General features: G+C 68.8%; 53 protein-coding genes and 2 pseudogenes. 34 read left to right on the forward strand and 21 right to left on the reverse strand.

Annotation, left to right across the window (positions count from 1 at the left end):
- Positions 1–287: 287 nt before the first annotated feature.
- Complete coding sequence (locus J1C47_RS20865) at positions 288–932, reverse strand: plasmid pRiA4b ORF-3 family protein (protein ID WP_207352739.1); 645 nt, start codon at positions 930–932, stop codon at positions 288–290.
- Between the two features lie 145 nt (positions 933–1,077).
- On the opposite strand from J1C47_RS20865, the gene J1C47_RS24160 reads away from it, so the two are divergent.
- On the forward strand, positions 1,078–1,524 hold the full coding sequence (locus tag J1C47_RS24160; RefSeq protein ID WP_207352740.1) for a substrate-binding domain-containing protein: 447 nt from the start codon (positions 1,078–1,080) through the stop codon (positions 1,522–1,524).
- A 153-nt stretch (positions 1,525–1,677) separates the two neighbouring features.
- Here the strand turns inward: J1C47_RS24160 and J1C47_RS20875 are convergent, their stop codons facing one another.
- Entirely contained in the window at positions 1,678–2,748 is a 1,071-nt protein-coding gene (locus tag J1C47_RS20875) for an ester cyclase (protein WP_207352741.1), read from the reverse strand.
- A 270-nt stretch (positions 2,749–3,018) separates the two neighbouring features.
- Between J1C47_RS20875 and J1C47_RS20880 the strand changes: the two genes are divergently transcribed.
- The 19 genes and pseudogenes from J1C47_RS20880 to J1C47_RS24165 all read left to right on the forward strand — a co-directional run.
- On the forward strand, positions 3,019–4,254 hold the full coding sequence (locus J1C47_RS20880; RefSeq protein WP_245396716.1) for an ABC transporter substrate-binding protein: 1,236 nt from the start codon (positions 3,019–3,021) through the stop codon (positions 4,252–4,254).
- A gap of 89 nt (positions 4,255–4,343) precedes the next feature.
- Complete coding sequence (locus tag J1C47_RS20885; protein WP_207352743.1) at positions 4,344–5,372, forward strand: carbohydrate ABC transporter permease; 1,029 nt, start codon at positions 4,344–4,346, stop codon at positions 5,370–5,372.
- A gap of 4 nt (positions 5,373–5,376) precedes the next feature.
- Positions 5,377–6,258 (forward strand): carbohydrate ABC transporter permease, encoded by an 882-nt coding sequence (locus tag J1C47_RS20890; protein WP_207352744.1) that lies wholly within the window; start codon positions 5,377–5,379, stop codon positions 6,256–6,258.
- A gap of 6 nt (positions 6,259–6,264) precedes the next feature.
- Entirely contained in the window at positions 6,265–7,320 is a 1,056-nt protein-coding gene (locus J1C47_RS20895) for an ABC transporter ATP-binding protein (RefSeq protein WP_207352745.1), read from the forward strand.
- 19 nt (positions 7,321–7,339) lie between these two features.
- On the forward strand, positions 7,340–7,891 hold the full coding sequence (locus J1C47_RS20900) for an ester cyclase (protein WP_207352746.1): 552 nt from the start codon (positions 7,340–7,342) through the stop codon (positions 7,889–7,891).
- Positions 7,892–8,011: 120 nt separating this feature from the next.
- Entirely contained in the window at positions 8,012–8,158 is a 147-nt protein-coding gene (locus tag J1C47_RS20905) for a hypothetical protein (RefSeq protein WP_207352747.1), read from the forward strand.
- A complete protein-coding gene (locus J1C47_RS20910; RefSeq protein ID WP_207352748.1) occupies positions 8,155–9,231 on the forward strand; it encodes an ester cyclase in 1,077 nt (358 codons plus the stop codon). The genes J1C47_RS20905 and J1C47_RS20910 overlap by 4 nt, the downstream gene beginning before the upstream one ends.
- The gene (locus tag J1C47_RS20915) at positions 9,228–9,995 is read left to right on the forward strand and encodes an SDR family oxidoreductase (RefSeq protein ID WP_207352749.1); all 768 of its coding nucleotides are present in this window, start codon (positions 9,228–9,230) and stop codon (positions 9,993–9,995) included. The genes J1C47_RS20910 and J1C47_RS20915 overlap by 4 nt, the downstream gene beginning before the upstream one ends.
- A complete protein-coding gene (locus tag J1C47_RS20920) occupies positions 9,995–11,017 on the forward strand; it encodes a LacI family DNA-binding transcriptional regulator (protein ID WP_207352750.1) in 1,023 nt (340 codons plus the stop codon). Before J1C47_RS20915 ends, J1C47_RS20920 begins: the two co-directional genes overlap by 1 nt.
- Entirely contained in the window at positions 11,014–11,982 is a 969-nt protein-coding gene (locus J1C47_RS20925; RefSeq protein ID WP_207352751.1) for a nuclear transport factor 2 family protein, read from the forward strand. Before J1C47_RS20920 ends, J1C47_RS20925 begins: the two co-directional genes overlap by 4 nt.
- A gap of 56 nt (positions 11,983–12,038) precedes the next feature.
- Positions 12,039–13,019 (forward strand): cupin domain-containing protein, encoded by a 981-nt coding sequence (locus J1C47_RS20930; RefSeq protein WP_207352752.1) that lies wholly within the window; start codon positions 12,039–12,041, stop codon positions 13,017–13,019.
- 1 nt (position 13,020) lies between these two features.
- Entirely contained in the window at positions 13,021–13,731 is a 711-nt protein-coding gene (locus J1C47_RS20935) for an alpha/beta fold hydrolase (protein ID WP_207352753.1), read from the forward strand.
- A complete protein-coding gene (locus tag J1C47_RS20940) occupies positions 13,713–14,426 on the forward strand; it encodes an RraA family protein (RefSeq protein ID WP_245396717.1) in 714 nt (237 codons plus the stop codon). Before J1C47_RS20935 ends, J1C47_RS20940 begins: the two co-directional genes overlap by 19 nt.
- A gap of 867 nt (positions 14,427–15,293) precedes the next feature.
- Positions 15,294–18,242, forward strand: coding sequence for a DNA polymerase I (polA, locus tag J1C47_RS20945; RefSeq protein WP_207352754.1), 2,949 nt, complete (start codon positions 15,294–15,296; stop codon positions 18,240–18,242).
- A gap of 343 nt (positions 18,243–18,585) precedes the next feature.
- Entirely contained in the window at positions 18,586–19,869 is a 1,284-nt protein-coding gene (locus J1C47_RS20950) for a PAS domain-containing protein (protein ID WP_207352755.1), read from the forward strand.
- 58 nt (positions 19,870–19,927) lie between these two features.
- Entirely contained in the window at positions 19,928–20,623 is a 696-nt protein-coding gene (pyrF, locus tag J1C47_RS20955; protein WP_207352790.1) for an orotidine-5'-phosphate decarboxylase, read from the forward strand.
- 110 nt (positions 20,624–20,733) lie between these two features.
- Positions 20,734–21,027, forward strand: a complete 294-nt coding sequence (locus tag J1C47_RS20960; protein WP_207352756.1) for a DUF1330 domain-containing protein — start codon at positions 20,734–20,736, stop codon at positions 21,025–21,027.
- Positions 21,017–21,622 (forward strand): hypothetical protein, encoded by a 606-nt coding sequence (locus tag J1C47_RS20965; protein ID WP_207352757.1) that lies wholly within the window; start codon positions 21,017–21,019, stop codon positions 21,620–21,622. The genes J1C47_RS20960 and J1C47_RS20965 overlap by 11 nt, the downstream gene beginning before the upstream one ends.
- A gap of 74 nt (positions 21,623–21,696) precedes the next feature.
- Positions 21,697–22,917: pseudogene (locus J1C47_RS24165) on the forward strand (polyhydroxyalkanoate depolymerase); the annotation flags it as partial.
- Between the two features lie 1,092 nt (positions 22,918–24,009).
- Here the strand turns inward: J1C47_RS24165 and trmD are convergent.
- From trmD to ffh, 6 genes are all read right to left on the reverse strand, one after another.
- Positions 24,010–24,720 carry a tRNA (guanosine(37)-N1)-methyltransferase TrmD gene (gene trmD / locus J1C47_RS20975; protein WP_207352759.1) on the reverse strand — a complete coding sequence of 237 codons (711 nt, stop codon included), beginning with the start codon at positions 24,718–24,720 and terminating at the stop codon, positions 24,010–24,012.
- On the reverse strand, positions 24,720–25,022 hold the full coding sequence (locus J1C47_RS20980; RefSeq protein WP_207352760.1) for a putative quinol monooxygenase: 303 nt from the start codon (positions 25,020–25,022) through the stop codon (positions 24,720–24,722). The genes trmD and J1C47_RS20980 overlap by 1 nt, the downstream gene beginning before the upstream one ends.
- Entirely contained in the window at positions 25,019–25,642 is a 624-nt protein-coding gene (gene rimM / locus J1C47_RS20985) for a ribosome maturation factor RimM (protein ID WP_245396718.1), read from the reverse strand. Before rimM ends, J1C47_RS20980 begins: the two co-directional genes overlap by 4 nt.
- 140 nt (positions 25,643–25,782) lie before the next feature.
- On the reverse strand, positions 25,783–27,300 hold the full coding sequence (locus J1C47_RS20990; RefSeq protein WP_207352762.1) for a sensor domain-containing diguanylate cyclase: 1,518 nt from the start codon (positions 27,298–27,300) through the stop codon (positions 25,783–25,785).
- Positions 27,301–27,783: 483 nt separating this feature from the next.
- Positions 27,784–28,191, reverse strand: coding sequence for a 30S ribosomal protein S16 (gene rpsP, locus J1C47_RS20995; protein ID WP_207352763.1), 408 nt, complete (start codon positions 28,189–28,191; stop codon positions 27,784–27,786).
- A 102-nt stretch (positions 28,192–28,293) separates the two neighbouring features.
- Complete coding sequence (gene ffh / locus J1C47_RS21000; RefSeq protein ID WP_207352764.1) at positions 28,294–29,844, reverse strand: signal recognition particle protein; 1,551 nt, start codon at positions 29,842–29,844, stop codon at positions 28,294–28,296.
- Between the two features lie 635 nt (positions 29,845–30,479).
- Between ffh and J1C47_RS21005 the strand changes: the two genes are divergently transcribed.
- From J1C47_RS21005 to J1C47_RS21035, 7 genes are all read left to right on the forward strand, one after another.
- Positions 30,480–31,496, forward strand: coding sequence for a substrate-binding domain-containing protein (locus J1C47_RS21005; RefSeq protein WP_207352765.1), 1,017 nt, complete (start codon positions 30,480–30,482; stop codon positions 31,494–31,496).
- 96 nt (positions 31,497–31,592) lie between these two features.
- The gene (locus J1C47_RS21010) at positions 31,593–32,264 is read left to right on the forward strand and encodes an amino acid ABC transporter permease (protein ID WP_207352766.1); all 672 of its coding nucleotides are present in this window, start codon (positions 31,593–31,595) and stop codon (positions 32,262–32,264) included.
- A gap of 9 nt (positions 32,265–32,273) precedes the next feature.
- Positions 32,274–32,930: an amino acid ABC transporter permease gene (locus J1C47_RS21015; protein WP_207352767.1), complete on the forward strand. Its 657-nt coding sequence runs from the start codon at positions 32,274–32,276 to the stop codon at positions 32,928–32,930.
- A 32-nt stretch (positions 32,931–32,962) separates the two neighbouring features.
- Positions 32,963–33,766, forward strand: a complete 804-nt coding sequence (locus J1C47_RS21020) for a transporter substrate-binding domain-containing protein (RefSeq protein WP_207352768.1) — start codon at positions 32,963–32,965, stop codon at positions 33,764–33,766.
- Between the two features lie 25 nt (positions 33,767–33,791).
- Positions 33,792–34,571, forward strand: coding sequence for an amino acid ABC transporter ATP-binding protein (locus J1C47_RS21025; protein ID WP_281065564.1), 780 nt, complete (start codon positions 33,792–33,794; stop codon positions 34,569–34,571).
- A 29-nt stretch (positions 34,572–34,600) separates the two neighbouring features.
- A complete protein-coding gene (locus J1C47_RS21030; RefSeq protein WP_342592033.1) occupies positions 34,601–35,566 on the forward strand; it encodes a 2-hydroxyacid dehydrogenase in 966 nt (321 codons plus the stop codon).
- On the forward strand, positions 35,563–35,883 hold the full coding sequence (locus tag J1C47_RS21035) for a hypothetical protein (RefSeq protein WP_207352769.1): 321 nt from the start codon (positions 35,563–35,565) through the stop codon (positions 35,881–35,883). The genes J1C47_RS21030 and J1C47_RS21035 overlap by 4 nt, the downstream gene beginning before the upstream one ends.
- A 28-nt stretch (positions 35,884–35,911) precedes the next feature.
- Here J1C47_RS21035 and ccoS read toward each other — a convergent pair.
- The 4 genes and pseudogenes from ccoS to ccoG form a co-directional block, all read right to left on the reverse strand.
- Positions 35,912–36,064 (reverse strand): annotated as a pseudogene (gene ccoS, locus J1C47_RS23875) (cbb3-type cytochrome oxidase assembly protein CcoS); the annotation flags it as partial.
- Positions 36,061–38,439 carry a heavy metal translocating P-type ATPase gene (locus J1C47_RS21045; RefSeq protein WP_207352771.1) on the reverse strand — a complete coding sequence of 793 codons (2,379 nt, stop codon included), beginning with the start codon at positions 38,437–38,439 and terminating at the stop codon, positions 36,061–36,063. The pseudogene ccoS and the gene J1C47_RS21045, both read right to left, overlap by 4 nt.
- A gap of 14 nt (positions 38,440–38,453) precedes the next feature.
- Positions 38,454–38,936, reverse strand: a complete 483-nt coding sequence (locus J1C47_RS21050; RefSeq protein ID WP_207352772.1) for a FixH family protein — start codon at positions 38,934–38,936, stop codon at positions 38,454–38,456.
- The gene (ccoG, locus tag J1C47_RS21055; protein ID WP_207352773.1) at positions 38,933–40,498 is read right to left on the reverse strand and encodes a cytochrome c oxidase accessory protein CcoG; all 1,566 of its coding nucleotides are present in this window, start codon (positions 40,496–40,498) and stop codon (positions 38,933–38,935) included. Before ccoG ends, J1C47_RS21050 begins: the two co-directional genes overlap by 4 nt.
- A gap of 218 nt (positions 40,499–40,716) precedes the next feature.
- On the opposite strand from ccoG, the gene J1C47_RS21060 reads away from it, so the two are divergent.
- Complete coding sequence (locus J1C47_RS21060) at positions 40,717–41,343, forward strand: tetratricopeptide repeat protein (RefSeq protein ID WP_207352774.1); 627 nt, start codon at positions 40,717–40,719, stop codon at positions 41,341–41,343.
- On the opposite strand, the gene J1C47_RS21065 is transcribed toward J1C47_RS21060, so the two are convergent.
- The 6 genes from J1C47_RS21065 to J1C47_RS21090 form a co-directional block, all read right to left on the reverse strand.
- Positions 41,318–42,019: a hypothetical protein gene (locus tag J1C47_RS21065; RefSeq protein WP_207352775.1), complete on the reverse strand. Its 702-nt coding sequence runs from the start codon at positions 42,017–42,019 to the stop codon at positions 41,318–41,320. The two genes, J1C47_RS21060 and J1C47_RS21065, sit on opposite strands and share 26 nt — an antisense overlap.
- Positions 42,020–42,071: 52 nt before the next feature.
- The gene (locus J1C47_RS21070) at positions 42,072–42,947 is read right to left on the reverse strand and encodes an ABC transporter permease (RefSeq protein WP_207352776.1); all 876 of its coding nucleotides are present in this window, start codon (positions 42,945–42,947) and stop codon (positions 42,072–42,074) included.
- On the reverse strand, positions 42,944–44,200 hold the full coding sequence (locus J1C47_RS21075) for an ABC transporter permease (RefSeq protein WP_207352777.1): 1,257 nt from the start codon (positions 44,198–44,200) through the stop codon (positions 42,944–42,946). The genes J1C47_RS21070 and J1C47_RS21075 overlap by 4 nt, the downstream gene beginning before the upstream one ends.
- 3 nt (positions 44,201–44,203) lie before the next feature.
- Positions 44,204–45,304 (reverse strand): ABC transporter ATP-binding protein, encoded by a 1,101-nt coding sequence (locus J1C47_RS21080; protein ID WP_207352778.1) that lies wholly within the window; start codon positions 45,302–45,304, stop codon positions 44,204–44,206.
- A gap of 112 nt (positions 45,305–45,416) precedes the next feature.
- A complete protein-coding gene (locus J1C47_RS21085; RefSeq protein WP_207352779.1) occupies positions 45,417–46,349 on the reverse strand; it encodes a 1-acyl-sn-glycerol-3-phosphate acyltransferase in 933 nt (310 codons plus the stop codon).
- 149 nt (positions 46,350–46,498) lie between these two features.
- On the reverse strand, positions 46,499–47,647 hold the full coding sequence (locus J1C47_RS21090) for an extracellular solute-binding protein (RefSeq protein WP_245396720.1): 1,149 nt from the start codon (positions 47,645–47,647) through the stop codon (positions 46,499–46,501).
- Between the two features lie 173 nt (positions 47,648–47,820).
- On the opposite strand from J1C47_RS21090, the gene J1C47_RS21095 reads away from it, so the two are divergent.
- Positions 47,821–48,732 carry a CehA/McbA family metallohydrolase gene (locus tag J1C47_RS21095; protein ID WP_207352780.1) on the forward strand — a complete coding sequence of 304 codons (912 nt, stop codon included), beginning with the start codon at positions 47,821–47,823 and terminating at the stop codon, positions 48,730–48,732.
- A 59-nt stretch (positions 48,733–48,791) separates the two neighbouring features.
- Here J1C47_RS21095 and phnF read toward each other — a convergent pair whose 3' ends face one another.
- Positions 48,792–49,529 (reverse strand): phosphonate metabolism transcriptional regulator PhnF, encoded by a 738-nt coding sequence (gene phnF / locus J1C47_RS21100; protein WP_207352781.1) that lies wholly within the window; start codon positions 49,527–49,529, stop codon positions 48,792–48,794.
- Positions 49,530–49,721: 192 nt separating this feature from the next.
- Here phnF and phnG point away from each other — a divergent pair, with 192 nt between their 5' ends.
- Genes phnG through J1C47_RS21120 form a run of 4 tightly spaced genes read left to right on the forward strand, consistent with a single transcriptional unit; the run spans position 49,722 to position 52,810 of the window.
- A complete protein-coding gene (gene phnG / locus J1C47_RS21105) occupies positions 49,722–50,201 on the forward strand; it encodes a phosphonate C-P lyase system protein PhnG (protein ID WP_207352782.1) in 480 nt (159 codons plus the stop codon).
- Positions 50,201–50,809, forward strand: coding sequence for a phosphonate C-P lyase system protein PhnH (phnH, locus tag J1C47_RS21110; protein ID WP_207352783.1), 609 nt, complete (start codon positions 50,201–50,203; stop codon positions 50,807–50,809). Before phnG ends, phnH begins: the two co-directional genes overlap by 1 nt.
- A gap of 1 nt (position 50,810) precedes the next feature.
- Positions 50,811–51,929, forward strand: a complete 1,119-nt coding sequence (locus J1C47_RS21115) for a carbon-phosphorus lyase complex subunit (protein ID WP_207352784.1) — start codon at positions 50,811–50,813, stop codon at positions 51,927–51,929.
- Positions 51,926–52,810 carry an alpha-D-ribose 1-methylphosphonate 5-phosphate C-P-lyase PhnJ gene (locus J1C47_RS21120; RefSeq protein WP_207352785.1) on the forward strand — a complete coding sequence of 295 codons (885 nt, stop codon included), beginning with the start codon at positions 51,926–51,928 and terminating at the stop codon, positions 52,808–52,810. The genes J1C47_RS21115 and J1C47_RS21120 overlap by 4 nt, the downstream gene beginning before the upstream one ends.
- A gap of 235 nt (positions 52,811–53,045) precedes the next feature.
- Here J1C47_RS21120 and J1C47_RS21125 read toward each other — a convergent pair whose 3' ends face one another.
- The gene (locus J1C47_RS21125; RefSeq protein WP_207352786.1) at positions 53,046–53,279 is read right to left on the reverse strand and encodes a BrnA antitoxin family protein; all 234 of its coding nucleotides are present in this window, start codon (positions 53,277–53,279) and stop codon (positions 53,046–53,048) included.
- A gap of 46 nt (positions 53,280–53,325) precedes the next feature.
- Positions 53,326–53,637, reverse strand: coding sequence for a BrnT family toxin (locus J1C47_RS21130; protein WP_207352787.1), 312 nt, complete (start codon positions 53,635–53,637; stop codon positions 53,326–53,328).
- 62 nt (positions 53,638–53,699) lie between these two features.
- Between J1C47_RS21130 and phnK the strand changes: the two genes are divergently transcribed.
- Positions 53,700–54,476: a phosphonate C-P lyase system protein PhnK gene (gene phnK, locus J1C47_RS21135; RefSeq protein ID WP_207352788.1), complete on the forward strand. Its 777-nt coding sequence runs from the start codon at positions 53,700–53,702 to the stop codon at positions 54,474–54,476.
- Positions 54,477–54,727: the final 251 nt, after the last annotated feature.

Here is a 54,727-nt window from a genome sequence, read left to right on the forward strand (position 1 = left end):
ACCTCGAGCTCGTTCTCGAAAAACGCTGCCGCGAACTCGACCAACAACGCCAAACCGTCGCGGCGCATACAAGCTTTACATGGTGGCCCAAGCCAGTCAGGCCGACCTGATCACCCGAATCTGGTATAACGTCCCTCGCAGGCCGGCGTCCGCATCACCAGCGAGACGGCAGGCGGAAGCGACCGTCGTCGCCGATCCAACGGCCTGTCGATTCGGCGGTCTGCTGGACCGTGCGGGCAACTTCGGCAGGCGCCCCTGCCGCGAGCACCGCGGCGATCCCGGTCTGATCAGCTGCCGCGTTTCGGCGATCTGTTCCCGCCCGGCCGCGCCCTGGCGGCGTTCAGGCGCTTTGCGATACCCAGAAACGCGTCCTTGATCCGCCGTTCGTCGACGGTGTGCGGATCGTAGTCGTCGGCCCATTCGGTTGCGTCGGCATGGTTCGGGTGGCCTGGATCGGCCAGGGCGTCGAGCAGGTCGTAGAAGCCGGGGATGCCGCCGCAATCTTCGGGCGGAGCGTTTCTCTCACCCCCGACGTAGCGCGGATAGGAGGCCGCCGGATCGCTGGCCCTGACGCGGGTCACCGTGAGGCGGTGCTCCCAGCTGTCGCCGAAGTCGTAGAGGTAGTCGATGGTCGTCCGGCGCGGCTTCAGGACATCGCGCAGGCGCACCTTGGATGCCTCTTGGCGCGTCTCGCTCCCCCAATCCTCGTCCATCGGGGGGCCGTAGCCCTGCCTGCCGATGGTGAATTCCCAGAGATGACAGTCGAACCAGCCCATCGCGGTCTGGATGACGTCGTGCAGCGCCGCCAGCGTCATCGCGGTGGGCACCTCGACCTCGCGCCAGATCAGCGGGTCGGTGTCGCGCAGCTCGATGCGGACGGTGGCGATCTCGTCGACGCCCTCGGATGCGGCCGGCTTCGCGGATGGGTTCATGCAGCCAGCCTAACAGATCGCGCCTGCCGGCTCCACTGCCGGAGATCGGTCAAGCACGGCGTCGAACGTCTTCGGCCGCAACGAGACGTTCGCCGCCAAGGGACTGCCCTCCAGCCTCTCTACGGATCGCGGCAGCCATTGTTTCGTGACGACGAAGGCCGGCGGCAGGGCCGATGCGGCCCGCCTCACCCAGGTGGGACGGGCGCTCGGGGTCGAGCGGCTCGGCGTCGAGCACATCCCGCTTCCTCGCCGCAGGCGCGCCGCCGCTCGGAGCGGATGTTCTCGCCCCTGCGAGAACCGCCTGCCCGAGGGACTGGCACTGACCGGGATCGGCGACAGGCAAGCGGTCATCCGGATGGGGCTGACGCCGGGACACGACCTGTCGGTCATCGGCTTTGACGACGTCCATGATGCGGCCGTGGCGCCGCCGCCGCTGACGACCATGGCAATCCACCCGTATCGGCTCGGCCGCCGGCTCGCCCGTGTCACGCTCCGACGCATCCGCGATCCCGACATGTCCGTCGCGCTCTGCGAAGTCTCGGCCGAACTCGTCATCCGCGAAACGACGGGCGCGCCTCCGCAATACCGCTGAAAACGGCGCTGCCGCTTCTCTCGGAGCCGCGGCGTGTCTGCCGATGCGGCCGGCAGTCGGCGCTCGATCACCCCGCTCGGCTGCCTCCCTCCCCGGCCCCTTTCACCGCTATGGACCGTCAAATACCGCTCGGCCGCAATCGGTCGTTTCCGGTCAGGAGAACGGGCGATGATCGAAGCGGCTCTGCATCCGCTCGAAGATGTCGACCCCCATCTGCTTGAGGAGATGCGGGATGTCGAGCGGCACCCAGTTCTCGCGGATCAGGCCTTCGTGGTGGAGATAGAAGTCCATCACCCGCATGGTGACCGGCCGGCCGGTCGGCCCGAGGCCCAGGAAGCCGCCGCCTTGGTGCATGGCGAAGACGCTCGGCCAGCCGCCGGTCACCGAATAGGGGCCGTCGCCGATCCGGATGTAGTGCCCGCCCCCGTGCTGCGCCTTGAGCTCGGCGATCTCGTCCCACTGCCCGCCACCCTTGCGGCCCGGGAAGGCGGTGCGGAACGGCAGCTGATGATAGTCGACGAAGCCCTCAAGGCCCCGCGTCGTACCGATCCCGGCAGGGCCGTACCACATCATCTTCGGATGCCAGTGCAGCCTCTGCGGCATGTCGAGGAGCCCCTGCCGCCCGGCAGTTCCCTGGTCGTCGTAGGCGCCGAGCGTCCCGTGCATGGCGAGCGTCTGGGCAAGGCTCGCCGCCGACTGGGCAGGATCGCTTTCGCCGATGACGATGCCGTCGGCGGTCAGCGGGGCCGGCCACATCCCCTCGGTGCCGAGGCTCGGCGCGATCGGCCAGTGCCCCGCCTGCCGCATCACGTCGAGAATGTCCCACAGACAGCTGCTCTGGACGATCCGGCCATCCTCGACCTGATGCACCTCGCCGTAGCGCAGATAGACCGGACGCCCGGTCGAGGGAATCGACAGCCAGTCCTCGCGGAACGCCCCGCAGTAGTGGCCGACGGCAGCGACGTAGTCGCGCCCCTCGAAGGAGCCGGCGACGAAGATCACGTCGCGGCGCTCGAGATCCGGAAACGCGTGCAGCAGGGGCCGCCATACCGCCGCCTCGATTGCCTCCGGTCCGCGCATCTCGTTCAGCGGATGCGAGCCCCGCCACTCGGCCCGCGGATGGTAGAGCCCGGCCAGCCGTGACCCGACGTCGGCGAGCGAACTTTCGGAGAGCGCTGCGAGGGCGCCCCGAAGCCACCGCTTGTTCTGAAGATGATCGGCCATGCGCCCCCCCTCTCTTCCGGCATTCCAGAAAACCTCGGCGACCCATGCCTCGCACAAAATTGGATACGTATGCAATATCGCTCTTGCAAACGTATGCAAAATTGCTATCGTCGGTAAATCGAGGCTCGAGACGGCCCCGGACAGTCATCGAAGGCAAGCGCTGCGGAGCCCCACCCTTCTGCCCGGGCCATGCGCCGGCAGCGGCAGGATACGGTGCACCCCAAGGCCCGATCGGCACCTCCCCGGATCGGCACCTCCAAGGAGAAGATGATGAAGACCATCTACGGGTTTGCCATGGCGGCGAGCGCGCTGGCGCTCTCGACGGGTTCGGCCTTCGCCGGCTGCGGCATCGACAAGGGGTCGGTCCGCATTCTCTCCAACGACTTCCCGGCGCTGCAGGAAGTCGTCGCGGCTGCCTCAAAATGTGCTGGCGACGGCGTGACCGTCACGAAGAATCTGACGACGGAACACGAGCAGCTGATGGTTCCTGCCCTGTCGGCCAATCCGTCGGAATACACCTCGGTCTTCGTCGCGACGAGTTCGATCCAGCCGCTCGTCGCCAACAGCCTGATCCGCCCGCTCGACGACTACGTCGCGACATACGGCAAAGGCATCGCCGACAAACAGAAGATCTCGATCGGCGGCAAGGTGATGGCGATCGCCTTCGACGCCAACGCCCAGCATCTGTTCTACCGCGCCGACATCCTCGAAGAGGCGGGCGTCGAGCCGCCGAAGACCTACGAGGAGATGCTGGCGGCGGCAGAGGCGATCCGCGGCAAGGGGCTGATGCAGTACCCGATCGCCGGCACATACAAGGCCGGCTGGAACCTCGCCGAGGAATTCGTCAACATGTATATCGGCTTCGGCGGCGCGTTCTTCGAGCCGGGATCGGCGAAGCCGGCGATCGACAACGAGAAGGGGGTCGCCGCGCTCGAGATGATGAAGAAGCTCAGCGCCTACATGAATCCCGACTTCCTCACCTTCGATTCCAACTCGGTGCAGGCCGAGTTCGAGGCCGGCAACGCGGCGCTCTCGAACTTCTGGGGCTCGCGCTACGGCGCGGTGATCGACGACCAGGGATCGACCGAGAAGATCACCAGCGAGATCAAGATCGGCCCGGCGCCGACGGTCGGCGGCGGCAGCATTCCGGCGACGACGCTCTGGTGGGACGGCTTCACCGTCGCCAGGAACATTTCCGACGAGGATGCGGCGGCGACGTTCCAGGCGCTGACCCACGGCGCTTCGGCCGAGATGGCGAACGCCCACACCAACGACGCGGTCTGGCTGATCGACGGTTACGAGCCCGGCGTCGAGGCGGAGGTCGTCCTGAAGACGCTGTCGATGGGCGGCAAGACCTATCCCGCCGGCCCCTATATGGGCCTGATGCACACGGCGCTCGGCAACGAGATCGTCTCCTTCATGCAGGGCAAGGAGAACGCCGAGAAGGCACTTGCCGACACCGAGGCGGCCTATACCGCCGCCGCGAAGGAACAGGGCTACCTCTGAACCGGCCCGCCGCGGGGGCGGCCTGAGTCGCCGCTCCCTGCTTCCAGCAACCGTCGATCGAGGGACCGGAGCGATGCTCCGGACCGGGGATGCCGCACCGCACCTTCATCTGGTTCATCCTGCCGTCGGCCCTGGCGATGCTGATCTTCATCGCCCTGCCGATCGTCTCGATCCTCGTCCAGTCGCTCTTCGTCGAGAACGAGCGGGTGCTGGTCACGGTCGAGAACTGCGGGCCCTTCGGCTGCCAGAAGGAAGTCAGGGTCGACGCGCAGGCGACGGCGGCTTTGCAGCGCGAGCACCCGCTCGGCCGCTTCAACGGCCTCGGCACCTATGGCAACCGCAGCCACCTCGCCTTCTCCGAGATCGCGGCGATCTGGAACGCCCGGCCGACGCTCGCCGGCTTCCTGTCCGAGGTCATGACGCTTCCCTTCTACCGGGCGCTCGCCTTCACCCTCGCCTACACCGCCGTCGTCACCCCCCTGGTCATCGCCCTCGGCTTCTTCATCGCGCTGGCGGTCGACGCCCTGCCGCGCATGGTCAAGGGACCGGTCATCTTCATGTCGCTGCTGCCGATGATGATCACGCCGCTGATCGGCTCGCTGGTCCTGTTCTGGATGATCGATTCCAACGGCATCATCGGCGCCTCCATCCAGGCGCTGGCGAACGACCCGTCGCTGTCGCTGAAAGCCTCGGCGACGCTCGCCTGGATCACCCTCTTCGTCTACGGCATCTGGCATTCGGCGCCCTTCGCCTTCGTGGTCTTCTATGCCGGGCTGCAGACGGTGCCGCAGGATACGATGGAATCGGCGATGATCGACGGCGCCAGCCGCTGGGAACGCGTGCGCTACGTCGTCCTGCCGCATCTCTCGCCGCTCGTCGTCTTCGTCGCCCTGATCCAGCTGATGGATAATTTCCGGGTGTTCGAGCCGATCGTCGGCTTCAGCGCCCAGGCCAACGCCACCTCGCTGTCCTTCAACATCTACAACGACCTGCGCAGCACCGGCACGCCGCTGTTCGGATCGGCCGCAGCGACCTCCGTCCTGACGCTCGCCGGCGTCGCCCTTCTCCTGACGCCCGTCCTCGTGCGGACCTGGCGCGACTTCAAGCGGTCGAGGTAGCGCCATGACCGCCAAGACGCGCCGCCGCCCGCCCGTCCTCGCCGTCCTGTCCACGGCCTTCATCGTCCTGTGGCTGGTGCTGGCGGCCTTCCCGTTCCTCTGGACGCTGTGGGGCTCGTTCAAGGTGCAGGGCGACTTCTTCTCCCGGCAGGACTGGGTCAACGCCCTCACCGGCGTCCACACGATCGCCGAGACCGGCGGCCCGTTCACCGGTCGCGGCTATTACGGCGCATGGGTGACCAAGGAGTTCTGGCGCGCCGCGATCAACACCGGCATCGTCACCGTTTCGGTCGTCCTGATCTCGCTGACCTTCGGCACGCTCGGCGGTTATGCCCTGTCGCGCTCGCCGCACCGCTACGCCTTCTGGATCCTGATCGCCGCACTGATCTTCCGGGCGATGCCGCACATCACGCTGGTCTCAGGCTACCTCCTGCCGTTCTTCCAGCTGAACGTCTGGGGCTACCTGACGACGGCGATCGTCGTCCTCGTGGCAATCAACCAGCCCTTCACGCTGTGGATGCTGCATTCCTTCTTCAAGAGCATCCCGAAGGATCTCGACGAGAGCGCGATGGTCGACGGCTGCTCGCGCTTCCAGGCGTTCCGGATGGTGATCATCCCGGTGATGTGGCCGGGCGTCGTGACCACCGGCCTGTTCTCCTTCCTCCTCGCCTACAACGACTTCGCGGTCACCGCGACGCTGCTCACACAGGACAACCAGACCATGGTGCCGAAGATCGCGAGCTTCCTCGGCACGACGCAGGTCCAGGGCAACGTCATGTACGCCGTCTCGGCCGTCGTCTCGGCGACGGTGCCGCTCTTCCTCCTCGTCCTTTTCTTCCAGCGCCAGATCGTCAGCGGCCTGACCGCCGGCGCCGTCAAGGGTTAGCCCGCCATGGCCGAGATCCAGCTCAAGAACGTCTCGAAGCGCTGGGGCAACTTCGTCGCCGTCGACGCCTTCGACCTTGCCATCGCCGACGAGGAGTTCCTCGTCCTGCTCGGACCCTCCGGCTGCGGCAAGACGACGACCATGCGGATGATCGCCGGGCTGGAGGAGATCACGGACGGCGAGATCTTCATCGGCGAACGGCTGGTCAACCGGCTGGAACCGAAGGACCGCGACATCGCCATGGTGTTCCAGAGCTACGGTCTCTACCCGACCATGAGCGTCTACGAGAACATCCGCTTTCCGCTGAAGGTCCGCCGCGTCGCCAAGGACGAGCACCACGAGCGGGTGATGCGCGCCGCGAAGATGGTGGAGCTCACCGACTTCCTCGAACGGCGGCCGGCGGAACTCTCGGGCGGGCAGCGTCAGCGGGTGGCGCTCGCCCGGGCGATCGTCCGCCAGCCGACGGTCTTCCTGATGGACGAGCCGCTGTCCAATCTCGACGCCAAGCTGCGCGTCTCCACCCGCTCGCAGATCAAGAACCTCCACCACGAGCTGCGCACCACGACGATCTACGTCACCCACGACCAGATCGAGGCGATGACGCTCGCCGACCGTGTGGTGGTGATGAACAAGGGCGTCGTGCAGCAGGTCGGCACGCCGCTCGAAATCTACGACCGCCCGGCCAACACCTTCGTCGCCGGCTTCATCGGCTCGCCGGCGATGAACCTGATCGACGGCACGATCGGGGACGGGGTCTTCACGGGCCAGAACGTCACGATCAAGGGGCTTCCCGCCACGGTGTCCGGCCCGGTCACGCTCGGATTCCGCGCCGAGGACGCGGCGGCGAGGCCAGACGGCGGCGGCGAAATCGCCGCGCCGATCTTCTCGCTGGAACTCCTCGGCGAAGCCTCGATGGTCACCGTGCAGGCCGGCGGGGCGCTCGTCGCGGTCAAGGTGCCGAAGGACTTTGCCGCCGAGATCGGCAGCGCGTTCAGCGCCGCGGTGCCTGCCGGGATCTGCCACCTCTTCGACGCCGAGAGCGGCAAGCGCATCGCAGTCTGACATCCGACGGAGAACACACATGGCCGGCGCAAGACCCGAACAGGCGGTCCTCACCCGCGACACCGACATGACCAAGACCGAGGAGACCCGCCGGGTCGTCGAGGGCATGGTCGACGGGCTGAACGACCACCGCATCGCCGACATCGGCGAGTTCTTCTCCGAGACCTTCCGCTGGATCGGCAACCAGGGCTGCGGGCTGAAGAACGGCGTGCGCGAATTCCAGGACAACTGGCAGCGGCCGTTCCAGGCCGCCTTCTCCGACAAGGTCTGCATCGACGAGGCGCGGCTCTTCATGGGCGAGTGGGCGGCCGCCTTCGGTCGGCAGGAGGCGACGCATTCCGGCCCGTTCATGGGCGTCGCGCCGACCGGCAGGCGGGTCGAGATCCGCTACATGGACTTCTGGAAGGTCGAGGAGGGCAAGATCGTCGACAACTGGGTCAGCGTCGACTTCCCGCACGTCCTGGCGCAGCTCGGCGTCGACGTGTTTTCCGGCGAGGGCTGGGAGGCCTTCGACCGCGGCGAGAAGACGCCGCCCCGCCCGCTGCGTCAGTCACGCTCGTCGATCGGCTAGTGGTCTTTCCATTCCGACATTTGCTTCGCGGTCTCCACAGGAAGGCACCAAATGTCGGAACCAGACCACCAGCGGTCCGCGACAAGTCAACGAGAACAAGAAAAACGACGAGGGATGGAAATGGCCGTCACCGATCTGAAGCGAAGCAAGCCTGGGGCCGGCGGGCCGCAGGGCGCAAAAAGGGCGCGCCCCGTCGGCGTGGCGACGGCGAAGAGCGTCGAGCCCTGCTGCACGAGGATCCTCACCGACGCGGCGGCCGCGCAATGAACGCCGCCGACATCAACACGGCCCAGCGGAACAAGGCGGCGCTCGCACCGCTGCGGGCGGCGATGGCCGACTTCGAGGCGAAGGCCGTGCGCACGGCTGTGGCGGAGCTCCTCGATGCCGGCGCCGTCGTTCATCTCTGCGAGCCTTTCGGCGACTGCACCGGGCCGCAGGCGTTCTACGATCGCGCCTATGCGCCGCTTCTCGCCGCCTTCCCCGACCTCGAACGCCGCGACCTGATCGTCATCGCCGGACGGACGGCCGAGGGCGCCGAGTGGGTGGGCTGCTGCGGCTATTACACCGGAACTTTCGCGCGGGCCTTCCTGGACATTCCGCCCACCGGCCACCAGGCGGCGATGCGCTTTCACGAATTCTTCCGCTTCGCGGCAGGCCGGGTGGTCGAGGTCCAGGCGATCTGGGACGTGCCGGAGCTGATGCTGCAGGCCGGCGCCTGGCCGCTCGCGCCGAGCCTCGGGCGCGAATGGCAGGTGCCGGGCCCGGCGACGCAGGACGGGCTGTTTCCGGGTCCCGGAGCTTCGCCGGCAGACGCCGAACGGGGCGCCGAGACGTGCCGGCTCGTCGTCGACATGCTGGCGCACATGACGCGGCATCCGGCCAAGGGCGGCCCCGAGGTGATGGAACTCGAGCGCTTCTGGCATGAGCGGATGAGTTGGTACGGCCCGGCCGGAATCGGCACTGCCCGCGGCTTGAAGGGCTTCCGCAACTGGCACCAGATCCCGTTCCTGACGGCGATGCCGGATCGCGGCCAGTACCCGGGCGAGACCGCGCACCACTTCTTCGGTGAGCGCAACTATGCGGCGGTGACCGGCTGGCCGAACATGATGCAGACGGTCAGCGGCAGCGGCTGGCTCGGCATCGCGCCGACGGGACGGCGCATCGCCATGCGCAGCCTCGACTTCTGGCGGGTCGAGGGCGGTCTGATCCGCGAGAACTGGGTGCTCGTCGACCTTCTCGACGTCTATCGCCAGCTGGGGCTCGACGTCTTCGCGCGGCTGCGCGAGTTCAACAAAGCGCGGGCCGGCTTCGATTGCGAGACCGGGAGAGTGCTGCCGTGACGCCGCTTCCCACCTCTCCTTCCTTCCGGCTCGAAGGCCGGCGGGCGCTCGTCACCGGGGCCTCCTCCGGCATCGGCCTCGGCTGCGCGGTAGCGCTCGCCGAAGCGGGCGCGGAAGTCGTGCTGGCGGCGCGGCGCATCGAGCGGCTGGACGACGCCGTGGCGGCGCTTCGTGCGAGAGGCTGCCGCGCCGAAGCCCTGCGGCTCGACGTCGCCGAGGTCGAGGCCAGCGCCGATGCCGTCGCGGGCCGCGGCCCTTTCGACATTCTGGTCAACAGCGCCGGGCTCGGCCGCCATGGTCCCGCCGTCGACACGAAGCCGGAGGACTTCGATGCCGTCGCCGCCATCAACCTTCGCGGCGCCTATTTCCTGACGCAGGCCGTGGCGAGGGGGCTGATCGCCGCCAAACGTTCCGGATCGCTGATCAACGTCACCTCGCAGATGGGCCATGTCGGCGGCATCGACCGTGCCGTCTACTGCGCGACCAAGCATGCCGTCGAGGGGTTTACCAAGGCGATGGCGATCGAGTGGGGCCCGCACCGCATCCGGGTCAACACCGTCGCCCCGACCTTCATACGCACGCCGCTGACCGAGGCGACCTTCGCCGGTCCGGAGCGGCGGCGCTGGATCGAGGAGAAGATCAAGCTGCCGCGGGTGGGCGAAGTCTCCGACGTGATGGGCGCGGTCCTCTATCTCGCGAGCGATGCCGCGTCCATGGTGACGGGAACCTCGCTCCTGGTCGACGGCGGCTGGACGGCCGGCTGATGGCACAGGACAAGGTCACCTCGATCGACGTCGCGCGGCTGGCAGGCGTCAGCCAGTCGGCCGTGTCGCGGGTCTTCACGCCGGGCGCCTCCGTGTCGAAGCGCACGGCGCAGAAGGTGCGCGAGGCGGCAGAGGCGCTCGGCTACCGCCCGAACATCCTGGCCCGATCGCTGATCACCGGCCGCAGCCGGATCATCGGCCTCGTGGTCGCCTATCTGGAAAACTACTTCTACCCCGAGGCTTTGGAAAAGCTCTCCAACGCCCTGCAGGCCGAGGGCTACCACGTCCTCGTCTTCATGGCCTCGCAGACCGCCGGCAACATCGACGACGTCCTGACCGAGATCCTCGACTATCAGGTCGACGGCATCATCATGGCCTCCGTCGCGCTGTCGTCCGACCTCTCCTCGCGCTGCCAGGCGGCGGGAGTGCCGGTCGTCCTGTTCAACCGGCATCAGGACGACGACACGCTGACGGCGGTCATTTCCGACAATGCGGGTGGCGCACGGATGCTGGCCAGCTTTCTCGTCGAAGCCGGACACGAGCGGATCGCCCATATCGCCGGCTGGGAAGGCGCCTCCACCCAGCGCGATCGGGAGTCCGGCTTCCGCGATGGCCTTGCGGCCTGCGGCCGGGCGCTGTTCGCCCGCGAGGTCGGGAATTTCGAGCCGGAGACCGCCCGGCAGGCGGCGCGGCGCATGTTCGACCGAGAAGACCGCCCGGACGCCGTCTTCGTCGCGAACGACCACATGGCCTTCTTCGTGATGGACGTCCTGCGCTTCGAGCTCGGCCTGCAGGTTCCGGACGACGTCTCGGTCGTCGGCTTCGACGACGTGCCGCCGGCGGCCTGGCCGGCCTACGGCCTCACCACCGTCCGCCAGCGCGCCAACCGCATGGTGGAAGAGACCGTCAAGGCGCTGCTGGAGCGCATCGAGAACCCGCATGCAGACCCGAAGCGGATCGCGCTCGACGCGCCGCTGATCGTCCGCACGTCGTCACGCACACCGGAAGGATGGGGCCGATGAAGGGCTTCGACGAAAAATTCCGAGACTTTCCCGACTACATCATCGGCATCACCAAGGAGATCTGGGAAGACCGCGGCATCGCGACGCTCACCCGCTATTACGCGCCGGACATCGTGGTGCGTTCGCCCGCCTCGGTGGTCACCGGCAATGCGGGCGTGATCGCCGCGACGCTCGCCACGCTCGCCGAGTTTCCCGACCGCACGCTGCTCGCCGAGGACGTGATCTGGGCCGGCACGCCGGAAGACGGGATGCTGTCCTCGCACCGCATCCTCTCGACCGCGACGCACCTTGCCGACGGCGTCTACGGCAAGGCGAGCGGCAGAAAGCTCTCCTATCGCATCATCGCCGACTGCCACGCCATCGATAACCGGATCGACGACGAGTGGCTGATCCGCGACCAGGGCGCGATCGTGCGCCAGATGGGGCTCGACCCGAAGGACTACGCACGCGACCTGATCGCCCGCGAGGGCGGGCCGGAGGCCTGCGTCCGCCCGCTGACGCCGGAGACCGACCGGCCCGGCCCTTACCAGGGGCGCGGCAACGACGACGCATGGGGCCGGCGCCATGCCGACATCCTCACCCGCATCATGAACGCCGACATGGCGGTCATCCCGGCCGAATACGACCGCGGCTGCCAGCTCGAATATCCGGGCGGCGTCACCGGGCACGGCACCGGCCCCGCCGACCGCTTCTGGATGGGGCTGAGGGCGAGCTTTCCCTCCGCCACCTTTCGCATCGAGCACGTCATCGGCCGCGACGATCCCCTGATGCCGCCGCGCGCGGCGATCCGCTGGAGCCTCACCGGCAGGCACGACGGCTGGGGCGCCTTCGGCCCGCCGACCGGCGCCCAGGTCTACGTCCTCGGCGCATCGCATGCCGAGTTCGGGCCCTGGGGCCTGCGGCGCGAATACACGCTCTACGACGAGACCGCGATCTGGAAGCAGATCGTCCTGAAGACCGGCTAACCGTCCCGCAACCACTGCGGACGAAGGCGACCTTGAGACAAGACGCGAGGAAACTGATGACACTTTCCCGGGAAGACATGGAGCGGCGCATCGTCCGCTACGGCGAACTCCAGCCCTGCCGCACCGCCTTCATCGACGCCCATACGCCGGGCTCGAACCAGAAGGAGAACTTCACCATCATCGGAGGCGGCGTCTCGGAAAGCCCCGACCAGCACGTCCACATCAAGGAGACGCCGGGCTTCAACATCGGCGCCGCCGGCCAGCCGCCGCACTGCCGCAACTCGCTCCACTCGCACCGCACGGCGGAGGTCTTCTTCGTCCTCAAAGGGCGCTGGCGCTTCTTCTGGGGCCGCTTCGGCACCGCCGGCGAGGTGGTGCTCGAAGAGGGCGACATCTTCAACATTCCGACCGGCATCTTCCGCGGCTTCGAGAACGTCGGCACGGACTACGGGATGATCATGGCGATCCTCGGCGGCGACGATGCCGGAGGCGGCGTCGTCTGGGCGCCGCAGGTGATCGAGGACGCGCGGGACCACGGCCTCGTGCTCGGCGAGAACGGCAAGCTCTACGATACCAAGAAGGGCCAGCGCCTGCCGGACGGCGTCCGCCCGATGCCGCTCCTGACGGACGAAGAATTGACGGCGTTCCCGGAGACGCCAGCCGAGGCTGTCGTGCCGTTTCACGTTGCGCGCTACTGGGACCTGATGGCGCTCGCCGGCAAGGCGCCGGCCAGGGTGATCGGCGCCGATGCCCTCCTGAAGGACCGGCCGGGCTTTTCGGTCGAGCTCCTGACCCGGGGCTCGATCCCGGAGGACGCTTACGAGACCCCGCGCCACGAAGTGCTGATGCCGGTGCGCGGCCACTGGCGCCTCGCCTGGGACGGCAACAGCACCGTGCTCGCGCCCGGGGACACCTGCGCCGTGCCTCCGGGTCTTCGCCACGCCCTTGCGCCGTCGATGACCGGCGAGGCGAGCCTCTACCGCATCACCAACACCGACGATCCGGCAGGCGCGACCTGGCGGGCCGAGGCGGCCTGACATGCCGGAGCGCCGACCGCTGCCGCTCGTGCTGATCCCCGGCATGATGTGCGACGCGCGGCTGTTCGGCCCGCAGATCGCAGCATTCTCGGCGGAGCGCGCAACCCATGTCGCGGCGATCCTCGCCAAGGACACGGTGGAGGCAATGGCGGCGGACCTTCTCGTCGGCGCGCCGGCGCGCTTCGCCCTCGCCGGGTTGTCGATGGGCGGCATCGTCGCGATGGAGGTGCTGCGTCAGGCGCCGGAGCGGGTGGAGCGGATCGCCCTCCTCGACACCAATCCCCTCGCCGAGGCGGCGAATGTCCGGGACGGCCGGGAGCCGCAGATCGAAAAGGCCCGGCAGGGCGGCCTGGAGGCGGTGATGCGCGAGGCGATGCTGCCGCGCTACGTCGCCGATCCCGTCGCTGGCGCCGGCATCCTCGATCTCTGCCTCCAGATGGCGCTGGCGCTCGGCCCGGCCGTCTTCGAGCGGCAGTCGCGGGCGCTGCAGACGCGGCCCGACCAGACCGGGACGCTGCGGGCCGCGAAACTCCCGACCCTCATTCTCTGCGGCGAGAACGACGCGCTCTGTCCGGTGGACCGACACCGGCTCATGCATGACCTCATGCCGGGATCGCGGCTGGAGATCCTGCCCGCCACCGGCCACCTGCCGACGCTGGAACGGCCGGAGACGACGACGAAAATCCTTCGCGAATGGCTGGATACGCAATGATCGACGACACGCTGCTTTCACTGCTGCGCCGGGTCGACACCCCGACCGTCTGCAACGCCATCGAGGTGGCGGAGGGCAGGCGCGGCTTTGCCGCTTTCACGCGCGGCACCATGCTCGCCTCGGATCCGACGGCCGGACCGATGGTCGGATACGCCCGGACGGCGAAGATCGCCGCGCTCGCACCGCCTGCCGAGAACGCGGCGATCATCCGGCAGCGGCGGATGGACTACTACCGCCACATGGCCGAGGCGCCCCGGCCGGCCGTTGCCGTCGTCGAGGACGTCGACTTCCCGTCCTGCATCGGCGCCTATTGGGGCGAGATCAACAGCACCGTCCACAAGGGTTTCGGGCTGTCCGGCGCCCTCACCAACGGCGTCATGCGCGATCTCGGCGACCTGCCCGACGGGTTTCCCGTCGTCGCCGGCTCGGTGGGCCCGAGCCACGGCTTCGTGCATGTCCGCGAGATCGGCACGAAGGTGACGATCTTCGGCCTGACGATCGGCGACGGCGATCTCGTCCACGCCGATCGCCATGGCGCCCTCGTCGTCCCGCCGGACACCATGCCGCGTCTCGCCGAGGCCATCGACAAGCTTCTGGCGACCGAGAAGATCGTGCTGGAGCCGGCGCGCCGGGACGGCTTTGATTTCGCGACGTTCGAAAAGGCTTGGGCGGCATTCGAGGCCGCGCGGACATGAGGGTCCAGATTTGCAAGGTGAATCGCACCGACTTTCCCGGAGACCGGTTGGCTCGATGTCACCGGGTCGATTGCGACGGTCTCGCTGGCCTTCAGCCGCACCTCGAGCGGCCTGCTGCGAGCCGTCTCCGGGCTCTCGATCCCCCCTTACCGTCTCGGCGACGTTTGATGGGATGGTCCACCCCGAACGGCCGGTGGGAGGTCTTCGCCGGCGATGAGCGCCGGTTCGGCCCGAAAGCCGGTCACGCGGCGGGTCTCTGCGCCGGTCGGCGAGCGCCGACGGTTCCCGGCCATCATCGCTTCGCCCGGCTCGACGTCACGGCCTTCGTGTCGCCGGCCACAGGCAACGCGAGGCCGCCGCGTGCCGCGGGGAGCCGGAGGGCGCTGGCCGAAGTCGCGGAAAAAGGGATGCCCATAAAGGCAGAGAGCCGCCACGGCCTGGAGGGGGATACGCCGTGACGACTCTCTTGCACTCTCATGACGCCGGTCCTGGAGAGGGGGGGAAGAGGACCGCGGCGTCTCTAATTTCGGCTCTAAAGCGGGGGACGTGCCTTGGCCGAATACGACGCCATGAAGTGCGTCGTCGCTCATGATATTGCGACTCGCGGCGGCCAAAATCAAGCTACGGGCAAGGCTGGCCCTGTCACATCGACGTGAAGGGCGACCGAGCCGACCTGATCACGGATCGGACGGCGTTGCAACGCCCGGATTCCGGGTCTTTCCACGGAAATCCGCCAACGTGACTTTTTCGCAACGTTGGCCGGCGCCGGTGCTTCGATCAGGCCGGACGAGACCGCGCAGCCGGCGGCGGAGCGGTGCTGCCGCCGCCGATGGACAGGACGGCGGGCGCGCGGTACCAGCATGCCCCATGAAAAAGGGCGATCACCTCTTCCTCGTCGACGGCTCGGCCTACATCTTCCGTGCCTATCACGCGCTGCCGCCGCTCACCCGCAAGTCCGACGGCCTGCCGGTCGGCGCCGTCTCGGGCTTCTGCAACATGCTGTGGAAGCTGGTCGAGGAATCGCGCGACACCTCGGTCGGCACGATCCCCACGCATTTCGCGGTGATCTTCGACCATTCCTCGACGACCTTCCGCAATGCGCTCTACGACCAGTACAAGGCCAACCGCACGGCGCCGCCGGAAGACCTCGTGCCGCAGTTCCCGCTGATCCGCGAGGCGGTGCGGGCCTTCGACCTGCCCTGCATCGAGAAACAGGGCTTCGAGGCGGACGACCTCATCGCCACCTATACCCGCCAGGCGGTCGCCGCCGGCGGCGACGTCACCATCGTCTCCTCGGACAAGGACCTGATGCAGCTCGTCGGGCCGGGGGTGATCCTCTACGACCAGATGAAGGACAAGCGCCTCGGCCCGGAAGAGGTGAAGGAGAAGTTCGGCGTCTATCCGGAGAAGATGATCGACCTGCAGGCGCTCGTCGGCGACACCTCCGACAACGTGCCGGGCGTGCCGGGCATCGGCCCGAAGACCGCCGCCCAGCTCCTCGACGAATATGGCGACCTCGAAGCGCTGCTTGAGCGCGCCGGCGAAATCAAGCAGGCGAAGCGGCGGGAAAACCTCATCCAGTTCGCCGAGCAGGCGCGGCTGTCGAAGCGGCTCGTCACCCTCGACTGCGAGACGCCGCTCGACGTCGCCCTCGACGAACTCTTCCTCAACGAGCCGGACGGCGAGAAGCTGATCGCCTTCCTGAAGGCGATGGAATTCACCACCCTCACCCGCCGCGTCGCCGCGACGCTCGCGGTCTCGGCGAGCGAGGTCGAGACCGCGACGATCGCGGTGGACGGGCCGGCCCGCGGTCCCGACCTCGATCCCCCGGCGGCGGACGGCGCGGCGCCCTTGACCGCGGCGAACGGCGCCGGCGGCGCGGCGCGCCTCGCCCTGACGCCGGCAATGCTGGTCGAAGCCCGCCGGGCCGAAGCGGCAGCCGCGACGTTCGACCATGCCGCCTATCTGACGATCCGCGACGAGGCGGCGCTCAAGGCCTTCCTCGCCGAGGCGACCGAGACCGGCATCCTCGCCTTCGACACGGAGACCGACACGCTCTCGGCGATGAACGGCCGGCTCGTCGGCGTCTCCCTCGCCGTCGCGCCCGGCCGCGCCGCCTATGTGCCGCTCGGCCACGTCTCGCCGAACGGCGAGGCCGACCTTCTCTCCGACACCTCGCTCGAGGACGAGATCGGCCCGCAGATCCCGCTCGAGACGGCGCTCTCCGCGATGAAGCCGGTGCTCGAGGACGAGGCGATCCTCAAGGTCGGGCAGAACACCAAATACGACACGCTGGTCATGCTGCGGCACGGCATCGCCGTCGCGCCCTTCGACGACACCATGCTGATCTCCTATGCCCTCGACGCCTCCGCGTCGCTCGCCGGCCACGGCATGGACGAACTGTCGGAGCGCTTCCTCGGCCACAAGCCGATCTCGTTCAAGGATCTCTGCGGCTCGGGCCGCAACGCCCGGCCGATCGCTTCCTGCGAGATCGAGCGGGTGACGCATTACGCCGCCGAGGACGCCGACGTGACGCTGCGGCTCTGGCGGGTGCTGAAGCCGCGGCTCGCGGCGGAAGGCCTCGCCTCGGTCTACGAGCGGCTGGAGAAGCCTCTCGTGCCGGTCCTGGCGCGGATGGAACGGCGCGGCATCATGGTCGACCGGCAGATCCTGTCGCGGCTGTCCGGCCGCTTCGCCCAGAAGCAGGGAGCGCTGGAGGCGGAGATCGCCGATCTCGCCGGCGAGGAGTTCAATCCGGGCTCGCCCAAGCAGCTCGGCGAGATCCTGTTCGGCAAGCTCGGCCTTCCCGGCGGCAAGAAGACCAAGAGCGGCCAGTGGTCGACCGACGTGAAGGTGCTGGAGGATCTCGCCGCCGAGGGCCATGCGCTGCCGGCGAAGATCGTCGAATGGCGCCAGCTGACCAAGCTGAAGGGCACCTATACCGATACCCTGCCGAACCACATGGACGAGCGGGGCCGGATCCACACCTCCTATTCCATGGCCTCGACGACCACCGGCCGGCTCTCCTCCTCCGAGCCGAACCTGCAGAACATTCCGGTGCGCACCGAGGAGGGCCGGGCGATCCGCACCGCCTTCGTGGCGCCCGAAGGCACCCGGCTCGTCTCCGCCGACTACAGCCAGATCGAGCTGCGGATCCTCGCCCACATCGCCGACATCCCGCAGCTCAAGCAGGCCTTCCGGGAAGGACTCGACATCCACGCGATGACCGCCTCGGAGATGTTCGGCCTGCCCGTCGAGGGCATGGACCCGATGGTCCGCCGGCGCGCCAAGGCGATCAATTTCGGCATCATCTACGGCATCTCGGCCTTCGGCCTCGCCAACCAGCTGTCGATCCCGCGCGAGGAGGCCGGCCTCTACATCAAGCGCTATTTCGAGCGCTTCCCTGGTATCCGCGACTACATGGACGAGACCAAGGCCTTCGCGAAGAAGCACGGCTATGTCGAGACGCTGTTCGGCCGGCGGGCGCACTATCCCGACATCTCGGCCTCCAACCCGTCGATGCGCGCCTTCAACGAGCGGGCGGCGATCAACGCGCCGATCCAGGGCACGGCGGCCGACATCATCCGCCGCGCGATGATCCGGATGGACGATGCGCTCGCCAAGGCGGGGCTTGCCGCACGGATGCTTCTCCAGGTGCATGACGAGCTGGTCTTCGAGGTGCCGGAGGACGAGGTGGAGCCGACGCTTCTGCTCGTCTCGGAAGTCATGGCCGAGGCGCCGCTTCCGCGCGTCGATCTCTCCGTGCCGCTGGTGGTCGACGCCAAGGCCGCCGGAAACTGGGAAGCGGCACATTGACGCAGTTTGCAACCGTCTCTTTCGCGGCCGCCATTCGCGCTGCACCGCCGAAGCGAGGCGCCGACCGGTAACGTTAGCCGGAGAGCGATCGCCCATCTTGCAATTGCAACCGAAATGGGGCCGACTTGCCTCATTCCGGGACGCGAGGGCCGTTTCGGGCCGCGCGCCCCGCTTGAAATCTTCGTGTGTGAACCAACTTCTTTGGAAGTCGTCGAAACAATCCCCGCATCGACCCGTCGAAACCCTCGCAGCCCGTTCGAATCCGGGGCGGGCGAGGCTCGGGCAAAGGCGGGTGACACCTCGGCCTCGGCATGGATGCGACGCGCGGCAGGACAACGGTCTAATGGACAAGCGTGAGGATGAAGACCCCGAGACCTTCGGTGTGCCCTCGAACATCACGACGGCGGCCCTCGCCAAGCTTCCGCTCGCCCTGGTTCTGTCCAATCCCCATCTCGACGGCAATCCGATCATCTATGCGAATGCCGCCTTCGCGCGGATCACCGGCTACTCTTCCGCGGCGACGATCGGACGGAACTGCCGCTTCCTGCAGGGCGACGAGACCGATCCGGACCATGCCAGGCAGATCGGCGAGGCGCTCCGGCGCGAGCGCGACATCTCGATCGACATTTTGAACTACCGCGCCGACGGCACCAAGTTCGTCAACCGGCTGATGATCACCCCGCTTTATGACGACAACGACAAACTCCAGTGCTTCCTGGGGGTGCAGCGCGACATGAGCGAGGGGCGCGACGCGGAAAGCGGCACGAAGACCGGCGGCACCGCGTCCCCCGTCGACGCGGCGCTCGGCGAGATCCAGCACCGGGTGAAGAACCATCTGTCGATGATCGTCGGCATGATCCGCATGCAGGCGCGCGCCAAGACCAGCCAGGAGAGCTTCTCGGCGCTGGCGCGACGCATCGAGAGCCTGCAGCTGCTCTATCAGGAAATGACCGAGGCGGGCGTCGCCTCCTCGCGCTCCGAACGCGTGCCGCTCGGCGCCTATGTCAGCCGCGTCGCGGCGACGATCGGCCATCTCGACGGCCGGCGCTCGGTGCGCATCAACGTCGACTGCGACGCCATCGACGTGAAGGTGGACCGGGCGGCACGGATCGGCCTCTTGTTTTCCGAACTGCTGACCAACGCCCTCAAGCACGCCTTCGATGGCCGCGAGGAGGGTCTCGTCGAGGCACGGCTGAAGATGCTGTCTTCCGGCGTCATCCGGCTGACCGTCACCGACGACGGCATCGGCCTGCCCGGCGACAGCACCTGGCCCTACGACAGCCGTCAGCCGAAGCCGTTGAACCGCGGCGAGATCACCCGGATATCCGACGAGGCACGCCGCGCCAGCAAGGCGGCGGAAGTCAACGAGGCGCGGCAGCTCGCCGATTCCATGGGCATGTCGCGCCAGGCCGCCGCGCCGGCGACGCCGGCCGGGGAAGAGCCCGACGTCGGCAGCCTCGTCGCGGAGACCGGCGACCAGGCCGGCCGCCGCCAGAAGGCGCGCGAGAACGAGGGCGGGCTCGGCGGACGCATCACCGTTTCTCTGGTCAGGGGCCTCGACGCCGCGATCGACGTGAACTCCCACACCACCGGCACCACCGTCACGGTCGACATTCCGCCGGAATGATGGAAAGACGGGCGCGGCGGCACCGGACGGCCGCGGCGTGGAGGCTGAGTTGAACACCGTGGCTGCGAGAGACAGGCTGATCGTCGGGCTCGACCTGACCGGCCGGAGCGAGGCGGAGCGCATCGTCGAGACCCTCGGCGAGACGGTGATCTGGTACAAGATCGGCTTCCAGCTCGCCCTCTCCGGCGGCCTGCCGCTGGTTTCGGATCTCGCGCGTGCCGGCAAGCGCGTCTTCCTCGACCTCAAGCTCCTCGACATTTCCAACACCGTCGAAAAGGGCGTCGAAAGCGCGCTCGACCTCGGCGCGTCGATGCTGACCATCCACGCCTATCCCCATGCGATGCGCGCCGCCGTCGCCGCCGCGCGCGGCAGCGACCTCACCCTTCTCGGCGTCACCGTGCTCACCTCCCTCGACGACGCCGACCTCGAAGCGAGCGGCTACCGCTGCGGGGTCGAGGAACTCGTCGCGACCCGCGTGCGCCAGGCCCGCGACGCGGGAATGGGCGGCGTCGTCGCATCGCCGGCGGAGGCCGCGGCGATCCGCGCGGCGGTCGGGCCGGACATGGCGATCGTGACGCCCGGCATCCGTCCGGCCGGCAGCGCGGCCTTCGACCAGAAGCGCATCGCGACGCCGGCCGATGCGCTGTCGGCCGGCGCGTCGCATCTCGTCGTCGCCCGGCCGATCGTCGCGTCCGCCGACCCGAAGGCGGCGGCCGAGGCGATCCTCGCCGAGATGGATGCCGCGGGCGCCTGACCCGCAGCCCCGCGAAAATTGCCGCCGGGCGCGACCGGGACCGCCGGCAGCGGCGAATGTCGAGGCACCGGGAACGACCGGGAGATCGACCGGAAAGGGAGGTAGGAGACATGCCGAAGGGATACTGGATCGCATCGATCGACGTCCGCGACCCGGAGGGCTACAAGGCCTATGTCGCGGCGGCAAAACCCGCCTTCGAGGCGCATGGCGCGAAGTTTCTGGCGCGTGGCGGCACGGTGGAGGCGCTCGAAGGCAAGGCGCGGCCCCGCAACGTCATCATCGAGTTCGACAGCGTCGCGGCGGCGAGGGCCTGCTACGAAAGCCCCGACTACCAGAAGGCCCGGGCGATCCGGCAGAAGGTCGCCGACGGCGACATCCTCATCCTCGAGGGCTATGACGGCTGAGGCGGCCGCCGGGGCTCCCGCCGGGCACGGCGTCGCGGCAGGATCGAAGGCCGGGCGCAAGGCCTTCGGAGGCATCGCCCCGAAAGGCCACCGCATCCGCATGATGGAGCCCGGCGAGGCCGAGGCGCTGCTTTCCCTGCGGCGTGCCGGCCATGCCGACGCCGATGCGCGGCTTTCCAGGCCGGCGGAGACGGCGTCGCCGAGCCTTTGCGACTTCGTCGAATATCTCGTCACGCGGGAAATCTTCGTCTGCGAGGAAAAGAAGAGCGGCGCGATCGCCGCCTATGCCGCCGCGAGCGCGCTGTTCGAGCTCTACCTCGTCGAGGAGATCGTCGTCGGACCGGACCATGCGGGATCGGGAGCCGACGCCGCGCTGATCCGGGCTGTGACCCGAAGGGCACGGTGGTTCCACCACAGGGCCGTGGCGGTGCTCGCCTGGCTCGACTCGCCCAGCGAATCGGCATTCTATGACGAAAATGCGTTCATGAAGGTTTCGCGAAAGCATTTATCGCCTAACTTGCAGGCAGAGCTCGAGACGCGGGCGGGCCGATTCGGAGCGACCGGGCAGCCCGGCCTGCGGCTGCGCTGGCTCTGACCGCGGCAGCGGCCCGCCGGATTTGTGCATTGCAGCAACGATTGCTATGATTGGCCGAAAGGAAGGCTGTTGCGATGTTATACCAGCTCTACGAGTGGAACCACGCCGCGCTGACGCCGTTTCGGGCCGTCGCCGACGCCACGCGGCTGTTCTACCAGAACCCGCTGAACCCGCTCTCCCACACGACGGCCGGCCGCTCGGTGGCGGCGATGGCGGAACTGTTCGAGCGCACGACGCGGATCTACGGCAAGCCGGAATTCGGGCTCGACGAGACGACGATCCGCGGCCAGCGGGTCCCGGTGGTCGACAAGCCGGTCTGGCGCCAGCCGTTCTGCGACCTTCTGCATTTCGAGCGGGCGCTGCCGAAGGGCCACGGCAAGGATCCGCGCATCCTCGTCGTCGCGCCGATGTCCGGCCATTACGCGACGCTGCTGCGCGGCACGGTGGAGGCGCTGCTTCCCTATGCCGACGTCTATATCAGCGACTGGAAGGACGCCCGCACGGTGCCGCTGTCGCGCGGCCGCTTCGACCTCGACGACTACGTCGACTACGTGATCGAGATGCTGCGCTTCCTCGGGCCGGACACCCATGTCATCGGCGTCTGCCAGCCGGCGGTGCCGGTGCTGATGGCGACGGCGGTGATGGAGGCGGCGAAGGACCCCTGCGCCCCCGCCACCATGACCCTGATGGGCGGCCCGATCGACACGCGGGTCAATCCGACGGCGGTCAACAATCTCGCCGAAGAGCGCGGCATCGACTGGTTCCGCGACAACGTCGTGATGGCCGTGCCCTTCCCGCATGGCGGCTTCATGCGCCAGGTCTATCCGGGCTTCCTGCAGCTCACCGGCTTCATGTCGATGAATCTCGACCGGCACTTCATCGCCCACAAGGACTTCTTCTGGCATCTGGTGCGGGACGACGGCGACTCGGCGGAAAAGCACCGCACCTTCTACGACGAATACAACGCCGTGATGGATCTGACCGCCGAGTTCTATCTGCAGACGGTCGAGCAGGTGTTCATCCGGCATTCGCTGCCGAAGGGGGAGATCACCCATCGCGGCGTGCGGGTCGACCTGACGGCGATCCGCAACACCGGGCTTTTGACCGTCGAGGGCGAGAACGACGACATTTCCGGCGTCGGCCAGACCGAGGCCGCCCAGGATCTCTGCGTCAACATTCCGGACGAGAAGCGCGTCCACTACGTCCAGGCGAAGGTCGGCCATTACGGCGTGTTCAACGGCTCGCGCTTCCGCGCCGAAATCGCGCCGCGCATCGTCGACTTCGCCCTGACCCACGGCACCACCCATACAGGCGCCAGCGGCGCCCGGCCCGAGGCGACACACACCACCGGCCCGCGCCGCACCGGCGCCTATGCCGAGCGCATCGCCAAGGCCGGAACGCTCGGCCGGAGCCTGCCGGCGACCGCCGGCGAGAGCGCCTTCGGCGCCGTCGCGGGGATCGGCGGCCTCAATGCGGCGATGGACGTCCTCACCGCGCCGGCAAAGGCGATGATGTCGACGGCGATGGACGCCGCGAAGCTCTCCTTCGGGTCTTTCGCCGGCAGCAACAATGCCGGCTTCTCGGCGCCGCTCGTCTCGCGCGGGCAGGAAACGGCTCCGACAAGGCCCGCCGCCGCGCCGCGGCAGCCGGCTGCCGCGGCGCCGGTCGTCCAGCCTGCCCCAGCGGCAGCTGAAACGGTCCAGCCTTCGCCGGCGGCGGTGGAGACGGCCGTGATCGAGGCCCCCGCCGCTGTCGCGGAAAGTCGGAGCCCCGATCCGACGCCCGCCGCGCATGACGACAGCACCGCCCCGCGAGCCGCCTCGCCCGCGCCGACGGGCATCGAGGAATCCGTCGCGGAAACGGCTTCGCAGCAGGCGACCGGCGGTGAATCGACCGCAGTGACCGCCTCAGAGCCCGCTACCCCGTTCCCGGTCGATGCTCCCGCAGCCGAGACCGACGCGGCCGACACCCAGGCCGCGACCGTAGACGAGGCCGGGCAGGACGCGCCCCGTGCAGGCGGCCCCGGCCCGGATGACTCCCGCCCGGACAGCCCCGTTGGCGAGGCCGACGCGCAGCAGGCCGGGTCGGGCGAGGCCGTGGCGGATAGCGAGCCGGTTGCCGCCATGGCCGTCGACAGTGTCGAGACCGTCCAGACCACCCCGACCGCCCGGATCACGGCGACTGCCGAGACCGACATGCCGCGCCGCCGCGCCGCGTCGGCGGCGGCCGCCCGCGAGGCCGCGACCGACAAGCCGAAGCGGCCGGCCGGCGCCGCAGGCATGGCCCGCAAGTCGCGGGCCCCGGGCGGCAAGAACGCGCCGGGCCGCGGCCGCAAGCACTGAGGCCCGCCGGCCGGCGGGTCTGACCGAGGCGGCCGGGCGCGGCCGTCATCCGTCTTCGGGTGACAGGTCTTTCCAGCCGCGGAAGAGATCCGGCCGGCGTTCGCGGGTCAGCCGCTCGGCCTCGGCGAGGCGCCAGCGTTCCACCGCGGCATGGTCGCCGGAGGCGAGGACCGGCGGGATGCGCCGCCCCTCCCATTCCGCCGGACGCGTATAGTGGGGATGCTCGAGCAGCGGCGTCTCGAAGCTCTCCCTTATCCCCGACTGCTCGTTGCCCATCACCCCCGGCAGCAGCCGGATCACGGCGTCGAGCAGCGCCATCGCCGCGATCTCGCCGCCGGAGAGGACATAATCGCCGATCGACACTTCGGTGAGGCTTCGGCCCGCGATGACCCGCTCGTCGACCCCCTCGAAGCGGCCGCAGACGATCAACGCCCCCTCGCCGCCCGCGAGCTCGCGCACCAAGCCCTGGGTCAGCGGCCGGCCGCGCGGGCTCATCAAAAGCCGCGGCCTGCCGTCGTCGGGCTGAAGCGCCGCGTCGATCGCCTCGGCGAGGACGTCCGCCCTCAGCACCATGCCGGCGCCGCCGCCGGCCGGCGTGTCGTCCACCGCGCGATGCCGGCCCTTGCCGAAGTCGCGGATCTGCCGCGCCTCGACGACCGCGTCGCCGCGGGCGAGCGCCCTGCCGGCGAGCGAGATGCCGAGCGGTCCCGGAAACATCTCCGGATAGAGCGTCAGGACGGTGGCGCGGAACGCCATCAGCCGAGCGGCTCCGCCTTGCCGGCCTCGATGACCTGCAGGTTCCTGCCGAGGACGCTGACCGTGGCAAGGGCCCGATGCCAGGCGGCGACGTGGCCGGACCTGCCGTGCGCGGCGAGCGCCTCGCGGCTCTCCCATTCCTCGTAGATGCGCACCAGCCCCGCCTCGAGCAGATCCTCGGCGAAGCTGTAGGTGATGCAGCCGGCTTCCGCCCGGGTCGCCGTCACCACGGCGGCAGCCGCCACCCTGACGCTCGCGAGGTCGCCGGGGGAAAGGCGCAGCGTGCCGGAAACGATGATCATCGGATGTCCTCCTCCTCTGTGGTTTCTGCCGGCGCGTCGTCCTCGTCCCCGGAAGCTTCGAGACCGGCCGCGACCGGCTCGACGGTGATCGTCGCCGCCTCGACGTCGATTTCGGGCACGGCAGCTTCAGAGAACGGGATCATCACCGTCGGCCCCGCTTCGGGCGCGATCTCCAGAATGTCGCCGGCACCGAAATTGTGGACGGCGACGACCCGGCCGATCGCCTCGCCCGAAACCGAGATGGCCGACAGGCCGATCAGGTCGTCGAGATAGAACTCGTCGGCATCGCCGGTCTCCGGCAGGACGCTCCGATCGACGAAGAGTTCCGTTCCGTTCAGCCGCTCCGCCGCCGTGCGGTCGCCGACCTCGGCGAAGCGGACGAGCAGCACCGACTTCTGCGGCCGCGCGGATTTCACCGTGTAGCGGTTGCCCTTTTCGTCGAAGAGCGGGCCGTAGCGGCCGAGCGCCTCCGGCTCGTCGGTGAAGGATTTCACCCGGCACTCGCCGCGGATGCCGTGGGCGCCGCCGATGACGGCGAGAAGAACGCGGCGGTCGGCTCCGTCCGAACCGTCCTTGCCGGGCGGCGGGGGTGCCTCGCTGGTGGGCGGGTTCGTGTACAAGGGCGCTCCTCGCGTCCGCGTTGCGTCGCTGCGGTCCCCGGAACGCCGCCGGCAGGCCGCCGGCGCGCCGACCGCTGCCGGAGAACCGAGGCGATGCATTAGAGCTTCCCGCCGCCGCCGTCGACGGGCTGGCGAAAAGTTCAGGCGCTGCCGCCGTCCGGCGACGGATCCGCGCGCCGATCCTCAACGGTGCCGTCGTAATGCCTGCGCTTGGCCTCGTACATCCGCCGGTCGGCGCGCTTGACCGTGTCCTCCAGCCGCTCCGTCGCCATCGAGGTGGCAACGCCGAGCGAGAAGGAAAGCGTCGGGCCCGAATAGAACTGGTTGTTGACGTCGACGAGTTCCTCGATCGCCGCGGTCATCTGCTGGCCCTCGGCCTCGTTCGATGCCGGCATCATGACGACGAACTCGTCGCCGCCGATCCGCGCCGCGCAATGCGGCTTCTGCACAGCCTCCTGCAGCACCTCGCCGGCCCGCCGCAACAGCGCGTCGCCGGCGCCGTGGCCGAGCGTGTCGTTGATCGCCTTCAGGCCGTTGAGGTCGGCGACGATGACGGTCACCGGCAGCGGCCCCTTGCGCTCCAGGCGGTTCAATTCGTCGACGAAGAAGGACCGGTTGTAGAGCTTGGTCAGGATGTCGTGCTTGCCGAGGAATTCGAGATAGGCCTCGGCCTTCTTGCGGGCGGTGATGTCGGTGAGCGCCACCTGCACCAGCGACCAGTCCGTGTCGCGGCCGGGAAACACCGAGAACTGCAGATGCACGTGCAGCAGCTCGCCGTCGAGCGAATAGTTCACCACCTCCCGCTGCTGGAACAGCTTGCCGTTCCACAGGTCGATGAGCTGCTCGCGGAAATGCGGCTCCATGTCGTCGCGGAAGACGTCGCCGAGCCGGCTGAGGAGGGTCGGCTTGTCCTCCGCCTTGAAGAGGTCGAGCGTGTGGCGGTTGACGTCGACGACGCGGATCTCGCTCATGCAGCGGCTGACGAATTCCGGATGGACGTCGAGAAAGGTGCGGAAGTCGACGACGCCGCGCCAGCGCACCTCGTCCATCAGGCTCTTGACGACGGAAAAGTCCTCGACCCAGAGCGAGATCGGCGAATGCTCGAACAGTCCCCGGGCAAAGCTCTCGCTGGCGGCGAGCCGCCGCCGGCCTTCCTCGCGCTCGGTCACGTCCTCGGTGGAGACCAGCACCCGCCGCCAGTCCTCCTCGTGTCCCGGCAGGATGCGCGCCTTGAGCTGGACGTCGAGCCGGCGGCCGCCGAGGGTGTAGTTCACCGCGAGGCTGGTGAAGGTCGTCCGCCCCTGCCAAAGCTGCGTCAGCTCGTCGGCATGGCTGTTGAACATGTCGCCGGAAAACACCCGGCCGAGATTGGCGGCAAGGTCCTCGAAGCTCGACGCCTCGAAGAGATCGAGCGTCCGCTGGTTGACCGCGACGACGCGGATCTGCCGCGCCGCCGCCTCGACGACGTCGGGATTATCCGCAAGGTGCCGGCGGATCTCGGTGACGCCAGCGTCCCGCCAGGCGGCGAGCAGCCGCTTCACGCCGCTGAAGTCCTCCAGCCAGAGCGGGACCGGGGCGAGCCCGAAGCTGTCCGTCGCCTCGACCGGCACCGCCTCTTCCGCGGCCGCTACGGATGGAACGCGATTCGACCTCGACATCTAGCAACCCCTGGCAATCAGGCTCTCGGCCCAGCTCTCGGCGGAACGCGGATGCGATCCGCCGATCGCGTCCCGTCCATGGATCTGCCCCGCGAAGGTCCGGGATGCCGTCGATCCCTTCCGCATCGCACGACGACGGCCGGGGTCCGGCGCCGAGACCGGGGGCCGGCGGACCGTCATCGCCGACTCATACAAGTCGTTTCAGAAAGTTAAGCTTATATTGGCATCGCCGGCGGTGGAACGATTTTTCTACCTGGGCGCGGATGAGACCTTCGTCGCGGGTCGCAAAATCCACTCCTGGGTGCATCAAAAGACGGCTGCGTTCGAAAATGCCGTCGCGGCGACAGGCATGCCGCTGGCGGCCGAAACGAAAAAAAGCGGCGCCTTCGGGGGCGCCGCTCGCTGTGACCACGGATGGCCGGCGCGTCGGCCGGCCATGCGTCGTCGATTGCCGGCGCGTCGGCCGGCGGGATGTCATCGCCCTCAGGCGCCGGCTTCCTCGGAGGCTGCCTCGGAGCTGCCGGCCGCAGCGGCCTCGGCGGCAGCGGCCGCGGCGTCTTCCTCGCGCTGCTTGCGCTCGGCCTCGCGCTCCTGCGCCTTCTTGCCGGGCAGGCCCTTGGTCGGGTTCTTGCGCTCCGGGCGGCTGGCGATGCCGGCCTTGTCGAGGAAGCGGAGCACGCGGTCGGTCGGCTGGGCGCCTTCCGACAGCCAGTGCTTGATCCGGTCCTCCTTCAGGGCGACGCGCTCGGCGTCCTTCGGCAGCATCGGGTTCCACGAGCCGATCTGCTCGATGAAGCGGCCGTCGCGCGGCGAACGGGCGTCGGCGACGACGATGTGGTAGTAGGGGCGCTTCTTCGAGCCGGCACGGGCAAGGCGCATCTTCAGGGGCATTGGCTTACGTCCTTTTCTTGGCTTTCGGTGCCGGCCTTCTTGACCGCCGGCATCCATTTCGTTGAATTTCTCGAGATTTCGCGCAGATGCCGTCCGGCACCGCTACTTCTTCTTCCCCGGCATGCCGGGGAGCCCCGGAAAGCCGCCCGGCATGCCGCCGGCGCCGCCGAAGCCGGGGGGCAGACCCTTGGGCATGCCCGGCAGGCCGCCGGACTGCGCCGCGCGGGCCATGGCTTCGAGTTCCTTCGGGTCCATCTTCGAAAGGTCCGGCATGCCGCCCGGCATGCCGCCCCCGGGAAGCCCCATCTTGCCGGCGAGGCCGCCCATCATCTTCTGCATCATGCCGCCCTTGCCGCCCTTGCCCATGGCCTTCATCATATCGGCCATCTGACGGTGCATCTTCAGAAGCTTGTTGATGTCGGCGGCGTTGGTGCCCGAGCCGCTCGCGATGCGCTTCTTGCGGGAATGCTTGAGGAGGTCGGGGTTGGAGCGCTCGGCCGCGGTCATCGAGGAGATGATCGCCAGCTGGCGCTTCAGCATCTTGTCGTCGAGGCCGGCGGCGGCCATCTGGCTCTTCATCTTGCCCATGCCGGGCATCAGGCCCATCATGCCGCCCATTCCGCCCATCTTCTGCATCTGGCGGATCTGGTCGGAAAGGTCGTTCAGGTCGAACTTTCCCGACTGCATCTTCCGGGCCATCGCCGCGGCCTTTTCCGCGTCGATGTTCTCCGCCGCCTTTTCGACGAGCGAGACGATGTCGCCCATGCCGAGGATGCGGTCGGCGATACGGGCCGGGTGGAAGTCCTCCAGCGCGTCCATCTTCTCGCCGACGCCGATCAGCTTGATCGGCTTGCCGGTGACGGCGCGCATCGACAGCGCCGCACCGCCGCGCCCGTCGCCGTCGACGCGGGTGAGCACGATTCCCGTGATCCCCACCCGCTCGTCGAAGGAGCGCGCGAGGTTGACGGCGTCCTGGCCGGTGAGGCTGTCGGCGACGAGCAGGATCTCGTGGGGCTTCGCCCGCCGCTTGATCTCGGCCATCTCGACCATCAGCGGCTCGTCGATATGGGTGCGGCCGGCGGTGTCGAGGATGACGACGTCGTAGCCGCCGAGGCGGGCGGCCTGCTCGGCCCTTCCGGCGATCTCCACCGGGCCCTGGCCGGGAATGATCGGCAGGGTGGCGACGCCGGTCTGCTCGCCGAGGATCTTCAGCTGCTCCTGCGCGGCCGGCCGCCGCGTGTCGAGCGAGGCCATCAGCACCTTCTTCTTCTGGCGCTCGGTCAGCCTCTTCGCGATCTTGCCGGTGGTGGTGGTCTTGCCCGACCCCTGCAGGCCGACCATCATGACGACGACGGGCGCCGGGGCGTTCAGGTCGATCGGGACCTGGGTCTCGCCGAGGGTGGCGATCAGCTCGTCATGGACGATCTTGACGACCATCTGGCCGGGCTTGATCGACTTCAGGATCTCGGCGCCGACGGCCTTTTCGCGCACCCGGTCGGTGAAGCCGCGGACGACCTCCAGGGAAACGTCGGCCTCGAGCAGCGCCCGGCGCACCTCGCGCAGCGCCGCCGACACGTCCTTGTCGGAGAGCGCACCGCGGCCGGTGAGGCCGTTCAGAATGGACCCGAGGCGGTCCTGGAGCGAATCGAACATCGAACTTCCTTCCGTCCTTCCGGCGTGGGCCGGAAGGTTGGGGGCCGTCCTTCCGGCGCGATGCGGGCGGCGGATCGCGGCGCCGCCGGCTCCGGTCTGTCCCGCAAGCTGGCGGCCGGCCCGTTCCGCCGGCATCGCCCCGAGAAGGTGGGGCAGCGACGCGCCGCACGCAAACCCCGATGCTTCGCCCGAACGATGGCACAAAGCATGATCGCATCCCCGGGCGAAACTCGCTGGGGGATGGTGACCTCCGGGCGGCTCGGTGCTCCGTTCAGGGATTTCCTGTCAGGACGAGGGGCCCGGTCGGCGGGTCGCGGACGGCATGTCGCGGATTTGCGGCGGGTTGAAACAGGATGGATGGCGGATGTCAAGTCCGATGACCCAGGGCTATCGCTCGAAGCCGGGGGGAGCACGGGGATTGGCCTGACCGTCCGCCTGCATGGCAGATGGCCCGCTTTGCCAGCGCTCGGGAGCCGCGGCCTCGGACGAGCCGGCGGCGGCGCCCGGCATCGCGCGCCCGCCGTCAGGCCATTGCTCGATCCCGTCTCGACACGGCGAGAATCCCCGTCCATGTTTCTTGGATCGATCCAAACCGATTGCCGTCGCGACGTGGAACTGATCCGGGAGAGATTGCCGTGCCGAAGCGCCCCACCCTGCTCGACGTCGCCGACCGGGCCGGCGTCTCGCGCGCGACGGCCTCGCTGGTCGTGCGCAACAGCCCGCTGGTCTCGGCCTCGACGCGAGAGCGGGTCGAAGCCGCCATGGCGGAACTCGGCTACGTCTACAATGCGGGCGCGGCCCGCATGCGCGCCGCGCAGAGCCGGACCGTCGGCGTCGTCGTCCCCAATCTCACCAACCCGTTCTTCGCCGTGCTCCTCGCCGGCATGGAATCGGTCTTCGAGACGGCGGGGCTCGCCGTCATCTTCGCCAATTCCAACGAATCGCCGGAAAAGCAGGCCGGTCTCTTGAAGCGCATGCGCGAACACGCCGCCGACGGGGTCATCGTCTGTCCCTGCGAGGGCACCGATGCCAGGCTGGTGGAGGACGCGGCGCAGTGGGAGCTGCCGCTCGTCCAGGCGCTGCGCTACGTGCCGGGGACGGCGAGCGACTATGCCGGCATCGACTATCGCGAGGGAATGCGCGACGCGACCGGGCGGCTGATCGCCCTCGGCCACCGGCGGATCCTCTTCGTCAGCGGCAATCGCCGGCACTCGGCACAGGCCGACAGGCTGGAGGGCTTTCGGACGGCGATGCGCGCCCACGGCCTCGGCGACGGGGCGGTGCTGGAGATGGCCCTGACGCACGAGGCCGCGCGGGAGGCCGCCGCCGCCATTGCGGGGCGGCCCGACCGGCCGACGGCCGTCGTCTGCTTCAACGACGTCGTCGCCCTCGGCCTTCACCGCGGCTTCCTCGACCTCGGCCTTCGCCTCGCGGAGGACGTCTCGCTGGTCGGTTTCGACAATGTCGCCGAAGCCGCCCTCGTCCTGCCCGGACTGACCACGGTGGCGACCCGCCCCTTCGCGGTGGGAGAGAACGCCGCGCGCCTGCTGATCCGCCGGATCACCGCACCGGCTCTGCCGGTCGAGCGATCGGTGGTGCCGACGCAATTCGTCGAACGCCAGTCGATCGGGCCGGTTCGGAATGCCCCTTGACCGTCAGCCTCTCGTCCTTTAGATCGATCTAAACGACGTCAAGTCGCTCGAAAATGCCGCATCTTGGGAGATGTCGCGGCTCGGAGGTTTCGGGACTTGAACTACCAACTGAATTTTGCGCCGGTCCTTGCGAATTTCGACCACCTTCTCTCGGGAATGCTGGTCACGCTCGAACTGTCCTTCGGCGCCATGCTGCTCGGCACCGTCGTCGCGATCGTCTGCGCGGCGGGCAAGACCGGCGGCCCGCGGCCGGTGCGCTGGGTCGTCGACGCCTATATCGAGATCATCCGGAACACGCCGTTCCTCATCCAGATCTTCTTCATCTTCTTCGGCCTTCCGGCGCTCGGCATCCGCTTCTCGCCGAACACCGCCGCGCTCGTCGCGCTGACGGTGAATGTCGGCGCCTATGCGACGGAGATCATCCGGGCCGGCATCGAGTCGATCCAGAAGGGTCAGGTCGAGGCCGGCACGGCGCTGGGGCTGCGGCCGGTCCAGATCTTCCGCTACATCGTCGTCAAGCCGGCGCTGCGCACCGTCTATCCGGCCCTGACCTCCCAGTTCATCTATCTGATGCTGACCTCGAGCGTCGTCTCCGTGATCTCGGCGACGGACCTCGCGGCGGCCGGCAACGACATCCAGTCGCAGACCTTCGCCTCCTTCGAGGTCTATCTCGTCATCACCGGCATGTACCTCGTCCTCGCCATCGCCTTCTCCGGGCTGTTCTCGCTCGTCCGGCGCTGGGCCTTCGACTACCCGTTGAGCCGATAGGAGCCGCCGATGATCCGCCCCTTCGGCATCAACGAAGCCCTGTTCATCGTCGAGGCCATCCGCTGGACGCTGGCGCTGTCGGCCGTGGCCTTCGCCGGCGGCGCGATCGGCGGTCTGATCGTGGCGCTCTGCCGGGTCTCGAGCGTCGCCCCGCTGCGCTACCTCGCACTCGGCTATATCCGGCTGTTCCAGGGCACGCCGCTGCTGATGCAGCTCTTTCTCGTCTATTTCGGCCTCAACATCTTCGGTGCCGGCATCAATCCGTGGCTCGCCGCCTCGCTGGCCCTGACGCTGCATGCCAGCGCCTTTCTCGGCGAGATCTGGCGCGGCTGCATCGAGGCGGTGCCCTCCGGCCAGTCGGAAGCGGCCTGGGCGCTGGGCCTTGGCTATGTCGACCGGATGAAGTCGATCGTCCTGCCGCAGGCGGCGAAGATCGCCGTCGCCCCGACGGTCGGCTTCCTGGTGCAGCTGATCAAGGGCACCTCGCTCGCCTCGATCATCGGCTTCGTCGAACTGACCCGGGCGGGCCAGATCATCAACAACGCCACCTTCGTGCCGTTCAAGGTCTTCGGCCTGGTGGCGATACTCTATTTCGTCCTGTGCTGGCCGCTGTCGCTGGTCGCGCGCTGGACCGAACGCCGTTTCGCAGTGGCCACGCAGCGCTGAGCTGCCGGCCCGACAACAGGGAGAGAACGATCATGAATCTCATCAGGAAGGTCGCCGCGCTGGCGGCTGCCGCCGCGGTGTTCGCGGGCCTCGGCACGGCCGCGGTGAAGGCCCAGACGCTGGACGAGGTCAAGTCGCGCGGCACCATCAACGTCGGCATGCTCGTCGACTTCCCGCCCTTCGGCATCCTCGACAACGACGGCAAACCGGACGGCTACGACGCCGACGTCGCCAGGCTGCTCGCCAAGGATCTCGGCGTGAAGCTCAACCTCGTTCCGGTGACCGGGCCGAACCGCATCCCCTATCTCCTCTCCGGCCAGGTCGACGTCCTCGTCGCCTCGCTCGGCATCACCCCGGCGCGCGCCGAGCAGGTCGACTTCTCGCAGCCCTATGCCGGGATCGAGATCTTCGTCTATGGCGACAAGGGCACCGAGGTGAAGTCGGCCGAGGATCTCGCCGGCAAGAGCGTCGGCGTCGCCCGCGCCTCGACGCAGGATACGGCGATCACCAAGGTCGCGCCCGACAGCGCCACCATCCAGCGCTTCGACGACGACGCCTCCGCGGTGCAGGCGCTGCTCTCCGGCCAGGTGCCGCTGATCGGCTGCTCGAACACGGTGGTGGCGCAGGTCGAGAAGGTGCGGCCCGACACCTACGACACCAAGTTCTCGCTCAGCCAGCAGAAGCAGGGCATCGCCACCCGCCCCGGCGCCGACAAGCTGATGGCGGCGGTCAACGACTTCCTGAACAAGGTGAAGACGGACGGCGAGCTCGACAAGCTGCACCAGAAATGGCTGGACGCGCCGCTGCCGGACTTCCTCGCCAAGACCAAGAGCTGAGCGGAAAGAGCGCGGGATGTCAGCGATGAGCACCACCTCGCCCGCCGGGCGCGCGGACGCAGCCGCCGACACGCCCGCGGTCACCATGGAAGGTGTCGAGAAATATTACGGCACCTTCCACGCACTCAAACACATCGACCTGTCGGTCGCACGCGGCGAGAAGATCGTCGTCTGCGGCCCGTCGGGTTCCGGCAAGTCGACGTTGATCCGCTGCGTCAACCAGCTGGAGGCGGTCCAAAAGGGCCGGATCGTCGTCGACGGCATCGAGCTGACCGCCGGGCCGAAGAACGTCGAACAGATCCGCCGCGACGTCGGCATGGTGTTCCAGCAGTTCAACCTGTTTCCGCACATGACGGTGCTTCGCAACTGCATGCTGGCGCCGATGAAGGTGCGCGGCGTTTCGAAGGACGAGGCCGAAGCCACGGCGCGCAAATATCTCGAACGGGTGAAGATCCCCGAACAGGCGGAGAAATATCCGGCACAGCTTTCCGGCGGCCAGCAGCAGCGCGTGGCGATCGCGCGGGCGCTCTGCATGAACCCGAAGATCATGCTGTTCGACGAGCCGACCTCGGCCCTCGACCCGGAAATGGTCAAGGAAGTGCTCGACACGATGATCGATCTCGCCCGCGAGGGCATGACGATGATGGTCGTCACCCACGAGATGGGCTTCGCGCGGCAGGTCGCCGACCGGGTGATCTTCATGGATCGCGGCGAGATCGTCGAGATCGCCGGGCCGAAAGAGTTCTTCGCCAATCCCAAGCACGAACGCACGCGAACCTTCCTCGGCCAGATCACCGGCCACTGAAGACGTCGCGGCGAGGCACGAGGCATCCAGTGAAAAACGACATCCTGCTCGTCGAGCCGATGCTCGCCGAGATCGAGGAACGGCTCGACGCCGCCTACCGGGTCATCCGCCTCTTCGGGCCGGACGGACAGGCGGAGGCAGAGGCGGCCGCGGACAGGATCCGCGCCGTCGTCACCGGCGGCGGCACCGGCCTTTCCCCGGCATGGTTCGCCAGGCTTCCGGCCCTCGGCCTCGTCGCGGTGAACGGCGTCGGCACCGACAAGGTCGACCTCGACCTCGCGCGCCGGCGCGGCATCCACGTCTCGACGACGCCGGGCGTCCTCACCGACGACGTCGCCGATCTCGGCATGGCACTGATTCTCGGCGTCATGCGCCGTCTCGGCGAGGGCGACCGGCTGGTGCGCAGCGGCGGCTGGGCCGCGGGCGGCAGGCTGGCGCTCGGCGCGAGCCTTGCTGGCAAGCGCCTCGGCATCCTCGGCTTCGGCCAGATCGGTCGGGCGCTCGCCCGCCGCGCCGAGGCATTCGGCATGAAAATCGCCATCTGGAACCGCTCGCAGGTCGACGTGCCCGCCGGCTACTTCAGGGCCGGCTCCGCCCTTGCGCTTGCCGAGGGAAGCGACGTCCTCGCCGTCTGCCTCGCCGGCACGGCGGGGACCGAGAAGATGGTCGGGGCCGAGATGCTGGCGGCACTCGGGCCGGACGGCATGATCGTCAACGTCGCGCGCGGCAGCGTCGTCGACGAGGACGCGCTGATCGCGGCGCTTTCCAACGGCACGATCGCCGCGGCCGGGCTCGACGTCTTCGTCGGCGAACCGTCGATCCGCAGCGCGTTCCTGGGGATGGAGAACGTCCTCCTGATGCCGCATCAGGGAAGCGCCACGATCGAGACCCGGCGCGCCATGGGCGATCTCGTGCTCGCCAATCTCGCCGCCTTCTTCAGGGGCGAGGTGCCGCCGACCTCGGTCGTCCGCCTCGATCGGGGAGCCGGCCGATGATCGTCCGCCAGGCCTTCTTCGAGGGCACCGTCCATCCCGGCCGCGAGGCCGAGTTCCGCCAGTTCGTCGAGACCCGCCTCGTCCCGATGTGGCGGCAGTTTCCTGGCGTGCGGGATCTACGCGTGATGTTCGCGCTGTCGCGGGACGACGGCGCCCCGCCCTTCCCGCTGTCGCTGGCGATGCGCTTCGACGACGAGGCGGCGCTCGCCGAGGCGCTGGAGGCGCCGATCCGCTTCGAGAGCCGGGCGGTGACAGGGGAACTCATGGCCATGTTCGACGGCCGGATCCATCATCACGTCTTCGAGGTGGTGGCGTAGAACGCCGGGCTGCCGGTCCTGCCGGCGTCCTCTCCTCGTCCTCCTCCTCCTCCTGCAGCGCCCGCCAGGCGGCGCCGTCGACGTCCTCGTACTGGCCGCTCCTCAGCGCCCAGACGAAGGCGCCGAGGCCGAGCAGCCCGAGGAAGAGCGCGATCGGCACCAGGAAGAGCAGCGCGTTCACGCCGCCCTCCCCTCGGCGAGATCCGGCAGCGCGGGGCCCGTGTCGGGCGTGCCGCCTCGCCGCCCGGGTCCGGAGACGGCCTTACCGCCGCTCTTCCGGTAAAGGTTCCGGCGGTCGCTGCGCGCCAGCCGCAGGCTGTTGGCGACGACGAGGATCGAGGAGGCGGACATCGCGATCGCCGCGACGAGCGGCGTGACGAGGCCGGCCATCGCCAGGGGAACGGCAACGGCGTTGTAGAGGATCGCCAGGCCGAAATTCTGCGCCACCAGCCACCTCGCCCGCCGCGCGACGTCGAGGGTGTAGGGCACGGCGTCGAGGCCCTCGCGGGTGAAGACGAAGTCCGCCGCGAGCCGGCCGGCGTCGCAGGCCGACGCCGGGGCCATCGAGACGTCGCCTGCGGCAAGCGAAGGCGCATCGTTGAGCCCGTCGCCGACCATCAGCACCGGACTGCCGCCGGCCTGGAGCTGGCGAATGCGGGCAAGCTTGTCGCCGGGCCGCGCCCCCGCCGTCCACCGCCCGATCCCGAGGCGTCCGGCGATCCGCGCCACCGGCCGCTCTGCGTCGCCGGAGAGGAGCTCGACCGAAATTCCGGCATCGCGGAGCCCCGCGAGCGCCGGCGCCGCACCCGGACGAAGCGTCTCGTCGAGTTCGAACGTCGCGAGCGGCCCCCCCGACAGGGCGAAGGCGACGCCGCCCGCGGCAGCCTCGCCCCGGCCCGGCGCCATCGCCGCCACGTCCTGCGGCGCGGCGATGGCGGCCACCCAGTCGGGGCGTCCGAGCCGCGCGGTGCGCCCGCCGATCCGCGCCTCGACGCCGCAGCCGGGCCATTCGCGCGCCGCTTCCACCGGCGGTTCGTCTTCGTCGTTTCCGGCGGCGGGAAGGGCGCGGATCGCCCGCGCGGCGGGATGGTGCGAGCGGGCGGCGAGCGCCCGCGCCGCCGCAGCGTCCAGGCCCGCGGCGGGGTTCGTCGCCACGACGCGCGGCTCGCCGGTGGTCAGGGTTCCGGTCTTGTCGAAGACCACCGCCCGGACCCCGGCGAGACGCTCCAGCGCCGAGCCGTCCTTCATCAGGATGCCGGCCTCGAACAGACGCGCTGCGCCGATCACGTGGACCACCGGCACGGCGAGGCCGAGGGCGCAGGGACAGGTGACGATGAGGACGGCGATGGCGACGGTGACGGCGTGATAAACGTCGCCGCCGCCCGCCCAGAGCCAGAAGAGGAAGGTCGCCGCCGCGACGAGGTGGACGGCCGGGGCGTAAAGCCGCGCCATCCGGTCGGCGACGCGCACATAGGCGCCCCGCCCGTTCTCGGCCGCCTGCATCATCGCCGCCATCTCGGCGAGGAAGCTGTCCTTCGCCCCGGACAGCGCCTCGACGTCGAGCGGTCCGGAAAGATTGAGGACGCCCGCCTCGACGCGCATGCCGGGCACCGCCTGCAGCGGTTCGCTCTCGCCGGTGACGAGCGAGCGGTCGAGGTCGCAAGTGCCGTCAAGGACGAGCGCGTCGACCGGCATGCGCTCGCCGGCCATGACGCGCAGCCGCATGCCCGGAACGACCTCGTCGATCGGCACGTAGACCGGCACGCTGCCGTCGATCAGCGTCGCGCCTTTGGCGGCGAGCCTGGCGATGCCGACGACCGCGCTTCGGGCGCGTTCGCGCATGAGCTGGTCGAGATAGCGCCCGACCAGCAGGAAGAAGGTCAGCGTCACCGCCGCGTCGAAATAGGCTTCAGTGCCGCCGGAAAGGCTCTCGTAGAGGCTGAGCCCGAGGGAGAGCAGCAGCGCCAGGGAGATCGGCACGTCCATGTTCAGCCGCCCGGCGCCAAGCGCGCCGATCGCCGAGCGGAAGAACACCTGCCCGGCGACGGCGACGGCCGGCACGGCGATCAGCGCCGAGATCAGGTGGAAGAGATCGCGCGTCGCCGCATCCGCGCCCGACCAGACCGACACCGAGAGCAGCATGACGTTCGCGGCGGCAAAGCCCGCAATGGCGAGCGCCAGCAGCAGCCTGCCGGACTGCCGGTCGCGGGCGAGCTGGTCGAGATCGCCGAGATCGACGGGGGTTCCGGGATAGCCGATGCGCCGCAGCGTCTGCGCGACGGCGAGCGGCGAGGCCGCGGCATCGTCGAGGACGACGGTGACGCGGCGCAGCGTCAGGTTGACCCGCGCCGAGACCATCCCCGGCAGCGGCCGCAGTGCGTCCTCCACCGACGCCATGGCGGCGCCGCCGCGAAGCGCGGGAACCGCGAAGACGAAGGTCACCCTCCCGTCCTGGCCGAGCCGTCCGGCATGGCGGAGTTCCTCGCCGCTGCGGTCGGCCGCAGGAATGCCGGCCTCGGCGGCGGCAATCTCGAGGGACGGGCTGCAGCAGCTCATGGGCCCCGGTCCCCTCAGCGCACCGAGAAGCGCACGGCGCGGTGCCAGGTGGCGAGCCCGGCCCGGTCGACCTCGAGCCGCGCCTCCCAGCGGCCGCGCGTCAGCATGGTCTCCGCATCGTAGGCGCCGCCCGCGGCCGGCGCGAGGGTCAGCGTCCGGTCGAAATTGGCGTTCACCGGATGGCCGATCGTCGCGCGCACCGCCGCGCCCCGCACCGGGCGCCCGGCAGCGTCTTCGAGAACCAGGCGGAAGCGGCCGTCGCGATAGTCGGTGTGCGCCGTCCAGCCGCGGGCGAGCTCGCTCTCCCTCTCCTCGGTATCGGCGTCGAAGGTCTGGCTGGCGACGTAGCTGTTGGCAACGACGAGGCCGCTCCAGGTGCTTTCGGCGAAATAGGCCATGGTGAGGTTGACCGCGATGATCGTGCCGAAGAAGCCGGCCATGACGAGCGCCATGTGCCGGCCGGTGAATTCGCGGGGGGCTCTCGGTTCTGCGCTCATCGACCTTTCTCCGGCGCTTCGAAGGCGGCGTCGTAGACGGCGCTTTCGGAACTGTTCATGTCGCGCAGCACGAAGCGGAAGTCGCTGCTGCCGGGTTCGACCGCATCCTTCGGCTGGGCGACGAAGACCTTCAGCGTCCGCAGCCGGTCGGGATCGACCGTGACGGCGAAGCTGCGGCCCTCGGGCTGCTTCAATTCGTCGGAGAACATCGTCGCCTGCGGCAGGCCTTCGAGGCTCAGCACAAATTCCCGCGGCTCGGGGATCATGTTGAGCAGCTTGACGGTGAAGCCGTTGCGGATCGAGCCGTCGCTGAGCCGCACGTAGACCGGGTTGCGGTCGCGCTGGACGTTCAGCTCGAGGCGTTCGCGCGCGGTCAGGAGGAACAGCATGCCGAGGCCGATCGCCGCCCAGAGGCCGGCATAGATCAGCGTGCGCAGCCGCAGGAAGACGTGCCAGTCGAAATGGCGGACCGCCGGGACGAAGCGCCCGGCGACGTCGCGCACGCGCTCCGGCTCGATGGCGTGGGTGACGGGGCTGGTCGCGAGCGCGACGTTGGAATCGTAGTCCCGCAGCGTCGCATAGGAGATCAGGCCGCGCTCGCGGCCGAGCTTGTCCATCACCCCGTTGCAGGCGTCGATGCACAGTGCGCAGGTGATGCAGGCGAGCTGCTGGCCGTCGCGGATGTCGATGCCGACCGGGCAGACGGCGACGCAGGCGTTGCAGTCGACGCAGTCGCCGACGGAAAGCCCCGCCGTCTTCGCCCGGCGGGCGCCGTGGCTGCGCGGCTCGCCGCGCCAGTCGTTGTAGGTGACGACGAGCGAATCCTCGTCGAGCATCGCCGCCTGGATGCGCGGCCAGGGGCACATGTAGATGCAGACCTGCTCGCGCATGAAGCCGCCGAGGACGTAGGTGGTCGCCGTCAGGATCGCCACCGTCGAATAGGCGACGAAGGGCGCGTCGCCCTCGACGAAGTCCTGCAGGAGGTTCGGTGCGTCGGCGAAATAGAAGATCCAGGCGCCGCCGGTCGCCACCGAGATCAAGAGCCAGGTCGCGTGCTTCATCGCGCGCTTGCGCAGCTTGTCGAAGCTCCAGGGCGCCGCGTCGAGGCGGATGCGCGCGTTCCGGTCGCCCTCGAAGAAGCGCTCGACGACGAGGAAGAGGTCGGTCCAGACGGTCTGCGGGCAGGTGTAGCCGCACCAGGCGCGGCCGACCACGGAGGTGACGAGGAAGAGGCCGACGCCGGCCATGACCAGGAGGCCGGCGACGAAGATGAATTCCTGCGGCCAGATCTCGATGAAGAAGAAGTAGAAGCGCCGGTGGGCGAGATCGATGAGCACCGCCTGGTCCGGGGCGAAGGGTCCGCGGTCCCAGCGCAGCCAGGGGGTCACGTAATAGATGCCGAGCGTCACCGCCATGATGATCCACTTCAGGCGCCGGAAGCTGCCCTCGGCGCGCTTGGGATGGATCTTCTGGCGCTTGGCATAGAGCGGCCGCGTCTGCTGGGCCTCCGGCGAATTCACCGGTGCGACGTCGAACTGGCTGATCTCGGGGCCTTGCAGCATGAACGGGTCTCGGCTTCGCATCGACGTCCCGGGCCGGGAGCGTGGCCGTTGCCCTAGCGGGGCGAGGCCGGCCGGTCCTTGATCTCGGTCAAGCCGGAGCGGCGCCCGGCGTGCCGCGGCGTTCCTCCGCCGGGTTGCGGAGGCGGTGGCGAGAGGCTTAGATCCCCGCCGATCCGGGCGCCGGAGGGGCCGGACGCCGGGTGCGAGGAGGGGCAGGCTTGAAGAGGCGCGACAGAAACACCCGGCCGCGACCCGGTGCCGCACCCGGCCTCGCCGCAGCCTCCGCGGCGTTTCTCGATGCCGCCGCCCGCGGCGATTTCGCGAGCGCCTCGGCCGCGCTCGCGACGCTGGTCGCCGCCGAACCCGAAAACGCCTCGCTGAACTACAACCACGCCCTCGCCCTGCGGCTGTCCGGCAGGCCCGTCGAGGCGCTCGCGGCGGCGCGGCGGGCCCGCGGGCTCGATCCGGCCAATGCCAAGATCCTCTTCGAGATCGCCGCCTCGGCGCTCGAGGCCGGCGAGCCGGCGGCCTCGCTGGAGGCGGGAGCGGCCTATCTCGAACGCCATCCCGGCGATGCCGACGCGGCGCTCAACGCCGCGCGGGCGGCGCTGCTCCTCGACCGGCCAAGCGCGGCGCTTGCGCTGCTCGACACGGTGAGGGAAGGCGACGCCGGCGATCCCCACCTGCTCTGCCGCGGCGAGGCGCTGCGCGATCTCGGCCGGTTCGAGGAGGCCGAAGCCGCCTGGGCGGGGCTGCCTGCCGGCCTCGCCGGGCTCGTCCTGTCGCTGCGCAGCAAGGGGCCGCGCGGCAGGCTGACGCTCACTCTGCCCCGGCCTTCGCCCTGAAGCGCTTGCGGTAGACCCCGGGATCTGCGTCGAGCGCGTCCTGGAGGGCAAGGCTTTCGGCGAGTTCGTCCTCGTCCATCTCGCGGCAGGCGATGGCGATCGCCTCGCGCCGGACGAGCATCGCCTGCGCGACCGGGGTTCCTGCCGGAAGCGTGCCCTCGAATTCCGGATCGGCCCACAGGGCGGGAAAATGGACGAAGCCGCCGGAAAAACCGTCGACGAGGCCGGTCAGCGTGCGGAACGGCAGGTCGAGCCGGTTGTGAGGGTGCGAGAACAGCATCGACCAGCCTTCGGGCATCGCGATCGTCCAGGGGTTGGTGAACTTGACGGCGAAGCGCTCCGGGTCCGCGCCCGGAAAGCCGGTCAGCTGTTCCGGCAGGTGCACCCCGATCGGCGAGCGCGTGAGACGGGCCAGCGGATGGGCCGGCAGGCCGCTGTCCCACGTGAAGCTGCCGCCTTCGACCCTGAGGTCGGCGATCAGCGGAAACAGCAGCCCCGCCCCCATCGCATCGACGAAGGGCGGGCACTGCTTGACGGTGCGGATCTGGCTGCCGAGAAGCTCCGAGACCGCGCCTCTCGGCATCGCCCGCAGCCAGGCGGGCAGGTTCGCCGAGGCGGGCATGGGCTCGGGCACCCGGCCCTTCCAGCCGGGCAGGCAGCGAAATTCGATCTTCATGGAGCAACTCTCGCTCTCCCCGCCCGGCATGGCAAGGCGAAGGGATCGGCGCTCACGAACCGGCCTGCGCGCGCCTTTCGGCCCGCATGCGGCCGATCGCCCAGACCAGCGACGCGGCCACCGTCACCGCGATGAAGATGACGCCGATGGCATTGATCATCGGCGACAGGCCGAAGCGCATGCGGCTCGCGATTTCGGTCACCAGCGTGTAGTCCGGCCCGATCGCGAAGAAGGTCGTCGGGAAGTTCTCGATCGACTGCAGGAAGGCGATGACCGAGGCCATGCCGATGGTCGGCGAAAGGAACGGCAGCGTCACCCGCCGGAAGGTGAAGAAGGGCGTCGCGCCGAGATCGGCGGCGGCCTCTTCCAGGCTGCGGTCCTGGCGCGACAGGCGCGCCATGAACATCAGGAGGCAGTAGGAGGCGATGAAGGCGGTCTGCGCCATCATTGCCGTGAACAGCCCCGCATCGACGCCGAAGGCGTCGCGCCAGAAGATCATCGTGGTGCAGCCGAGGACGATGCCGGGGATCATGATCGGCGCGACGAGCACCGTGTAGAGGATGCCGTTCGCCCGGCTTTCGAGCCGGGTCAGAAGCAATGCCCCGGACAGCCCCAGCGGGATGGCGATGGCGATGACGCCGGCGGCGATCATCAGCGAGTTCAACAGCCCGTTCATGATCCGGGCGTCGTCGACGATCGCCGCGAACCATTTCAGCGTGAAGCCCTGCCAGATGGTGATCGTCGGCGAGGGATAGGCGTTGAAGGCCGCCGCGACCATGAAGACGATCGGGGCGAACAGGACGAAGAAGAACAGGCCGAGATAGGCCTTGATCAGAAGCTCGCCGAAGCTTTGACCGAAGCCCAGCCCGCCGGCGGCGGAGGCGGCGGTGGCATCGAGGGCGGCCGGCCGGCCGATGGTGGTGCTCATCGGGCGATCTCCCGGATCGAGACGCGGAAGACGCCGAGCACCATCAGGATGAAGACGATGCAGCTGAACAGCAGCATCAGCGAATAGGCCGAACCCTGGTTCCAGTTGCCGCTCTCGAAGAACCGCCGGTAGATCACCTGGCTGAACCAGTCCGGATGCAGGCCGCGACCGACGAGATCCGGCACCGTGATGACGCCGGCGGACAGCATGAAGACGACGATCGAACCCATCGCGATCCCGGGCTTGGCGTGCGGCAGGACCACCCGGTAGTGCACCCGCCAGACCGAGGCGCCGAGGTCGCGCGCCGCCTCGACTTGGCTGCGGTCGAGGGTGCCGAGCGTGTTCATCAGCGGGAACATCATGAAGAGGATGTAGGCATAGGCCATCACCAGGAAGACGGCGTTGTTCGAGGCGACCCATTGCGGCGGCTCGCCGCCGACCAGCCCGAGGCCCTCCAGCACGGAATTGAGCACGCCCTCCCGGGCGAGGATCATCACCCAGGCATAGACCCGCAGCAGTTCGTTGATCGAATAGGGGATGACGAGGAGGAGAAGGATCAGCCCGGCGCCGAGCGCGCCCTTCAGGCTCGACGCGTAATAGGCGACCGGATAGCAGACGAGGAAGGCGATCGCCGTCACCAGCGTGGCATAGAGGATCGTCTTCAGGAAGATCTTCAGATGCAGCGGCTCGATGGTCGAGTAGTTGCCGAGCGAATAATGCGGCGCGCCGGCCTGTTCCTCGACGAGGCGCGCCTGCTTTTGCCTGAGCGCGTCCATCTGCGTCTCGTGGGAATTCCGCTTCGCTTCGAGGTCGGAAATTTCCTTTCGAAGGGCCTCGGGCGTCCTATCGTCGGGCGCGGCGCTTCCGAAGGACGGCAGCAGCGGCGCCGACGGAGCGGCCGGCGAAGCCGACGGCTCCTCCGCTCGATCCTGCACCGAGGGAACGCCCAATCCGGGCACGAGCATGCCGCCGCCGCCCGAGCCGCCCGCGGCGTCCGCGCCGCCCTGTTTCGTCAGGTCGGCGAGTTCCTTCTTCCGCGCGTCGATGTCGTAGTCGACGGTCGCGATGTCGCGCGACAGGCGGTTGATGTCGTTCCTGGTCAGGCCGAGCGCATTGCCGCGGTCGACATGGACGAGCGAGCGCTCGCCCATGGTGAGGAGCGGTGCGGCGATCATCCCGCCGATCCACAGCGCGACGAGGACGACGATCAGGCTGGTCAACGGCCAGCCATAGGTGCGCAGCAGCGAGCCCATCGGTCAGGCCTCCGCGGCCGGGGCAGGCCGCGCCTCCGCCGGCATGACGATGGCGTCCTCCGGCCTGAAGCCGATGGTCGCGGCGCCTTCCGTCGGATGCGCCCGTCCGTCGTTGGAAAGATGCAGGACGATCCGCCGGCCGGTGGCATCGCGGGTGACGAGGTTGAGATAGGGCCCTTCAAGCTCCCGCCCCTCGACGCGGGCGCTCAGCCGGTTGACGCCGGCCGCATCGGCGGCGACGAGGCCGGTCCGTTCGGGCCGGACCATCAGCACCGCCTGGTCGCCGGGCGCGATCTCCGGCGTGCGCCTTCCGGTGAAGCTGCCGCCCGGTCCGTCGATGCGGGCGTAGCCGTCCTCCACCGTGGTCACCCGGCCGGTGAAGACGTTCTGCTCGCCGACGAAGCCGGCGACGAAGGCCGTCGCCGGCGCGTCGTAGATGTCGGTCGGCGTGCCGACCTGCTCGATCCTGCCGCGATTCATCACCGAGATGCGGTCCGACATGGTCAGCGCCTCGCCCTGGTCGTGGGTGATGTAGATGAAGGTGACGCCGGTGCGCTTCTGCAGCGCGCGAAGCTCCGAGCGCATGTGCTGGCGCAGCTTCAGGTCGAGGGCCGAGAGCGGCTCGTCGAGGCAGAGCACCGCCGGCTCGACGGCAAGCGCACGGGCGACCGCGACGCGCTGCCGCTGGCCGCCGGAGAGCTGATCGGGCTTCTTGTCGGCGTGGGTCTCGAGCGCGACGAGGGCGAGGAGCTCGTCGGCCCTCGCCAGGCGTTCGCGTTTTGCGACGCCGCGCGCCTCGAGGCCGAAGGCGACGTTTTCGCGCACGCTCATGCGCGGGAAGAGCGCCAGGCTCTGGAAGATCATCGCCGTCGGCCGGCGGTTGGCGGGAAGGTGGTCGACCGCCTCGCCGCCGATCAGGACATGGCCGCCGCTCGGCCGCTGGAAACCGGAGAGGATCCGCAAGAGCGTGGTCTTGCCGCAGCCGGACGGCCCGAGGATCGAATGGAACTCCCCGGCCGGGATGGACAGATCGGTCGGATAAACGGCGGTAAAGCCGTCGAAGACCATGGTCACCCCGACGAGTTCGACGCTCTTGCCATTCATACGCTACCCCATCGTTTCGGCTGCGATCGCCCGCAGCGATTGTCGCCGCAACGCCGGGGCGCTGCAATCCCGCTCAAAGGGCCCGCTCGGAGGGCCCGCTCGCTCGGCCCGCTCAGACGGCCGGCATCGCCCCGCTCTCGGCCGGTCCGTCTTGGAACATGCCGGCGAACGGATCCGGCTCGTCCGCGACGCCGGCGCCTTCGAGCGCGAACACCTGCCGGCGCAGCCACTGCGTCAGGGCCACCGCATCGGCAAAGCCCGCGATCGCCTGCGGCTCGATCGGCCTGCCGATCGTCATCGCGATCTTACCGTCGATCGTCCGCGCCGCCTCGTGGAACAGAAGCGCGTAGCGCAGCGACTGCGACATGTGGCTGGCGATCTGGAAGAGCCGCGAATTCTGGCCCGGCACGTGGATCGGCAGGACCGTCGCCCCCGAACGCATGATCAGCCGCGCGGAGAGCGGCCCCCAGTCGAGCTCGACGGCGCGCCGCGACAGGGGATGCGGCGTCGTCATCACCCCGCCCGCCGGAAACACCATCAGGCAGCCACCGCCCTTCAGATGGGCGAGCGCCCCGGCGCGCGCCCTGATATTGGCGCGCTCGGCCTCCCGCGTCCCGGAAAAGTCGATGGCGAAGAGCTTTTCGGCAAGTTCCGGCACCCGTGCCAGCGCCGAATGGGCGATGATCCTGACGTCGCCGCGCACCCGCCCGAGCAGGCAGCCGAGGGCGATGCCGTCCATCGCCCCGAAAGGATGGTTGGCGACGACGGCGAGCGGACCCGTCCGCGGGATTCGCGACGTGCCGCGCGCGGAAAGGCCGACATTCATGCGGGCGATCGCCTCGGCGAAGAAGTCGCCGCGGGCGGGATCCCGGAGATAGTCGCGATAAAGGCTCTCGAGCCGGCGCCGGCCGCTCAGGGCCTCGAGCCCGAGGCACAGCCCGCGCATCAGGCGGTGATCGATGGTCGCCGCATAGGAGAGGCGCACCTCGCGCCGCGGCCCGTCTGCCGTCTCGTTTCGGCCTTCCTTCTGCTTGCCGTCGTCCACGTCTCGTCACCTTCGAAAAGGGGCCGTCGCGACGGCCCCGGCAGGAAGAGGCCGGTCGTGGCGGCCCCGGATGAATGGCGGCGCGGAGCCCTCGACGCCCGCCCGCCGCCGCCGCGATAGCTCGCCGCGGCGGTCGGGCGCCGCTCCGGCTACGACGCGTTGGTGATCTTCTCGGCATATTCCTGCTGGCCCGCCGCGAAGAACGGCGTGTCGGGCTGCCACCACCAGAGATTGGCGAGGTTGTCCTTGGTGTAGACTTCCTGGAACTGCTTGGCGTAGGTCTCGCCGGCGTGCTGGGCGGCGCCGTCGACGCAGGAATTGTAGCCGGTGTTGGCGCTCATGATGCCGGCCATTTCCGGATCGAGCATGGCGTTCAGGAAGGCGTAGGCCTGCTCGAGGTTCTCCGCGCCGGACGGGATCGCCATGGAGTCCATCCAGGTCATGCCGCCTTCCCGGGGCATGCGGTACTTCAGCGCCGGCTTGTCGCGGTTGAGCAGCAGGCCGGTCGAGTCCCAGGTCTGGCCGGCGACGCAGCCCGACTGCTGGAAGGCGTTGAGCGCCTCGGTGGCGTTGTTCCAGAACGCCCCGAAGTTCTCCTTGTGGTCGACGATATAGGCGGCCACCTTGTCGAAGATCCGGCGCATGTCCGCTTCGCTCTTGTAGACGTCGAGCATGCGGTTCGAGTTGATCTCGCCCTTGGCGTCGAGATAGAGGCCGGTGCCGATGAGCACGGACTTCTGGCGGAAGGCGGCCTTGTTCTTGGCCCGCGGGTCCCACAGCATGCCGTAGGAGACGTCGCCGTCGCCGACGTCCTTGAACACTTCCGCGTCGAAGGTCACCGCCTCGGTGCCCCAGTTGAACGGCACGGCCACCCGCTTGCCGTTCTGGACGGCGCCGAGCTGGATCGAGTCGCGATACATCGACGCGATGACGTTGCCGGTCTTCACCTTCCCTTCGTCGATCGGCTGCAGCAGGAAGGTGTCGCCGTCCTGGTAGTTCGCGACGTTGGTGATCGACGGGAAGATGACGTCGAAGCCCTTGCCGCCGGAAGCCTTCAGCTTCTGCGTGGCCTCGTCGTTGGAACCGTAGGTCGAGAGGTTGAGCTTGATGCCCGTGTCCTTCTCGAACTTCTGGATCATGTTCGGCTGGACGTAGTCGCCCCAGGTGAAGACGTTCACCGTCCCCGAGCTCTGGCCGAAGCCCGGCCGGGTCAGCACCGCCGGTGCCGCGAGGAGCGTGGCGGAAGCCGCGCCGGCCTTCAGCATCGAGCGGCGCGTGATCGAATTGATGAGGGTCATTCGGGAAATCCCATCCGGTAAGAGGTCGGATCTGCCGGCGCCTTTTAGACGCCTCGGATGACGTTTCGTTATCGCGAGGATGACAGAAAGGTGACGACGGAAACCACTCTGTCACAGCGCCGTCATTGTTCAAGCCGAAGGATCGCGAGCGGGAATCAACAGGGGGCGACGCCATGGACGGGCGCGAGGTCTTTTCCACCGAAGGGCAATACTTCCGCGGCAACATCCATACCCATTCGACCCGCTCGGACGGGGCGTATTCGCCCGAGGAGGTCTGCGAGCACTATCGCGCCATGGGCTACGACTTCCTGTGCCTCTCCGACCATTTCCTCGGGGAGTACGGCTTTCCGATCACCGACACGAACGGCCTTCACGGCGGCGGCTTCACGACGATCCTCGGGGCGGAAATTCACGCGCCGAAAAACAGCCAGGGCGAGATCTGGCACGTGCTCGCCTGCGGCCTGCCGGCGGACTTCGACCCGCCCTCCCCCGACGAGCGGATGGAGGCGCTCGCCCGCCGCGCCAGGCAGGCCGGCGCCTTCGTCGGGATCGCCCATCCGCAATGGTCGTCGCTGACCATCGAGGACGGCCGGGCCCTCGCCGGAATCGGACATGCCGTGGAGATCTGGAACACCGGCTGCGCGCTCGAGACCGGCCGCGCCGACGGCACGGCGCTGCTCGACCAGCTGCTCAACGAAGGCCATCGCCACCTCACCGGCTATGCGACCGACGACGCGCATCTGAAGATCCCGGATTCCGGCGGCGGCTGGATGATGGTGAAGGCGGCGGCGAACGAGCCGCAGGCGCTGGTTTCGGCGATGCAGGCCGGGCGCTACTATTCGAGCCAAGGTCCGACGATCGAGGCGGTCGAGACGGCGGGCGACAGGCTGTCCGTCAAAACCTCGCCGGCGCGGATGATCTCGCTCGTCGGGCGGGGCAGCCGGGCCGAGACCGCCTTTTCGGCAGACGGCGCCATGACGGCCGCGGAACTTTCGCTCGAACGCTTCCTCGGCGACTGGTGCCGCCTCGTCGTCAGCGACCGGGACGGACGGCTCGCCTGGTCGAACCCGATCTTTCCCGGCTGACGTGACGTGCTTTCCGGCCGACGGCTCGCAGGTGGGAGGCCGGCCGCCGCCGGCAGTTTTCAGCCGACCTCCGACGCATGGTCGAAGGAGAGTTCGAAGCGGCTGCCGAGAAAGCGCGAGCGGGCATATTGGAGCGGCGCGCCGGCGACGCTCGCGGTGAGGCTCTTCGTCTCGATCAGCGGCGCTCCCGGCGGACAGTGCAGGCATTCGGCATCGCCGGCATCGGCGGCGACGGCCGCGACTTTCGTCCAGAGCCTGCGGTAGTCCGAGTGGCCGAGGCTCGCCAGCGCCTTGGTGATCGACCCGGTTTCGGCATAGGCGGCGACGATCCCCGGCACCGTCGTCTCCTCGAACCACAGCGTCGAGACGATCACCGGCGCGCCGTCTGCGACCCGGACGAGTTCGAGCCGCGTCAGCGGTGTCGCGACCGGACAGCCGAGAAGCGTCGCGAGTTGCGCGGTGGCCGGCTCGCGCGCCGCGCCGATCATCGTGCCGCCGGCCTCGCGCGAACCGGCGCCGACATTTTCGGAAAATCGGCTCTTCGAACCGACGGGATAGACCATCCGGCCCGGCGGCGGCGTGACGAAGGTGCCCTTGCCGCGCGCCGCGGTCAAAAGGCCTTCGCCGGCAAGGACGGCGATCGCCCGGCGCACCGTGTGGCGGTTGGCGGCAAAGCGCGCCGCGAGCTTCGTCTCGCTGGGCAGAGTGCCGGAAAGGCGAGCCTCCGCGATGTCGTGGCGCAGGCTGTCGGCGATCTGCCGCCAGCGCGCGATCCCAGCACCGTCGATGTCCGCCACGTGCCTGCCCCTTCCTCGAAAACCCGAACCGCCCGAACCGCCCGGCGTCGACCCGCCCCTTGGCGGGGGGCCCCGCACGCGCAGTCGACGCGCCGCATCGCGTCTTCGTCATTTCACCGTCATCGAAATCATGCTAAACGGGATATATCGAGTTGTCTATACAAATAGACAAATGACGAAAGCGGAACCGGCATGACGGACGATCCCGGACGACGGGCGGAGGCGGAAAAGCGGGGCGGAGCGCGGCGGCGGACCGTTTCCGCCTTCGCGCAGGCCGGTGCCGGCTTCCTGTCGGAGGCCTGGGATCGGCTCGGGGCCGGCCGAACCGTCGCCGTCATCCGCGGTCCCGAAACCGGCCTCGTCATGGTGCGCGGCCGTGCCGGAGGCGGCGGCGCGCCGTTCAATCTCGGCGAGGCCAGCGTGACGCGGGCGAGCGTCCGGCTCGACGGAGAGACGGTCGGCCATGCGATGGTGCTCGGCCGCGACGGCGAGCGGGCACGGCTCGCCGCGGCCTTCGACGCGCTGTGGCAGGTCGAGGCGGCGAGGGGCGCCGTCGAGCGCGAGGTCGTTGCGGCCGTCGAGGCGGCGATCGCCTCCGCCGACCGCGACCGCCGGGCCGAGACCGAGGCGACGAAGGTCGACTTCTTCACGATGATGCGCGGGGAGGACTGATGCCGGCGAACCGACCGATCGATCTTTCCAGCCGCGCGGTCGAGGGCGGCTTCGCCAATCCGGTGTTCGACGCGCAGGCAGTGTTTGCCGCTGTGCTGCAGGCGATCTCGCGCCCCGGCACCGTCGCCGATTGCGGCTCGCGGGCGGCTCCGCCGGCGCCGCTCTCGCCTGCCCAGGGCGCGATCCTCCTGGCCCTCGCCGATGCGGAGACCGGCCTCTTCGTCGAAGCCGCCGACGCCGCGCTCGAGGCCTGGCTCGGCTTCCAGACCGGCGCGCGCCTGACCGAGGCGGCCGGCGCCGAGATCGCCGTCGCCGGGCGTTTCGACAGGTCGGCGCTCGGACGCTTCCCGCTCGGCACGCTCGCCTATCCCGATCGCTCCGCGACGCTCATTGTCGAAGTGCCGTCCTTCAATGCGGGGCCGCCGCTCCGCCTCTCGGGCCCGGGCGTCAGGGGCAGCGCCGAGATCCGGCCGGCCGGCCTCGGCGAGGGCTTCGTCGCGGCGCGGCGCGCCAACCGGGCGCTCGCGCCCTGCGGGCTCGACCTGCTTCTCACTTGCGGCAGCCGCGTCCTCGCCCTGCCCCGTTCAACCCTCGTCGAGGAGGCGTGAGATGTATGTCGCGGTGAAGGGCGGCGAGGCCGCCATCGCCAATGCCCACCGCCTCCTCGCCGACAGGCGGCGCGGCGACCGCTCCGTTCCCGCACTGACGCTGTCGCAGATCGCCGGACAGCTGGCTCTCGCCGTCGACCGGGTGATGGCGGAGGGCTCGCTCTATGATCCGGAACTGGCGGCGATGGCGGTGCGCCAGTCGCGCGGCGACCTGATCGAGGCGATCTTCCTGATCCGCGCCTATCGCACCACGCTGCCCCGCTTCGCCGCGACGCGGCCGATCGACACGGCTGCGATGGTGATCGAGCGGCGGATCTCGGCGACCTACAAGGACGTTCCGGGCGGCCAGGTGCTCGGGCCGACCTTCGACTACACCCACCGGCTGATCGAACCGGAGATGGCCGAAGACGCGCCGGTCGCCGCGCCGGCGCGGCGCGATCCGCCCGAGGATGCCGGCCATGCACCGCGCGTCACCGACATTCTCGGCGACGAGGCGCTGATCGAGGCGGACGGCGAGGGCAAGGGCGCCGAGCCCGCCGACCTCACCCGCACGCCGCTCGCCTTTCCGGCATCCCGGGACCTCAGGCTGCAGGCGCTCGCGAGAGGCGACGAGGGCTTTCTCCTCGGTCTCGGCTATTCGACCCAGCGCGGCTTCGGCCGCACCCATCCCTTCGTCGGCGAGATCCGCATCGGCGAGGTGGAGGTCGAGGTGGACCTGCCGGAATTCGGCTTTCCGGTCGTCATCGGCCGGGTCCGCGTCACCGAATGCCAGATGGTCTCGCAGTTCACCGGCTCGAAGGCCGTCGCACCGAAATTTTCCCGCGGATACGGTCTCGTCTTCGGACAGCTCGAACGAAAGGCGATGGCGATGAGCCTCGTCGACCGGGCGCTGCGCGCCGACGCGTTCGACGAGGAGCGCAGGGCCCCGGCGCAGGACGAGGAATTCGTCCTCGCCCATTGCGACAACGTCCAGGCGACCGGCTTCGTCGAGCATCTGAAACTGCCGCATTACGTCGACTTCCAGGCCGAACTGGAGCTGCTCCGCAAGATGCGGAAGGCGGCCGGAGCGACGGACGAAACAGTGTCCGGATCCAAGGGCGACGTGGAGGTGGTGCAATGACCTCCACCACTGCCTACAATTTCGCTTATCTCGACGAGCAGACCAAACGGATGATCCGCCGGGCGATCCTGAAGGCCGTCGCGATTCCCGGCTACCAGGTGCCGTTTGCCTCACGCGAGATGCCGATGCCCTACGGCTGGGGCACCGGCGGGGTGCAGGTGACCGCCGCGATCATCGGGCCGGACGACGTCCTGAAGGTCATCGACCAAGGCTCCGACGACACCACCAACGCCGTGTCGATCCGGGCCTTCTTCGCCCGCGTCGCCAATGTCGCGGTGACGACGAAGACCGGCGAGGCGACGATCGTCCAGACACGGCACCGGATCCCCGAGGCGCCGCTTTCCGAAGGCCAGACCATGGTCTACCAGGTGCCGATCCCCGAGCCGCTGCGCTTCCTCGAGCCGCGCGAGACCGAGACGCGGATCATGCATGCGCTCGAGGAATACGGGCTGATGCATGTGAAGCTCTACGAGGACATCGCCCAGCACGGCCACATCGCCACGACCTACGCCTATCCGGTGAAGGTCGAAGGCCGCTACGTGATGGATCCTTCGCCGATCCCGAAATTCGACAATCCGAAGATGGATGACAGCCCGGCGCTCCAGCTCTTCGGCGCCGGCCGCGAGCAGCGCATCTATGCGATCCCGCCCTATACCAGCGTCGAGAGCCTCGACTTCGAGGACCATCCCTTCGCGGTGCAGCGCTTCTCCCAGCCCTGCGGCCTCTGCGGCGCGACGGGCGTCTATCTGGATGAAATCGTCACCGACGACCGCGGCGGCCGGCTCCACGCCTGTTCCGATACGGACTATTGCGAGGAGCGGCGCGCGGCGGGGCATTTCGGGGCGGACGGGGCGCCCGTCCCGGCAGAGGCGCGGCCATGAGCGCTTTCGAAAGCGTGGCGGCGGCCATCCCCCCCTCTGCCTGCCGGCATCTCCCCCGCAAGGGGGGAGATCGAGGCTTCGCCGGCGTCGACTCCGCAGACACCTGTATCGGCAAGCATGATCGTCTCAAAAAAGGGCGAGGCGAAAGCCGCCGCCGATCTCCTCCCTTGCGGGGGAGATGTCCGGCAGGACAGAGGGGGGTGCGACGGCTCGATGACTCGAGCCGGCCAACCGCTTACTCCGCAGGAGCCGCTTCGCGCAGAATGGTATTGATGCGCTCCTGCCAGTCGGAGCTCGCCCGGCGAAACCTGTCGACGACGTCACGGTCGATCAGGACGGTCGTCTGGTTTTCCGGAATGAAATCGAAAGGCCGGTCGAGTGGCACGAGGCGAGCTCCCTCGTCGATGGGCGGATTGTCCGGATCCAGCAATGCATCGGCAGTAATTGCCGCGTCCTCTTCTGGCGTCATTTCCGCCAAAGCCTCTTTAGTCTTCCGACGTACCTCCGCCCAATCCTCAGCGCTGGCTCGCGTCTTCACGGAAACCGTTCGCGTAACGATCATAGATGCCAACCTCTCTGTCATTGGCCTTCCGAAACGAAATGATGCGAACCCGATCACCGCGTTCCGTATAGACGACCACATGGTGGCGCGCGCCAATCATGCCAATGGCGATCTTGCGCACTTCGCCGTAGTTGCGCCGCTCGTCGCGGAAGATTGCCGCCGTGGCGAAGTCGAATTGACGGACATCATCGAAGGCCGGCCGCCCCAGAGCGACGTTGGCGTCGGATTTTGCCTGATCCCATTCAAACTGGACGTCGCCATTCATCAGGGAGCATTAGCGCAGGTTGCATTCGGGCGGCAATCGATCGAGCGAGGAACATTGCTGCCATGACCGACCTCCCACTCCTCTCCGTCCGCTCCATCACCCGCCGCTACGGCCGCCATGTCGGCTGCGAGGATGTCTCCTTCGACCTCTATCCGGGAGAAATCCTCGCCGTCGTCGGCGAATCCGGCTCCGGCAAGACGACGCTTCTGAACTGCATCTCCTGCCGCATGCAGCCGACCGCCGGCACGGTCTCCTACCGGATGCGGGACGGCGAGACCCGCGACCTTGCGGCGTTGACCGAGGCCGAGCGGCGCTTCCTGATGCGCACCGACTGGGGCTTCGTCCACCAGAACCCGGCCGACGGCCTCAGGATGCGGGTCTCGGCCGGCGCCAATATCGGCGAGCGGATGATGGCCGTCGGCGAGCGCCACTACGGCCGCATCCGTGCCAGCGCCGAGGACTGGCTGTCGCGCGTCGAGATCCCCGGCGCGCGGATCGACGACCGGCCGACGGCCTTTTCGGGCGGCATGCGCCAGCGCCTGCAGATCGCCCGCAATCTCGTCACCGGCCCGCGCCTCGTCTTCATGGACGAGCCGACCGGCGGCCTCGACGTCTCGGTCCAGGCGCGGCTCCTCGATCTGTTGCGCTCGCTCGTCGCCGAGATGGGGCTCTCGGCCGTCGTCGTCACCCACGATCTCGCCGTCGCTCGGCTGCTCTCCCACCGCATGATGGTGATGCGGCGGGGCCGGGTCGTCGAGCACGGGCTCACCGACCGGGTGCTCGACGATCCGCAGGACGCCTACACCCAGCTTCTCGTCGCCTCGATCCTGGAGGTCTGATACCGAATTCGGGGGATTGATTCAGAGGATTCCCGCTTGGGCGCGAATTTCATAGGCTTGATGGGAGCGATTTGAAGGAGGCCTTTGATGGCGTTCAGTCCCGAGCCGCTGACGATCGATGAGCTTGAACGGCGATTTCGCGACGCCGCCGACGTCGTCGAGCGCAACCATTTCCAGACGATCCTGCTTCTGGCGAAGGGTCGATCGCGGGCAGAGGTGGCGGAGATCCTGGCCTTTTCGGAACGCTGGGT

Source organism: Jiella sonneratiae (assembly GCF_017353515.1).
Lineage (GTDB): Bacteria > Pseudomonadota > Alphaproteobacteria > Rhizobiales > Rhizobiaceae > Jiella > Jiella sonneratiae.

What these genes read in the sequence shown, in the direction of transcription:
- polA (WP_207352754.1), top strand. Translation starts at nt 15,294, where the DNA reads ATGAAAAAGGGCGATCACCTCTTCCTCGTCGACGGCTCGGCCTACATC.
- J1C47_RS21090 (WP_245396720.1), bottom strand. Translation starts at nt 47,647, where the DNA reads ATGACCCTCATCAATTCGATCACGCGCCGCTCGATGCTGAAGGCCGGC.
- J1C47_RS20960 (WP_207352756.1), top strand. Translation starts at nt 20,734, where the DNA reads ATGCCGAAGGGATACTGGATCGCATCGATCGACGTCCGCGACCCGGAG.
- J1C47_RS20895 (WP_207352745.1), top strand. Translation starts at nt 6,265, where the DNA reads ATGGCCGAGATCCAGCTCAAGAACGTCTCGAAGCGCTGGGGCAACTTC.
- J1C47_RS20940 (WP_245396717.1), top strand. Translation starts at nt 13,713, where the DNA reads ATGGCTGGATACGCAATGATCGACGACACGCTGCTTTCACTGCTGCGC.
- J1C47_RS20880 (WP_245396716.1), top strand. Translation starts at nt 3,019, where the DNA reads ATGAAGACCATCTACGGGTTTGCCATGGCGGCGAGCGCGCTGGCGCTC.
- J1C47_RS20930 (WP_207352752.1), top strand. Translation starts at nt 12,039, where the DNA reads ATGACACTTTCCCGGGAAGACATGGAGCGGCGCATCGTCCGCTACGGC.
- rpsP (WP_207352763.1), bottom strand. Translation starts at nt 28,191, where the DNA reads ATGCCCCTGAAGATGCGCCTTGCCCGTGCCGGCTCGAAGAAGCGCCCC.
- J1C47_RS21115 (WP_207352784.1), top strand. Translation starts at nt 50,811, where the DNA reads ATGTATGTCGCGGTGAAGGGCGGCGAGGCCGCCATCGCCAATGCCCAC.
- phnG (WP_207352782.1), top strand. Translation starts at nt 49,722, where the DNA reads ATGACGGACGATCCCGGACGACGGGCGGAGGCGGAAAAGCGGGGCGGA.
- J1C47_RS21020 (WP_207352768.1), top strand. Translation starts at nt 32,963, where the DNA reads ATGAATCTCATCAGGAAGGTCGCCGCGCTGGCGGCTGCCGCCGCGGTG.
- J1C47_RS21125 (WP_207352786.1), bottom strand. Translation starts at nt 53,279, where the DNA reads ATGACGCCAGAAGAGGACGCGGCAATTACTGCCGATGCATTGCTGGAT.
- J1C47_RS20905 (WP_207352747.1), top strand. Translation starts at nt 8,012, where the DNA reads ATGGCCGTCACCGATCTGAAGCGAAGCAAGCCTGGGGCCGGCGGGCCG.
- phnK (WP_207352788.1), top strand. Translation starts at nt 53,700, where the DNA reads ATGACCGACCTCCCACTCCTCTCCGTCCGCTCCATCACCCGCCGCTAC.
- J1C47_RS20875 (WP_207352741.1), bottom strand. Translation starts at nt 2,748, where the DNA reads ATGGCCGATCATCTTCAGAACAAGCGGTGGCTTCGGGGCGCCCTCGCA.
- J1C47_RS20925 (WP_207352751.1), top strand. Translation starts at nt 11,014, where the DNA reads ATGAAGGGCTTCGACGAAAAATTCCGAGACTTTCCCGACTACATCATC.
- J1C47_RS21095 (WP_207352780.1), top strand. Translation starts at nt 47,821, where the DNA reads ATGGACGGGCGCGAGGTCTTTTCCACCGAAGGGCAATACTTCCGCGGC.
- ffh (WP_207352764.1), bottom strand. Translation starts at nt 29,844, where the DNA reads ATGTTCGATTCGCTCCAGGACCGCCTCGGGTCCATTCTGAACGGCCTC.
- J1C47_RS21080 (WP_207352778.1), bottom strand. Translation starts at nt 45,304, where the DNA reads ATGAATGGCAAGAGCGTCGAACTCGTCGGGGTGACCATGGTCTTCGAC.
- J1C47_RS20885 (WP_207352743.1), top strand. Translation starts at nt 4,344, where the DNA reads ATGCCGCACCGCACCTTCATCTGGTTCATCCTGCCGTCGGCCCTGGCG.
- ccoG (WP_207352773.1), bottom strand. Translation starts at nt 40,498, where the DNA reads ATGCTGCAAGGCCCCGAGATCAGCCAGTTCGACGTCGCACCGGTGAAT.
- J1C47_RS21075 (WP_207352777.1), bottom strand. Translation starts at nt 44,200, where the DNA reads ATGGGCTCGCTGCTGCGCACCTATGGCTGGCCGTTGACCAGCCTGATC.
- J1C47_RS20935 (WP_207352753.1), top strand. Translation starts at nt 13,021, where the DNA reads ATGCCGGAGCGCCGACCGCTGCCGCTCGTGCTGATCCCCGGCATGATG.
- J1C47_RS20865 (WP_207352739.1), bottom strand. Translation starts at nt 932, where the DNA reads ATGAACCCATCCGCGAAGCCGGCCGCATCCGAGGGCGTCGACGAGATC.
- phnH (WP_207352783.1), top strand. Translation starts at nt 50,201, where the DNA reads ATGCCGGCGAACCGACCGATCGATCTTTCCAGCCGCGCGGTCGAGGGC.
- J1C47_RS21120 (WP_207352785.1), top strand. Translation starts at nt 51,926, where the DNA reads ATGACCTCCACCACTGCCTACAATTTCGCTTATCTCGACGAGCAGACC.
- J1C47_RS20950 (WP_207352755.1), top strand. Translation starts at nt 18,586, where the DNA reads ATGGACAAGCGTGAGGATGAAGACCCCGAGACCTTCGGTGTGCCCTCG.
- J1C47_RS20910 (WP_207352748.1), top strand. Translation starts at nt 8,155, where the DNA reads ATGAACGCCGCCGACATCAACACGGCCCAGCGGAACAAGGCGGCGCTC.
- J1C47_RS20920 (WP_207352750.1), top strand. Translation starts at nt 9,995, where the DNA reads ATGGCACAGGACAAGGTCACCTCGATCGACGTCGCGCGGCTGGCAGGC.
- J1C47_RS20965 (WP_207352757.1), top strand. Translation starts at nt 21,017, where the DNA reads ATGACGGCTGAGGCGGCCGCCGGGGCTCCCGCCGGGCACGGCGTCGCG.
- J1C47_RS21065 (WP_207352775.1), bottom strand. Translation starts at nt 42,019, where the DNA reads ATGAAGATCGAATTTCGCTGCCTGCCCGGCTGGAAGGGCCGGGTGCCC.
- J1C47_RS20980 (WP_207352760.1), bottom strand. Translation starts at nt 25,022, where the DNA reads ATGATCATCGTTTCCGGCACGCTGCGCCTTTCCCCCGGCGACCTCGCG.
- J1C47_RS20990 (WP_207352762.1), bottom strand. Translation starts at nt 27,300, where the DNA reads ATGTCGAGGTCGAATCGCGTTCCATCCGTAGCGGCCGCGGAAGAGGCG.
- J1C47_RS21050 (WP_207352772.1), bottom strand. Translation starts at nt 38,936, where the DNA reads ATGAGCGCAGAACCGAGAGCCCCCCGCGAATTCACCGGCCGGCACATG.
- J1C47_RS21015 (WP_207352767.1), top strand. Translation starts at nt 32,274, where the DNA reads ATGATCCGCCCCTTCGGCATCAACGAAGCCCTGTTCATCGTCGAGGCC.
- J1C47_RS20890 (WP_207352744.1), top strand. Translation starts at nt 5,377, where the DNA reads ATGACCGCCAAGACGCGCCGCCGCCCGCCCGTCCTCGCCGTCCTGTCC.
- trmD (WP_207352759.1), bottom strand. Translation starts at nt 24,720, where the DNA reads ATGGCGTTCCGCGCCACCGTCCTGACGCTCTATCCGGAGATGTTTCCG.
- J1C47_RS21045 (WP_207352771.1), bottom strand. Translation starts at nt 38,439, where the DNA reads ATGAGCTGCTGCAGCCCGTCCCTCGAGATTGCCGCCGCCGAGGCCGGC.
- J1C47_RS21130 (WP_207352787.1), bottom strand. Translation starts at nt 53,637, where the DNA reads ATGAATGGCGACGTCCAGTTTGAATGGGATCAGGCAAAATCCGACGCC.
- J1C47_RS21025 (WP_281065564.1), top strand. Translation starts at nt 33,792, where the DNA reads ATGAGCACCACCTCGCCCGCCGGGCGCGCGGACGCAGCCGCCGACACG.
- J1C47_RS21070 (WP_207352776.1), bottom strand. Translation starts at nt 42,947, where the DNA reads ATGAGCACCACCATCGGCCGGCCGGCCGCCCTCGATGCCACCGCCGCC.
- J1C47_RS20900 (WP_207352746.1), top strand. Translation starts at nt 7,340, where the DNA reads ATGGCCGGCGCAAGACCCGAACAGGCGGTCCTCACCCGCGACACCGAC.
- J1C47_RS21035 (WP_207352769.1), top strand. Translation starts at nt 35,563, where the DNA reads ATGATCGTCCGCCAGGCCTTCTTCGAGGGCACCGTCCATCCCGGCCGC.